The organism is Pseudoscardovia suis (assembly GCF_002797875.1).
Classification (GTDB): Bacteria; Actinomycetota; Actinomycetes; order Actinomycetales; family Bifidobacteriaceae; genus Pseudoscardovia; species Pseudoscardovia suis.
On record NZ_PGFC01000003.1, the window covers coordinates 230,685 to 288,355 of the forward strand.

Below are 57,671 nucleotides of genomic sequence, written 5' to 3' on the forward strand. Positions count from 1 at the left end.
CGCGTGGTTCAGCACGGACCTGGCAACGGTCTTCTCTGCCGGTGCATCCGCGACGTCGGACGATTCCCGCGCATCCCAAGGGGATGCCGAGCTGATCGCGGTGGACACATCCAACGGCAACACCGTGGGCTCACTTCGCGTGCAAGGCCTGTGCACACGCGTGAAACAATTCAGCCAAACCATGGTGTTGCAAGGTTTCGCAGCGAATCCTTCGTACCGTTGGCCGACGCCCACCAACTGACGCGCTGACCGGCTGGTGCGCACACCAGCCGACATACACCAGCCGACGCACCGACGCTCACACACCGATTCCGCCGGCGCGCAGGAAGTCTCTGGCATCCTGCGCGCCGGCGAAAACATGCGCCCGGATTCCCACAGCCCGTGCACCTGCCACGTTCACCGGCTTGTCATCGAAAAACGCCGTGGTGCCGACAGTCAATCCAAAACGCGCCACAGCGAGGCGATAAATCGCCTCATCGGGCTTCACCAGCTTCTCCCGCCCCGAAACAATCACACCGCGCAATGGCTCCATGCCTGGCAGACCAAGCGGAACGGCGACATCCTCGTCGGACCAGTTCGTAAGTCCCCACACGCCAATCCCCTGCTGCGCAAGGTCAGCGAGCAACGCCGCCATGCCTGGCATCATCGCCGGCACAGTGGCGGCGAATGCGTCGAGGTACCGCCGGTACATGCCACGCAACGGCAGGCTGCCATGCGCCACGGCAGTGCCCATCTGAGACACGTCGCTATGCGCCATGTCGTAGCGCACGCAGACCTCGGCATTGGGCATGCCTGCATCACGCAGATCGTCAAGCGCCCAGAAACCTTCGGGATCGCCCCGGTCGAAGAAGCGCTGCACCGCCGCGGCACCAGGCTTGCCTTCGTCCACAGCCTCGTCCAGCGCCTCCTGGCTGTCGTATCCGAATGCGAGCCATGGACGCCAGTCCACGAGCACACCAGCGAAATCAAACAGCACGTCCGTTATCGCCGCCGGGGAATCATTGCCAGACACGTGCTGCGCACGACCAGAATCCATGAGCACTCCTTGTCCTCCTTACGCGTTCTCCTTACGTGAAACCTGCCGCGTCCCCTGCACCACAAGGGATATTCTTGTGTCACTTTATCAATCCGCGGTAACCGAATGCCGCCATCGCCCCCTAGGAGATTTCCATGCATACCCTCGTGATCGCCGCGAACCCGGACCCGGATTCCCTCACTGTTGCCGTCGCCCAGGCATTCGCGAAAGGCGCGCATGACAACGGCAGCTCGACGCGCATCATCAACCTGGGGACCGACGGCTTCAATCCCGCATACACACTTGCCGATCGCGACCACTATTACAACGCCACGCCCATGCCGGCTGACGTCATTCCCTATCAGCAGGCCATGGAAGCGGCGGACACCATCGCGTTCGTCACCCCGATCTATTGGTACACGATGACGGCTTCAATGAAGGGCTTCTTCGACCGTGTGCTGTGCCGCGACTTCGTATATGACCGCTCGACCGGCAAACCGCTGGCATTGGCAGGCAAAACGGTGCGGTTCATCGCGCTCACTGGCGCAGGCGAGGACTGGTATCGCACCTCCGGCATCGGCGAAGCGTTGAAACGCCAGATCATCGACAATACGTTCGCCAAGTATTGCGGTGTGACGGATGCCACGATCGAATACGTGGACGGCACAGGCAGCGGGGATGCCAATCACATCGCGGACTGCCTGAAGCGAATGGAGACGCTCGGCGCGGAAGCGACGCGTGCGTGAAAGTAACGAGCCTGTGCTAAATTCATATCAGTATGAGAAAGGTGACGCGGCTTCCATGATGTGAGGCTCGCGCTTCCAGTCGGAAGTGCTGGTAATCTTGCAAAACCAATACGCCGAATAGCAAATAGCAACACTGTGAGGCGTAAACACCGAGAGGCGTAAACACTGTGAGGTCGTCCACCCACCGCGCACGGAAGTAAGGTGCAGATTTGATTTTCCCGATTCATTCGTCTGCCGCGAATGCTTCTCGGCATGCCCAGAAGCGGCACGCCGCGCCGCAGTCACAGTCACATCGTGCTGCTGCGGTCAAGATCACGAAAAGCGTTCCTGCCATCATCCTGGCGTTGCTTCTCGCAGGCAGCAGCACGGCGGTGGCATCGAACGGCGGTTCCTCGGTGCTGGGCGCCGGCGCATTGGGCCAGTCTTCTGCCGTGAGCCGTAGCGATTCACGTGACTCCCTGCTGCAGGAAGGCTCCCAGTTGTCGGTCGACGGCACATTCACCACAAGCGTGAATGAAGACAATGTGATCATCGAGGCGCCGCTGTCACAAAGCGTTCAGGATGCCCGCAAGACGCTGCAGGCCACCATCGACAGCGCGTCCTCCACGCTCTCTTCTTCCGAGGGCAAGGCGAGTGACTCGAGCCGCAGCACGCTGTCCGGTCTCATCGACCAAGCTAATTCCACCGTCACCGACGACAATGCAAGCACTGATAGCATCTACGCAGTCAACTCCAGCCTTGCGGAGGCAGCCAACAAGGTGACGAGCGAAGTCGCTTCCGCCAATGCCGCTGCAGCCGAGAGGGCAGCGACATCCAGCCGATCCGCTGCTGGTTCTTCCTCGGCCGGCACGTCAACCGGTACATCGACCGATACTTCCTCCTCGACCGTCACCGTGTCGGGTTCGGGCTCCGGTCAGGCTGTGGCAAATCTTGCGATTCAGTATCTCGGCAGGCCTTATGTAGCGGGCGGTAACACACCGAGCGGATGGGATTGCTCAGGCTACGTGCAGTGGCTGTATGCGCAGTTCGGCGTCACGCTTGCGCATTCCTCCGGCGCACAAGCCCAGGCCGGCACCTACATCGGCAACCAATCCGACCTGTACACGAAGGCACAGCCGGGCGACATCATCGCCAACAGCGGGCATGCCGCCATTTACGTTGGCAGCGGCAACTGCGCGCAAGCCCTCAATCCATCGCTGGGCACGCGCATCTATCCGTGCAATGTCGTGTCCACGTTCATGTCCGGATATTCCATCCGCCGCATCTTCAACTGACGGCGTGACGCTTCCCTACTTCCATAAAGGCTGGGGCGGATTCCTTGAATCGGGAATCCGCCCCAGCCTTTTGTCATGAAGCGCGCCTTGCCAGCCACGGCGCCTCACGCATCACCCCTGCGGCGTGTTGACGCGGTGTGCTACTTGGCTCCGTGATTGCATCACTTCGCGGTGTCCACAGCTTTGTCCGCAGCTTTGCGTGATGCCTCTGCGTCCTTCGCCAGCTGGCCGGCGAGTTCGTCAGCGCTGGCGAATTTCATCTGCGGACGCAGATAACCGCCGAATTCCACACGCACATCGTGGCCATACAGCTCCAGCCATTCCTGCGTGCACGCATAGGCCTCGACCACACGCTCATGCAACCCGGTTGCCTCGCTGAAGGTCTCCTTCGTGCCAATGGAAATTGCAGCAGGCCAGCGGTTGACGGGTGTGCGGGCGGTCACGGCATCCTCATGATGGTTGACGTGCGCATCAGCAGAAACGGCACCAGTGTTGCCAGCGTTGCTGCTCCCCTCCTGTGCCTCAGCTGTCGTGGCGCCTGCAGCTACCTTCGCATCAGCATCCGGCGCCATGCCGAAATCGACAAGCCAACCGGAATACACGCCGTCCACTGGCACATAGCCTTGCACAGGATCGCCAAGATTCGCCGTGGGGAATCCGATCGTATGCCCGCGCTGCTCGCCGCGCACCACCACGCCTTCCACGGCATGAGGGCGGCCGAGCGCTTCCCCGGCGTCATGCACCCTGCCGTTGCCCAGCAGGTAGCGGATGTTGCTGGAGCTCCACACGCGTGCCTCATGTGCATGATTGCGCTTGCTCCATGTGCGACGCTGGGATTTGTTCATGCCCTCCAGCGGATCGGCAGGTTCTCCCGGCTTCTGCGGCATCTGCGGCTTCCAGTCAAAAGGAATGCGCGTCATGCCAGGACCGGCATCATCCACCACGTCCAGCTCAAACACACCCGTGGCAAGCGACAGATTGCGAATCGCCTTGAGATCGCCCTCCTTGCCTGCACCCATGTGCGCGTCGGAACCAAGCACGAGCGTGCGCATGCCGACCTTGCCCACCATCTGCCCGAGGAATGACACATATGACACCGCTGCGAACGGCATCGTGTAATGCACCACGAACGTGCGGTCCACTCCCAGTGACTCGATGAGTTCAAGCCTGCGCTGCACGGGCATCAGGGCATCGGGGTCGTGAAAGCCCTCAGGCGCATCGGCACCATCATGCGCCGCGGCATAGGCATGCGCTGCGGCGGGACGCGGATCGAGCACCACCGCCACGGATATCGCCTTGAGTTCGTGCGCAAGCTCCACCGTACGCTTCAGCACCGCCTGATGGCCTTGATGCATGCCATCGAACGAACCGATGGTGAGCACGCCCTTCTTGCCATCAGGCAATGCAGGCCAGGCGACGGCACCACGTTCATCAGGAACCAGCCAATCGATTGTCATGTATCCTCCAAAGTCATCTCACTGCCGAAGCGGTGAAAGCCAACAAATGTCACAACCAGCAGTGTCAAACCAAGCAAGTCACCGTACCGCGGATTCGCCCGGATTGCCCAAAGCGCTAGAACACAACGCTTGGCTTGAGCAGTTTTTTCGTGCGTCGCTCCACGATTGCCACAAGCACGCCGTCCACGCCGCCCACGCAGTCCACGTTGCCCATGTCTCCCATGTCACCGCTGTCGCCCTGCTGTGCGGCGGCGGTATCATCGCTCTGCCGTGACAGGTCCGGGTGCATGATGGCGGCCGTGGGACCATGCACCACGCCTTCGATGAAACGTCCGTGTCGCAAATCATCCGCTTGCTGGGCACTGATGTCAATCGTCGGCATGGCTTGTGCAGCGCCTGCCGCGGGGCTGATCGCATGTGCGCGAATCCCCGCGGGATCGTCGAACACCGCCCACGGATGGGTGACCGTCTCGCCGTGGCGGTTGACGAAAGTGTGATCCTGCGCGTGGGCAGTGACCACGTCCGGATCGGTCACATCAAAACTTCCAACGCGGGTGCGGCGCAAACTCACCAGATGCGCGCCTGTCCCCAAGGCAGCACCCATGTCGCGGCCAAGGGAACGGATGTAAGTGCCGGCTGAGCACGTGACCCGTGCCGACACGTCGATGAATCCGTCATGCGAGGAATCGAGGCGACGTTCGATGCCGAGAATATCGAACGCGGAAACCGTCACCGGCACGGGTTCCAAGTGCACATCCTGCCCGTTGCGAGCAAGGTCGTAGGCTTTCTGACCGTGGATTTTCTTGGCCGAGTAGGCGCTCGGCACCTGCATGATGCTGCCGGTGAGCGCAGCCGCCGCCGCGATGATATCGGCATCCGAAAGCGCAGAAAGCCGTGCAAGAACCATGTGCTGCTCGTCATCGGATTGTTCGAGGAATTCGCCGTCAGCGTCGTCCGTCGTGGTGGACTGGCCGAGACGGATCACCGTCTCATAGGTTTTGTCGATTCCCACGATGTAGCTGAGCAGCCGAGTGGCGCTGCCAAACCCCACGATGAGCAATCCCGTCGCCATGGGGTCGAGGGTGCCCGCGTGGCCCACATGCTTGGTATGCAGGGCTGCCCTCGCGGCAGCCACGATGTCGTGGCTGGTTACTCCGCGAGGTTTATCCACTGCAAGAAGGCCCGAGGCGAGCATGGGTTCCGAATGTGCGACCTCAGTCATGCTTGTTCCGCAATCTCAGCCTTGCACCGCAGAATCATCGGATCCGGCAGCAGCGCCTGTGCCAGCGTCCATGTCGTCGTCGGCGTCATCATCCATGTCATCATCACCGTCGATGAACGCTTCGGTTTCGGCATCGTCATAATCGAAGCCGTCGCCTGTGTAATCGTCGGTGGAATCGGAGTCGATGTCATATTCGGCATCGGCCGCGTCGTCGGAATCACCATCTTCGTCATCATGGTCATGACGGTAGGGATCGGCGTCCCCGGCATATGACGCATGCTCGCGAAGCTTGGCAAGCTCCTGATCTCGGCGCAGAGCGATGGACAGAACGTCCTCGACCTCATGCGCCTCTTCAGGGACTTCATCATAAATGAACTCGAGCTGCGGGGTCAGACGCAGGCCTGCCTTGCGCCCCACCAAGGAACGCAAACGTCCGGCGGATTGTTTGAGAGCCTGCTTGGCGCGCTTGCGCTGGCCGAGCTCATGGCCTTCGCTGCCCAAGTACGTCCAGTAGATTCGGGCGATCTGCAGGTCGTTCGTCACGCGCACTTCCGTGATGGTGACGTGCGCAAGGCGCGGGTCGCGCAGCTCCCTTTGGAGGGCTGTCGCGACCACGCGCTGTATGAGACCTGCCACGCGCACTGCGCGAGGATTGGTTCCTGACATGTGTTACTTACGCTCGACTTCCCGCATCTCGAAGGTTTCGATGACGTCGCCCACCTGGATGTCGTTGAAGTCACCCAAGTTGATACCACACTCGTAGCCTTCCTCGACTTCGGTGACGTCGTCCTTGAAACGACGCAGCGACGAAATCTCCAAGTCGTTGATCGTGACGACGCCATCGCGCATGATGCGGCACTTCGTTCCGCGCTTGACGGTGCCGTCCTGCACCATGACGCCGGCGATGTTGCCGAACTTGGAGGAACGGAAGATTTCGCGAATCTCCGAGTGGGAGGTGACGACCTCTTCGAACTCCGGCTTGAGCATGCCCTTGAGGGCTGCCTCGATGTCCTCGATCGCCTTGTAGATGACCGAGTAGTACTTGATTTCGACGCCTTCGCGTTCTGCCAGATCCGCCACCTGACGGTTCGGGCGCACGTTGAAGCCGATGATGACGGCCTTGTCGACGCTCGCCAGGTTGACGTCGTTCTGGGTGATGGCGCCGACACCGCGATGGATGACCTGAATGCCAACCTCGTCGGAAACCTCGATCTTCATCAAGGAATCTTCCAACGCTTCCACGGAGCCGGAGGAATCGCCCTTGATGACGACATTGAGCATGTCGATCTCGGACTTGGCGAACTGCTCCTTGAACTCCTCGAGGGAGACGACCTTGCGGCGCTTCGCCAGCTGGGCGGCGCGTTCGGACGCTGCGCGCTTCTCGGCGATCTGGCGGGCTGCGCGATCATCGGGAGCGACGAGGAATAGGTCACCGGCGGTCGGCACGGAGGTCAGACCGAGCACGGAGACCGGGCGGGACGGCAATGCCGCGGTGAGCGAATTGCCGTTCTCGTCAAGCATGGCGCGCACACGGCCGTAGCTGGTGCCTGCCACGATGGCGTCGCCCACATGGAGCGTTCCCTGCTGCACGAGCACGGTCGCGACGGCGCCGCGGCCCTTGTCGAGCCTTGCTTCCACCGTTGCACCGCGGGCGGGCATGTTGGGGTTGGCGCGCAGATCGAGTGTGGCGTCTGCAGTGAGCAGCACAGCCTCGAGCAGCTTGTCGATGTTGATGTTCTTCTTGGCGGAGATATCGACGAACATCGTGTCGCCGCCGTACTCCTCGGGCACAAGCCCGAATTCGGTGAGCTGACCGCGCACCTTCTCAGGGTTGGCTCCCGGCACATCAATCTTGTTAACAGCCACGACGATCGGCACGTTGGCGGCCTGCGCGTGGTTGATTGCCTCGACGGTCTGGGGCATGACGCCATCATCCGCAGCGACCACGAGGATCGCGACATCCGTGAGCTCGGCGCCACGGGCACGCATTGCCGTGAAGGCTTCGTGACCCGGGGTATCGAGGAACGTGATCTTGCGCTCTTCGCCATTCAAATGCACGGACACCTGGTAAGCGCCGATGCGCTGCGTGATACCGCCAGCTTCCTTCAGCGACACGTTCGTCTTGCGGATTGTGTCAAGCAAGCGGGTCTTACCATGATCGACGTGGCCCATGACGGTCACGACCGGAGGACGAGGCACGAGATCTTCATCATCCATGTCCTGCTCGTCGTCAAGGTTGATGTCGAACTGCTGGAGCAGCTCCTTGTCTTCCTCTTCGGATGAAACGATCTTGATGTTCCAGCCGATTTCCTCGCCCAGAATCTGGAACGTGTCCTCGTTAAGGGACTGCGTTGCCGTCGCCATCTCACCCAAGTGGAACAGCACGGTGACCAGCGAAGCGGGGCTCACGTTGATCTTCTCAGCGAGGTCAGCAAGGCTGGCGCCCTGACGCAGGCGAATCGTCTGGCCATGGCCGGAAGGAATGCGCACGCCACCGATGACCGGTGCCTTCATCTCCTCGTATTCCTGCTGCTTAGCGCGGCGGGCATTCTTACGAGCCTTGGACGAACGACCGCCCTGATGGCCGAATGCACCTGCTGCACCGCCGCGACCGCGACCCGGACGTCCGCCCGGACCGCCGTGGCCGCCGTGCCCTGCAGGACCGTTATCGGTATGAGGCGCGCCGGCACCGAAATGGCGTGCGCCTGCTGCGCCAGCGCCCTGGCCTGCGCGGGAATGTCCCCAGCGTCCGCCGACACCCTGGCCCGGACGGCCATTGCGGGCTCCCGGACGGCCATTGCGGCCATGCGAGTTGTTGACCGTGGGGCGCGCCATCGGGTGAGGACGCGGAATGTCGTTCGGCGTGGGCACATGCATGCCTTGGTGGCTCGTGAACGGGTTGTTGCCCGGACGCGGTGCCTTTTCACTTGACGTATTGCGCGAGCGCGGCGTGGCACCCGGCTTCGGGGCATTGCGACGTTCCCCGCGTTCGCCACGAGGGCCGGGACGAGCACCGGACGGACGGCTGCCGCCTTCGCGACGGGATTCGCCGCGGGATTCCCCGCTTGTCTTCTTCTCTTCCAGCTCGCGCTGCGCACGACGCGCCGCTTCCTGGATACGCGGATCGGAGCTCTGCAGGCCCTGGCGAATCGCCTCTTCCTGCTTGCTCAAAGCGGAACTATGAGACCTGCCCTGCCCCTGATGACGGCCCTGCCCCGGCTTGGGACCGGGATGAGGCATGCCGGGCTTGGGTGCGTCGGCATGTGCAGACTCGTGCACAGGATTTGCCTGCTCGGCGGCATGGTGGTTCGCCCCCGGCTTGGGAGCGGAAGCCTTGGGATGCGGAGCATTGCCGGGCTTGGGGGAATGGGAATCTGCAGAATTGCTGTGGGACGCGCCCTGATGCTGAGAATGCTGGGCGCTCTTGGAAGTCTGGCTTGATGCCGAGGAATTGTCGGCTGCGAATGCCGACTTGAGTCTTCTCACCACGGGCGCTTCCACCGTGGACGACGAGGACTTGACGAATTCTCCCATGTCCTTGAGCTTCTCAAGGACGGTCTTGCTGTCCACGCCGAATTGCTTTGCCAACTCGTACACGCGTGCTTTAGGCACTAAATTTCTCCTATCTGTGCCGCGTGCCCGTGTGGCGCGCGACGCTATTTGATGAGGGCGACCATATCCTGTCTCATCGTGCGACCATGACTGTGTTACCTCGTCTGTGCTTGACGCCACGGAACGTATTCTTGTCTGCGCACCACGGCATTAACAGGATGAAACCATGTGATTTCACCCACACATCAGCTCACCACAATACATGATGGCGTGGATGAAATCATCGCACCGTGGTGGTATCGCCAAGCGCATAATTTCAGCGTTGAAGAGCCCCATCCCCGCCGATCCCGCACGACACCTGCCTGTGCATTCCCCACCGAATCGGAAGCGACACCCAACACCGCCAAAACGCCTCTCGAATCGCCTGAAGCGCAGGTGCCGACGTAGAAAGAAAAACCGAAGCACAACACAAAAGGAAGGCACCGTCGGATATTCCCGACGATGCCTTCCATGGATCACATCCAGACTCCGGTCGCTGCAGGCACCGTGCCTTCGAGCATGCGTATTCAACCAGCGTGCTGCCCGATCAGTGCCTTGCCCAATCAAGCCTTAGACAATCAGGCTTCTGTGGACGGTGCCTGCGGAGCATCAGGCGTCTTCTCAGCCTTGTTGTTCTCCTGGTCAGCCGTGTTCTCCTGATCATCCTTGGACACAGCGATGCCTGCGGTCTGCTTGTTGAGCTGCTCCATCGCGCGACGCTTCTCTTCGGATTCGATGCCGATCTTCCAGCCGGTGAGCTTGGCGGCCAAACGCGCGTTCTGACCTTCCTTGCCGATGGCGAGGCTGAGTTGATCGTCATGGATGAACGCGATGGCGGTCTGGTTCTTTTCGCTCACGACCTGCACGCTCACCGCATGGGCAGGCGACAGCGCGGCGGCAACGAACTTCGCGGGATCATCGGACCAATCGACGATATCGATCTTCTCTTTACCTAGGTTCTCCATGACAGCACGCACGCGGGAACCGCCGGGGCCAATGAGGGCACCCTTGGGGTTCACGCCAGGCGTGTTGGCACGCACAGCGATCTTCGTGCGGGCGCCAGCCTCACGGGCGATTGCCATGATCGACACGGCACCGGACACCAGCTCAGGCACCTCGCGCTCGAACAAACGACGCACGAGTTCCGGATGCGAACGCGAGACCACGATTTCCGGTCCACGCAGCCCGCGCGACACATTCACCACATACACGCGCAGACGCTGGCCATGACGGTAATGCTCGCCAGGCACCTGTTCGCGGCGCGGCAGCAGCGCCTCCACATCGCCGATGGCGACGTGCACGTTATTGGGATCCTTGGCATCCTGTTGGACGGTGCCGGTGATGAGCTTGCCTTTCTGACCGGCGAAAGCTCCAAAGACCTTGTTGTCGGCAGCCTGACGGAACAGCTGGGTGATGGTCTGACGCGCCGTTGCCGCAGCAAGACGACCGAAATCAGTCGGGGTGTCATCGTATTCAGGCCCCAGCTCAGGTTCCGGATATGGATTGTCCTCCGTGGGTTCCTGCGGGATTTCGTCACGCGCCCACACGGTGAATGTTCCAGCGCGGTCGTCAAGCTCCACGCGCGCATGTTTCGCAGCATGCGGCATCTTCAAATATGCGAGTCGGAAAGCCTCCGCAAGCGCATCATCCAAGGTTTGTGCATCAATGCCCTGTTCAGCTGCCAGCTTGTGCATTCCAGCCAAATCAAGTTCCATGCCGAGACCTCCGTATGAAATTATTCATGAAATTATTCAGGCAGGCATATTCCTGCCATGTGGCATACATCATAGTGAGATTTTGCAACGCCACGCAACCAGCCATCTGTGCGCGTGCTGCACCCCGGTCGTTTCCGCTTCCCCATCTGTCCGCCTTCCCCTGCACTGCCTGTCTGCGGTACCCCGGGCCTTACACTGGTGGCATGTTTTCTTCTCATCGGGCCGCGAAACAATCGGTTGGGGGCGCGGCACCCTTCGCCGTACGCTGCGCATCCCTGTGTGCTGCGCTGTGTCTGACGTCGCTGGGCACACTCGTGCCCGGAGATTGGGCAGCCTCATCTGCTGGGTCGCTGCCGACCGCGCAGGCAGCCACCGCACAGGCTGCATCCGATCGTTCCGACAGCTCAGCGGAAAACACCAGCTGTGCCTATAACCTCGCCCTTGCCAAATCCTGGTATGACGTCTCCAACTGGGCGCCTTCCCCCACGCAGCGTCTGCTCATGGCCATGGGGGCGCGCACAGCATGGAGCCGCACCGCAGCGCTGTGTCCAACCGCCATATTCCCTGAAGCAACGGTGAGGGCGGCCGTATCGCAATACCGCGCGAATCGACTCGCCGCCGCACAAGGCCGCCAGGCATGGCTGACTAACAGCGCTTTCTTCAATGATTCCAAAGCTGTGATGGATGCAGCACGTTCAGCGTGCGGCAAGGACTCTTCTGCACTCGACCTGACGCCTACCAGCAATGCATCCGGCACCGGCAATGATGCAGACAGCGACAGCACAAGCAGCAACGCGTCATGTGTCTCTCAATCAAGCGCACAGCCTTCCCAAGTGATCGGCGCCACAAACGATGAGCTCAACGCCATCTCCACCGCGTACGACCGTGCCGGTTTCATCATGACGTATCGCGACGCGCAGAATTCCAATGCAGCGGACCTGTCCTCCGCCTCAACGTACTTGCAAGGCGCGGCTAATTATGCGGCGATGGTGACGCTGGGCGGCGAGCATGCCACCCGCAACGGCGTGTATTTCACCAAGACAATCAGCGCCATGGCCGATTCCGTGACCGATCCTGCCACTGGTTACAAGATGCCTGTAGGCACAAGCGTGCAATTGGACATGGTGATCGAAGCATTGAGTGAAATCTCCTCGTCGGCCTCGCAGGATGCTTCATCCGACGAATCCAAAACTTCAGCTGATTCAGCTGCAAGTGCCACGAATACTACGAGCGCACAGGCGCAGAAGACGGAAGAATCGCAGAACAGTTCCGATTCCAGCGCACGCTCGGCAAACCAGCAGACGAATGCCTCCGGCAGTGTCAGCATCGGTCTTGACTACACCCGGCAGACAATCACCGTAAGCGGCACAGCCTACGAACCAGACAGCGACGGATCAACGGATCCGTCCAAGGGGTTGACATCACCTGCCGCTCGCCGCCGAGCAATCAGCGAGGAACTCAGCGCGCGGCTGCTCAGCTGTTTCAATGCAGGCGTCCCTGCCCGCGAAGACATCGTGCTGGGATAGCGAACGGGATTTCATGTTAATTTAGCTCGCAATATTCCCGCAATATTCCCGCAATATTAATTTAGCCCGCAGCCTTGCAGCTGCGGGCTAAATGTTAAGCCTTGCCAACCGGCTTGCGTGTGCTAAATCGCACGCGCAAGCCAGCGTTCAAGCCATCAAGCAACTAAAACTACTCGATGATCTTGGTGACACGGCCGGAGCCAACGGTGTGGCCGCCTTCGCGCACAGCGAAGGTCAGGCCCTGCTCCATAGCAACCGGCTGGATCAGCTCGACGGAGAACGTCGCGTGATCGCCAGGCTGAACCATCTCGACACCTTCCGGCAGGGTGATGACGCCGGTGACGTCGGTGGTGCGGAAGTAGAACTGCGGACGGTAGTTGGAGAAGAACGGCGAGTGACGGCCACCTTCGTCCTTGGTGAGGACGTAGACCTCAGCCTCGAACTTGTGGTGAGGAGTCACGGAGCCGGGCTTCGCGACGACCTGGCCACGCTCGACCTGGTCGCGGTTGATGCCGCGGAGCAGCAGACCGGTGTTGTCGCCAGCCTCGGCGGTGTCCATCGTCTTGTGGAAGGTCTCGATGGAGGTCACGGTGGTCTTCTGGGTCGGACGGAGGCCGACGATCTCGACTTCGCTGTTGACGGGCAGCTGGCCACGCTCAACACGGCCGGTCACAACGGTGCCACGGCCGGAGATGGTGAAGACGTCCTCGATAGGCATCAGGAACGGCTTGTCAAGGTCGTGGACCGGGGTCGGGATGTAGTCATCGACAGCGTCCATGAGCTGCTTGATGGTCTCAACCCAGTGCTCGTGATCCGGAGCGTCGTCGTGGAGAGCGCCGTAAGCGGAGGTGCGGATGACCGGGCAGTCGCGATCGAAGCCGTTCTCCTCGAGGAGGTCGCGAACTTCTTCTTCGACCAGCTCGATGAGCTCTTCATCTTCGACCATATCGCACTTGTTGAGGGCGACGAGGATCCTCGGCACGCCCACCTGACGAGCGAGCAGCACGTGCTCGCGGGTCTGAGCCATCGGGCCATCGGTGGCGGCGACAACGAGGATTGCGCCATCCATCTGAGCAGCGCCGGTGATCATGTTCTTCACGAAGTCGGCGTGGCCAGGGCAGTCCACGTGAGCGTAGTGACGCTTCGCGGTCTGGTACTCGATGTGAGCGATGTTGATGGTGATACCGCGGTCCTTCTCTTCAGGAGCGGAATCGATCTGATCGAAGTCGTACTCCGGGTTGAGGTCGGGGTACTCCTCATGCAGAACCTTGGAGATAGCGGCGGTCAGGGTCGTCTTGCCGTGATCGACGTGACCGATCGTACCGATGTTAACGTGCGGCTTGGTGCGCTCGTACTTGGCCTTTGCCATATTTATGTCCTCCTGGACGTGTAGTAGTTAGCCCCTGATTCCGAAGGAGTCTCCGAAAATGACAGGCACCCGCTACATATTACTTGTTTTTGGGGTTTTACGCCACTTCGTGTCATGCCCCAAACCTATCGAACGTTATCTTATAGGTCGTGCATGACAGCCGACGTGGCGAACGCTTCAAAGCAGTGCCCACGGCGGGGCGACGGACGCAATCATAGCAATCGCGCCGCCCCGCCATGCGGGCGACTACTCGCCGCGCTGGGACTTGATGATCTCGTCGGCGACGGCCTTCGGGACCTCGGCGTAGGAATCCATCTGCATGGTGAACATGGCGCGACCCTGGGTCTTGCCACGAAGATCACCGATGTAGCCGAACATCTCGGAAAGCGGCACCTTGGCGTCGATGACCTTGACACCGGTGGCGTCGGTCATGGACTGGATGGAGCCACGACGGGAGTTCAGATCGCCCATGACATCGCCCATGTACTCTTCCGGAGTACGAACCTCGACGGCCATGATCGGCTCGAGGATGACGGGCTTTGCCTTGACAGCGGCTTCCTTGAAGCACATGGAGCCAGCGATCTTGAAGGCCATTTCCGAAGAATCGACCGGGTGCATCTGGCCATCGATGAGCTCTGCCTTGACGCCGACCACGGGGAAGCCCGCGACCACGCCGGACTGCATGGCTTCCTGCACGCCAGCCTCGACGGACGGGATGAACTCCTGGGAGATGTGGCCGCCGGTGACCTTGTCTTCGAAGACGAAGTCCTTGCCAGCCTCTTCCTCGTTCGTCGGGTCGATCGGCATGAAGTTCATGAGGACCTTTGCGAACTGGCCGGAACCACCGGTCTGCTTCTTGTGGGTGTAGCCCTCGTTGAGCACAGGCTTGCGAATCGTCTCGCGGTACGCGACCTGCGGCTTGCCCACGTTGCACTCAACGTGGAACTCGCGGCGCATACGGTCGACGATGATGTCGAGCTGGAGCTCGCCCATGCCTGCGATCAGGGTCTGGCCGGACTCTTCGTCGGTCGTGACCTGGAACGTCGGATCCTCGTCGGAGAGGCGAGCAAGAGCGTTGCCCATCTTCTCCTGATCGTTCTTCGTCTTGGGCTCGACGGCGACCTGGATCACAGGATCCGGGAAGGTCAGGGACTCAAGAGCGATCGGAGCGTTCTCGTCGCACAGCGTGTCGCCGGTGGTGACGTTCTTCAGGCCGATGAACGCGTAGATGTTGCCGGCGAGAGCCTGCTCGACCGGAATCTCCTTATCGGCGTTCATCTCGAACAGCTTGCCGATGCGTTCCTTCTTGCCCTTGGTGGAGTCCAGCACGGTGTCGCCGGGCTTGCACTCGCCGGAGTAGACACGCACGTAGACGAGCTTGCCGTAGAACGGGTGAGCGGCAATCTTGAAGGCCAGTGCGGAGAAGTGCTCGTCCTCGCTGGGCTTGCGATCGATCTCGACGGATTCGTCGGACGGATCGTAGCCGACGATTGCCGGCACGTCCACGGGGGACGGCAGGTAGTCGACGACAGCGTCCAGCATCGGCTGCACGCCCTTGTCCTTGAATGCAGAGCCGCAGAACACCGGGTATGCCTCGGAGGCGATCGTCAGCTTGCGGACGGCCTTGCGGATCTCGTCCTCAGTGATCTCTTCGCCGGCGAAGTACTTCTCCATGAGGGCGTCGTCGGTCTCGGCGACGGTCTCGAGAAGCTCATCGCGGTACTTGTCCGCGGTCTCCTTGAGGTCCTCAGGGATGTCGGTCGTGTCGTAGTGAGCGCCCAGATCCTGGGTGTCGTGCCACACATAGGCAACCATGCGCACCAGGTCGACGACGCCGGTGAACTCGTTCTCAGCGCCGATCGGGATCTGCATGACGATCGGCTTAGCACCGAGCTTCTGCTTGATGGTGTCCACCGAGTAGAAGAAGTTGGCGCCGAGCTTATCCATCTTGTTGACGAAGCAGATACGCGGGACGTTGTACTTATCGGCCTGACGCCACACAGTCTCGGACTGGGGCTCCACGCCTTCCTTGGCATCGAACACGGTCACTGCACCATCGAGGACGCGCAGAGAGCGCTCCACCTCGGCCGTGAAGTCCACGTGGCCAGGGGTATCGATGATGTTGATCTTGAACTTGTCCTTGGTGTCGTGGGACTGACGGCTCCAGTAGCAGGTGGTCGCAGCAGACGTAATGGTGATGCCGCGTTCCTTCTCCTGTGCCATCCAATCCATCGTCGAAGCGCCATCGTGGGTCTCACCGATCTTGTAGTTCTTGCCGGTGTAGTACAGGATGCGCTCGGTGGTGGTGGTCTTGCCTGCATCGATATGCGCCATGATACCGATGTTGCGGATCTTGCTCAGATCTTCAGCCATTTATATTCCTTAGCTTTCGTAAGCGAATGTGGAACTACCAGCGGTAGTGAGCAAAGGCCTTGTTGGCCTCTGCCATCTTGTGGGTATCCTCGCGACGCTTCACGGAAGCACCCAAGCCGTTGGAGGCATCAAGGATCTCGTTGGCGAGGCGCTCAGCCATCGTCTTCTCACGACGAGCGCGGGAGAAGTCGGTGAGCCAACGCAGCGACAGGGTGTTGGCACGGTTGGGCTTGACTTCGACAGGCACCTGGTAGGTGGCGCCGCCGACGCGGCGGGAACGCACCTCGAGGGACGGACGAATGTTGTCAAGAGCGCGCTTGAGGACAGCGACCGGCTCCTGGTCGGTCTTCTCCTTCACGATATCAAGCGCGGAGTACACGATGGCCTCAGCCTTGGACTTCTTGCCATCGAGGAGAATCTTGTTGATGAGCTGTGCGACAACCGTCGAACCGTAGATCGGATCGGGCTGGAGCTCGTGCTTCTTTGCGGGTCCTTTACGTGACATTCTGGTTACTTCGCCTTCTTTGCGCCATACAGGGAACGACCCTGCTTACGGTCCTTAACGCCTTGGGTATCGAGAGCGCCACGCACGATGTGGTAACGCACACCCGGCAGATCCTTCACACGGCCGCCGCGCACCAGCACGATGGAGTGTTCCTGAAGGTTGTGGCCCTCGCCCGGGATGTAGGCGGTGACTTCCACGCCGGAGCTCAGGCGCACACGGGCAACCTTACGCAGTGCCGAATTCGGCTTCTTCGGGGTGGTGGTGTAAACACGGGTGCAGACGCCGCGGCGCAGCGGAGAACCCTTGAGAGCCAAAGTCTTGGACTTCTTCGACTTCGGCTTACGTCCCTTGCGGACGAGCTGTTCAATCGTAGGCAACTTGTTATCTCCGATTTATAATCGATGTTCTTCACGTGGGGGCCGCCACACTGCGGCTACCGCACGGTTGTTTAACACCCGAAATCGGATAGCCCTGGTCCACCGGCCCGATGGCCCGTCGCCCTGTCTGACGCATTGCTGCGCGGAGTCATAAGGCTCGGGGGTATCCCGCTCGGACGGCTTAACGCCGTCAACGGCACACACAAATAGAAAGTATACCGCCTGCATGGACCACGCCACGCCGAAGGCAATCGAAAACGTAACGCCATGGCGGCGCTACCGCGTCAGGTCCTCCGCATCGTCTGCATCATCCCCATCATCGACGTCATCATCCCAGTCGTCGTATTCGCCGGATTCCTCGTTTTTTTGGAACTGCTCGGCGTAGTCAACGGCAGTCTGCTCGTCGTCAGTGAGGCGACCCTCCTGGGAACGACGCGCCGCGACGGCGAGGAAGTCCTCGACGATGGTGTCAGCGTCGTCGAAGGCGAAAATCCCCGGCGTACCCGCATCATCCTGTTCGATGAGCACGGTGAGCATGCGGGCGATGTCGGCGAATTCTTCATCCGTCAAATCGCCGTCGGCAAGCAACTGCGCCGCGCCGCCTTTCTCAAAGCAGGGTATGACGGAATACACCGCGCCCGTGGTGTTGTGCCAGCCTTCGTGCAACAGCCACGCACGCTGCTCGTCCGTCTCGGGCTCCAAAGCATCTACGCAATGGATGCGACCCCACCCCTCCACATGCTTGGCAAGGTCAAAAATCTCATCATTGGCATCGGGAAAACCCTCCATGGCTGTCACCACGAATAGCGTGAATTCATCGCAACGACCCAGAATCCGCAGCATGTCCTTGACCGGATTGGGAAGGTCGAACTTCTCAATCATGATGAGACCGTATTTGACGGTGAAAGGATCCGCGCCACGCGCCACAAGGGTCACACCCACGCGCAGTAGATTGCTAAGGAACCGTTGGTCATCCGCCTCGTCGGAAATCGCTTGGATCATCGTCTCCTCCGCCTCAATGGCAGGCAGCGAATCCACCAAGTCATTGAGCAAATCGATGGCTGTGCCTTCGTCATTGTCTTTTATGGCGTGAATGAGACCATGAATGGCCACGACCTGTTCCGGGGTCGGGTCCTCCACGCCCGCACCGTAGAGCTCCATGCCATCGGCGAAACCATCGGCGTATTGCGATGAGGCGAGGTAAGCTCTGTCGCCCTCCCCCTCATCGTCTTCGTCATCGATGTATGCAGACTGGGACCGCGCAAGGTCGTTCAAACCGTCTGTGATGTCTTCATACCCTGGAGCGAACGAGATGAGGCTGAATCCACGCGGAAGCATGCCATCGTCACCGATATGGGAAGCGATGATGGACAGGATGGGTTCAGGGCCATCCTCGTCATCCTCGTCATCCTCGTCATCCTCGTCATCCCCATCGTCATCGAAATCATCGGCATCATCGTCGAAAGCATCGCCGCCGAAATCGTCACCATCGAAATCAGCACCACCGTAATCAACACCGTCAAAATCGTCATCAAAGCCATCGTCTTCAGCGTCATCGCTGTCGAATTCAATGTCATCATCGCCGACCAGCCGGTCGTCACCGTCATCAGCCAGAGGCTCCGCCACGTAATCATGGGCGGGAATGTCCTCGCCGCCCCCATCGTGGGCAGCGCGCTCCCCTGTTATCGCGAAGCCTTCAGGATCGTCATCCTCAGCAGAATGCGACATGACATTGCCCCCTTATCTCAGCGGTAATCTCGAAGGCAATTTTACGGCACAACGGCGGCGACATGAACGCGCGCCCACCTTGTTTATCGATTGTTTACTTTGGATTGATTTGTGGTCTGCGCAATTGTATCCGGGGTTTCGTCCGGCCGCAGCACGCCCACAAGCACACGGGCGTCGATGGTGATGCGGGATACCATGATTTTCTGCCGCTGCGCTTCGTCAAGGCGGAACGCCAGAGGCGTCATGCCGATGAGTGTGGGCACACGCTCCGGCGGCACGTCGAAGGTTCGCGTGGCGGGGATCACCGCCGTGGTGTCACAATTGCGCTGGAAGATGCGCACCACATCACCCTCGTCATGGTCACCGTCTCCCAAAACGCGCCGTAGCTGCTCGAGATGCTGCGGACCAGGCACCACTTTCACCAGCATCCCGCCGGGGCGCAACACGCGGCGGAATTCACGGTAATTGGCCGGCGTGAACACATTGAGGATGCAATCCATGGAAGCATCAGCGAGCGCCAGGTTCGCCACATCATCCACGATCCATAGGTTCGGGTCTCCTCCCCCGGCGGCGAGGCGCACGGCATCCTTGGAGATGTCAGCGCCGATCAGCAGGGTTTCGGTGGGCGCGATAGGTCCCGTGCCGCTTGTTGCCTGAGCGGCGTTGGCTTGCGCTTTATCGACTTTCGCGTCTGTTGATTGAATGGCTTGGCGGATTCCGCGCAGATAATATCCTTCCGCGCATCCGGCATCGAGCACGCGGAACCGGTCGTTGGCGCAGGCGTCGGCGGCCGCCTGAGACGCCACATTCGCCACAGCCTGCAGCACATGGTCGTAATAGCCCCATGAAAGGAATTCGCGCCGCGCTTCGAAAAACGCCTTCGAATAGCCTTTGAGGGGCTTTTGGGTGGGGACGAAATTCACGTATCCCTTGTGCGACACATCGAATGTATGACCTGCCTCGCACACGAGTGCCGATCCACGCGGATGCAAGTCCATGCGCTCGTTGGCTTCGGCGACGTCCCGGCTATCGCGGCTATCGCGACCGTCGCGGCTATTGTCTGCGGGTTCTTCGATTGCTTTGGCGGATGCGGCGGCGCATACCGGGCAACGGAACAGCGCTGCATTGTCTATGTATTTGCGCATGCGAAGCGGAACCTGTCGGGCAGAAAGGCATTCGGCCTGGGATGGATCCTCCGATGGCTTGACATGAGGGGATGCGTGGTTGCCGGACGCGGTGACACTGGATACGCGACCGCCGGACGCGTAGTTGCCGAATGTGGTGTTGCCCAATGCGTGACTCCTTACTTACACGACGCGCAGTATGCGACGCGGCTTCTCGGCGCCGTTCTCTGCCTACAGTTCTCTGTGCCGCCGTTCCTTGTATCGCTGTTCCCTGTGCCGCAGTTCCTTGTGCCGCACATGCCTGCAGCACAATTCCCCGCATCACAATTGATTACCTGTGCCACGATTCCCTGCCCAATCGTCCATCGTCACGAACGTGCATGTCATCATGCCGCGACTGCGGGAGCAGCCCACAGCAGCATCAACCCGCAGAATGCAAGAAAAACGAACGCAACGGACATCGCCTGCCCTGCCCCACGCACATAACGGGAATACCGGCAGCGCCAAGGCTCGTCGGGATCGACACACAGCCAGTAGAAACGCCCCTCGTGAAAGTCCGAGCTCAACGTCGAGGCAAACACAAGGTCTTGGGACGGCGTGCAGTAAATATCACCGTCATATTGGTATTGGAAAAAGGGAGCATGCAAGGGCTGCAACTGCCCCGCCTCGTCCCGCGCATTGAGACCTGCGCGGACATCCTCCCCCAAATACACGCCCGGCACCCGGACCGTGCACCCGCCCTGACGCCGCCGACACAGCAGGGCCACCAGCAGAAGCACAACGAATCCACTCACCGCCATCACCAGCATTGCAAGGCGCTGCGAACGAAACGCTACGATCGCGGACACCACCAGCGCCACGAGCGCAACGACACGCAGAGTCTTGCGGATCACACGGCTTTGCGCGGCGGATTCATCGTCACCCAATGTGAGCAGCGAAATGCCGTACATCACCAATGCGACGTACACAATCATGACAGCGACAAACACCTTCCCCACTCTACCCGTCCGTTTGCCTCGACAGAATAAGAGGGTATCGAATTTGCCTATAGCGAATCGGTGCGTCAGAAAACTCAGGCGAGTACCTTACAAAGAGCACAAGAAGGAGGATTGCCGATTGTTCGACTGGTCTTTCGTAACACGCTACGCGCCATTCTTCGTCAATGGCGCCCTCATCACCTTGTATATTTCGGTGCTGGGCATAGCGTTGTCAATCGGCGTGGGATTCGTATGCGCCCTCGCGGAAATCACGCGCATACCGGTGCTACGGCAGATTGTGAGATTCTACATTGAATTGAGCCGCAATACGCCGTTGCTGATTCAATTGTATTTTCTGTACTTCGGCTTCCCCAAGCTGGGCATCGTGTGGAGCTCGGAAACATGCGCCATCGTGGGATTGGGATTCCTCGGCGGCTCGTACATGAGCGAAGCGTTCCGCGGCGGGTTGCAAACGGTGCCCGCATCGCAATACGAAGCGGCTTACGTGCTGGGGTTGTCGAAATGGCAGACGCTGCGCCGCCTAGTGCTGCCGCAGGCGTTCGGCCTGTGCGTGCCGGCCCTTGTGGCGAACGTCATCTTCTTGATCAAGGAATCGTCCGTCGTCTCGGCGATTGCGCTGGCGGACGTCATGTATGTCACGCGTGATCTGATCGGTATGTATTACAGCACCTACGAATCGCTGTTCCTGCTCATCGTGACGTATCTGGTGATTCTGCTGCCCATTTCACTGTTCGGCCTGTGGCTGGAAAGGAGGTTCGACTATGAGCGGCGTTGAACTGTTGCTGCAGCCTTCCGTCCTGCCTCGACTTCTCTCCGGACTGTGGGTGACCGTGTGGATCGCCGTCGTATCGGTTGCCGGCAGCATCCCCGTGGGTCTTGTCACCGGGTGGCTCATGACGCGGCGCAATGCATTCGTGCGTTTCCTCATGCGCCTGTACTTGGATTTCATCCGCATCATGCCGCAGCTGGCGTTGCTGTTCATCGCGTTCTACGGCTTGGCGCGCTTGTGGAATTGGAACTTGGACGCCACTGGCGCCTGCGTGCTCGTGTTCATCCTGTGGGGTGGGGCGGAACTGGGCGATCTGGTGCGTGCCGCGCTGCAATCCATTCCCGCCTCCCAATACGATTCAGCATACGTGCTGGGGCTTTCGACATGGCAGACGTATACGCGCATCATCATTCCACTGGCGTTGCGCCGTATGCTTCCTGCATCGGTGAACCTCGCCACACGAATCGTCAAAACGACATCCCTTGCCGTATTGCTCGGCGTGGTCGAGGTCGTCAAGGTCGGACAGCAAATCATCGACGTCTACCGTTTCCGCTGCCCCGATGGCGCATTGTGGATTTACGGCGCGATATTCCTCATGTACTTCTTCATCTGCTGGCCGCTGTCGCTGCTGGCACGCCACCTCGAAAGGAAGTGGTCCCATGACTGAATTTGCACAGTCTGATTTGTCACAGTCTGATTTGTCACAGCGTGATTTGGCACAGTCTGATGTTGCACAACCTAGCCTTGCGCAGGCGAACCTTGCACGCGACACATCCACACGCGACGCATCCGCACAAGCCTCGCCGGCTGATGATTCAGACAAGCCCGCGCTTTCCGTTCGCCATCTGACAAAGACCTATGCCCACGCCACGAGCCCCGTGCTCAACGACGTGTCATTCGACGTGCCGAAGGGCAAAGTGTTCGTGGTACTCGGCCCTTCAGGTTCAGGAAAATCCACGCTGTTGCGCGCAATCGCCGGACTTGAGCCCATTCAGGGCGGCACAATCGCCTTGCACGGGGACGTGATCGACGAAGGCAAGCCGGGGCGACTCACCGGGCGCAGCAAACGCGCAAGCGCGCTTCGCACCCGCATCGGCATGGTGTTTCAAAGCTATGACCTGTTCCCCAACAAAACCGTGCTGGGCAACATCACCCTGGCTCCCACGCTCGTGCTCAAGCGCAAGTCCAGCGATGTACGGGACGAAGCGATGCAACTGCTCGAACGCGTGCATCTGGCCGACCGCGCCAACTCATGGCCTCATGAGCTTTCCGGCGGCCAAAGGCAGCGTGTCGCAATCTGCCGTGCGCTTATCGAACATCCCGAGGTGCTGCTGCTCGACGAAATCACGGCGGCGCTTGACCCCGAGATGGTGCGTGAAGTGCTCGACGTGGTGCTCGAGCTGGCCGACAACGGACAGACGATGGTGCTGGTCACGCATGAGATGCGCTTCGCCGAGGCGATCGCCGACCATGTGATTTTGCTGGAGGATGGCTCGATTGTCGATAGCACCGACGATCCCAAGGAATTCTTCACGCATCCGCAGTCCGAACGAGCCAAAAAATTCCTCGGGTCGTTCGAATACAAGCGACACGACAGTCAACCGGCATCCGATCGGAGCTGAAAACGACTCAGCAGGTGCCGGCTGGACCAGTCGGTTCGGATGGACTAACCGGAACGGTACCGATCGACGCCGCAGAGGCGCGTCGGACGATACCACGAAACCAAGTTTTACCAACAACAATTTCAGAGAACAAGGAACAGCAAGGAGGACACATGTCTCTCACACTCACCACTGTGCGCAAGGCAACCCGCACAATCGCCGCACTCGCCACCGCCGCCATCATGGCGTGCGGCCTTGCGGCATGCGGCCCCAAGGCGGCAGTTCCGTCGGATTCCTCAGCATCGGCATCAGGATCCGCCTCGTCCAACGCCCAAGCGCGTTCGCTGGATGAAATCAAGAGCTCCGGCGTGCTCAAGGTCGCTGTGTTTTCCGACAAGGCACCGTTCGGCTATGTGGATGACCAGGGCAATTACGCAGGCTATGACGTCGTGTTCGCCGAACGCCTCGCCAAGGACCTCGGCGTGAAGCCCGAATACACATCCGTGGATCCCGCCGCACGCGTGGACGTGCTTACCTCGAACAAGGTGGACGTGGTGCTCGCCAACTTCACCGTGACCGATGACCGCAAGGAAAAGGTGGATTTCGCCGACCCCTACATGAAGGTGTCTCTGGGCGTCGTCTCCCCCAATGGCGCGGAGATCACCGATGTGAGCCAACTTGACGGCAAGACGCTGATCGTTGCCAAGGGCACGACCGCCGAGACATACTTCGAGCAGAATTACCCGAACGTGACGCTGCAGAAGTACGACCAGTACGCCGATGCCTACAATGCATTGCTTGACGGCCGCGGTGACGCGTTCTCGACCGACAACACCGAGGTGCTCGCCTGGGCCAAGTCCAACTCGGGCTTCACCGTGGGCATCACGAAGCTCGGCGATGCGCAGACCATCGCACCTGCCGTGCAGAAGGGCAACACGGAGCTGCTTGACTTCATCAACTCCGAAATCAAGCAGCTGGGCACCGAGAACTTCTTCCACGACGACTACAAGCAGACGCTGGAGCCGGTGTACGGCGACGAAGTGAACCCCGATGACATCGTGGTAGAAGGCGGAGTCGTCGACTGACGCACATCGCGACACCACCTGCAAGTCGCATCGTGCACAACCTGCATAAGACGCGGGATCGTTGGAATTCCAATGGTCCCGCGTTTCATTTTGCTGTGAGTGTGCAGGCGGACGATTGAGATGGTGGAGCGGAGCAACCGGAGCAACCAGGGCGGTCGCAAACCCCTGCCAGGTTGCGACGACGTAGGCAGCCAAGATACCGATGGCGACTCCTGCTTGCCTACGTCCATGTCGTAGACACGTCGTCGGCACATCCGGGCACTCCGGCCTGCGCCGCAGCTTGCACAGCCTGTATGTTTTCCAGTAATTCGTCTGTCGGAATCATGCAGGCTGTTTCGCTCTGGCGAGGAACACGAATCGAATATTCCCGACGGCGGTGTCAGGTTCCGTCGCGTCATCCCCTCTCCTCTCAACAAATACCACCATTGAAATCAGGCATACGAGAACCAAGTTCGACACCACGACATGCCTACGGGCACAACGCCTGCGGGGAGAATAAGCACTAACTTTGGTTCCTATATGCCGGAAGTTACAGGAACCCCATGGAATCCCCAACCTCCCCATCGGCGACAGACCCAGGATTCGCCGAACACGGAGGATACATGCCCGGAAAACAGGACCCAAACCTCCACCATCGGCGACCCACCAACTACTCGCCGAAAACGGCAGTTAGACCACCCCCAAAACAGGTTCCCTAACCTCCGTCATCGGCGACCCATTCATAGGGCGCCGAAAACGGAAGTTACAGACCCCGAAAACAGGTCCCAAACCTCCACCATCGGCGAGCCCCGGAACCCTCGCCGAAAACGGAAGTCAGCAGGCCAACCAAACACCACCAAACCTCCACCATCGGCGACAAATCCAGGATTCGCCGAACACGGAAGTTACAGGCACGGAACAGTGCGAGAAATGAAAAAGGTCTTGGAACTTCAAGTTCCAAGACCTAGGAGGGTGGGCGACGCGGCTCGAACGCGCGACCTCCTGAACCACAATCAGGGGCTCTACCTACTGAGCTACGCCCACCATCGCTGCTGTTGCTGAATTCCACGACTGGAACTTCAGCAGGCAACAGACGAAACTATACACGAATATCGCCACCCGTGTTCCGCGTGTCGCGAATTTATTTGGAAGCGCTTGTTCTCAAGAACGCACCCGCCGCCGCGTTGCATTGATTCTGCGAATTCCACGAAACTGACACGCCGCCTCACGCCACGCACCTCACAACACGCCATCGAAGTCAGCGATCGCCTCGCGTTCCATCGCGACGAACTTGTGCACGCACGACTCAATCGAATACTCCTCATGCGTGTGCTCGGCATACACGGCACCCCAATGGCTCAATTCGTCAGGATGCTCGATCCACCAGTCGATGCGCTGGGCGAGCATGACCGGGTCCCGAGCATCGAACAATGAGCGGTCGGTGAGGGCGAACTGCCCCGCCGCGCTCTGCGCGGATTTCGCAATCACCGGAACCAAACCGGATGCCATGCCCTCGAGCACGCTCAACGATTCAATATCCACGATCGAAGGATGCACCAACAAATCACATGAACGCAGCAACGCCGGCATCTGCGCATTGTCATGGAAGCCAATCGACCAGCGGCCCGGTAGCAGCTCCGCCGCCATATGTCTCAGTTCCCGCTGCAACGGACCGGTACCGCAAATCAGCAATTCGATGTCCTTGGCGTGACGGCTCAATGCAACCGCCCGAATCAACGTCGCATGATCCTTCTCGCTCGCAAGTCGCCCCGAGGCGACGATCCTGAACGGCCGAGGAGAGGGCGAACCAGGCTCGCGCTGCTGCTTGGGTGTGAACCGTGGCGCATATCCGTTGGAAATCACATGCAACCGCTGCCGGTAGCCGTGAGCCCGCAGCTGTGCCGCGATCATATGCGACGGCGTGTGGATATGCCGGATATGTCGGTACAACATCCGGTCGAACAACCAGTACAGAAAGGCCGACGCGCCGGGAACATAGCGCAATGGGCCAGCAGAATACAGGACGTTCTCCGGCTGCAGATGGAATCCGGCTGTCGCAGGAATTCCCATTTCATGCGCGGTGCGCACAGCCGCACGGCCATATTTGAATGGAAGATACACATGCACGACGTCCGCACCCTGGAATGCTTTGCGAAACATCTCGGCATCCGGCTGGGCAAATTGCATCTGCTGTTTTGCGGCAACCCAGGAAACCAGCGGAATATGCCGCTGCGCGACCGGATACTCCGGCGAGCCAATGCCGACCAGTCGAACGACATGGCCTTGTCGACGCAATTCACGGGCATACTGTAATGCGGAGTTCGATGTGCCGTTGCCTTCGTTGCCCGCGGTATCGACCACCAACGCAATGGTCAAAGGGGAATCCGACGCAGCCTGTGCAGACTGTGCAACCTGCCGGTCAACCGCTTTCGCGCCTTTCACGCCTGTTGTATGCTCTGCTTTTCCCATCTCACCCTCCTACTGTCCATCTCATCCTCCTGTTGCCTCTCCTGTTATTCTGTTTATTCTGTTTGTTGCCCGGTCAGCGCACGGCTGCCCCGCACACAAACACCAGCTCTGCGCATGCGCAGTTCCCATAGGAAGGCGTCAAGCAACACCATCGTTGCACTCACGCCTCAACTGTAACATCACACGCACTTCTGTAATGCCCCGCGCGCTCCTGCAGCATCCCGCGCGCTTGTATTACGTTAAGTCCCATGCGCTCCTTCACCGTCGGGCGGCAATGACACAATGAGACGCATGAGCAACGAATCAGGGACCGCATCCACCGAAGCATCCGAAACATCCACCGAAGCATCCACAGCATCCGCAACCGCCGCCCCCGCAGCCGCGTCCGCACCGCAGCAGACCGCCGTCGACTACACGCTCGGCACGCCACTGGGCAAGCACCCCACGAAGGTGCTGTTGCTGGGCTCGGGCGAGCTCGGCAAAGAAATCAGCATTGAGTTGATGCGCTTGGGCGCCCACGTGTGCGCCGCCGATGCTTATGAGGGCGCACCCGCCATGCAGGTCGCGCACGAATACCGCGTGTTCGACATGACCGACCCGGCGAAACTCGATGAAGCGATCGCAGATGTGCAACCCGACATCATCATCCCGGAGGTCGAGGCCATCGCCACGCAGGAATTGGAGAAAGCCGCGAACCGTGGGGTTCAGGTCGTGCCCAGTTGCCAGGTTGCCGCAATCTGCATGAACCGTGAGAGCCTGCGCGTGCTCGCCCATGAGACGCTCGGCCTGCCCACGACGCCGTATCGTTTCGCCGACAGCCTCGACGAGCTCAAAGCCGGCGCTGAGCAGGTCGGATATCCGTGCGTGGTCAAGCCCATCATGAGCTCTTCTGGCCACGGCCAGTCCGTCGTGCGCACGCCGGATGCTATCGAAGCCGCGTGGCATGAAGCCCAGGTGGGACGCCGCGCCGCCGCAGGGCACACCGACCAAGTGTCGCGCGTGATCGTGGAAGCTCTTGCGCCGCTCGACTACGAACTCACCGTGATCACCGTCAGCTCCAGCGATGGCATCGTGACATGCCAGCCGGTGGGGCACGTGCAGGTGGACGGCGATTATCGCGAATCCTGGCAGCCGGCGCGCGTGCCTTCCGACGTGCTCGAGAAAGCTCAGCACATCGCACGCACGATGGTGGGTGGCTTGGCGGATATCGCCCACAAGCATGGCGAAAAGGGCTGGGGCGTGTTTGGCGTGGAGATCTTCGTGCTCACGGATGGCCGCGTGCTGTTCAACGAAGTCTCTCCCCGACCGCATGACACTGGCATGGTCACGATGATTTCGCAGCGTCTCAGCGAATTCGCCCTGCATGCACGCGCCGTGCTTGGCGTGCCGGTCAGCGACAGCGAAGTGGAGCTGCTGCGTACCTCCGGCGTGTGCGCAAGCCGCGCGATCGTCGTCGAAGGCAAGGGGCAGGTGGAATTCTCCAATCTGCCGCAGGCACTGGCAATCCCCCAGACCGACGTGCGCATCTTCGGCAAGCCTGGCGTCAACGGCGGCCATCGCCGCATGGGCGTCGTGCTAGCTGCCGGCGCGGATGAAACCGACGCACGCAACCTGACGCGCCAAGTGCTCGACACGCTGCACATCACTGTGGACTGAACGGCGCTCAGAACCCTGGGGGCACCCTGCTTAACACTCCACCGACCCCATGGTTTTTGCCACCCGTTCACGGGTCAACATCAACCTAACCGTAAACCGCCTGCATGTCATGCCGGTCGCAGCGCTTCCCCGCTGTGCCTACCGCGTGGCATGTAGGCGGTTATTGGTACTGTGAAAGGGTTCGAGGAACTCCTGCTCCTTTGCATTCACAACTTTCATCGCATACGAAAGGCAATGATGGAGAAACTGGGCAAGCTCTACGAGGGCAAGGCTAAGAAGCTGTACGCAACCAACGATCCCGACGTTCTGTGGGTCGAATACATGAACCAGGCCACCGCCGGCAACGGCGCGAAGAAGGCGCAGATCCAAGGCAAGGGCGAGCTGAACAACCGCATCACCACCCTGATTTTCAAGCTGCTTGCGAAGCGCGGCATCCCCAGCCACTTCATCAAGCAGATTTCTGACAACGAGCAGCTCGTGCGCAAGATGACGATGTTCCCGCTGGAAATCATCATGCGCAACGTCGCCGCCGGCTCCTTCTCCAAGCGCTACGGCGTGAAGGAAGGTTCGGCCCTCAAGCAGCCGATCCTCGAGTTCTGCTACAAGAGCGACGAACTGGGCGATCCGTTCATCAACGATGATGACCTGCTGGCGCTGGGTCTGGCGACCCGCGAACAGCTGGAGGTCATCTCCGCCAAGACGCGCGAAATCAACCGCGCCCTCATCGACATCTTCAAGTCCATCGACGTGAACCTCATCGATTTCAAGATCGAGATGGGCGTGACCTCCGACGGCACGATCCTTCTGGCGGACGAAATCACGCCCGACACCTGCCGTCTGTGGAACGCCACCGCCGATGGCTCCATCGAGCACCTCGACAAGGATCTGTTCCGCCGCGATCTGGGCAACATCATCCCGGCTTACGAAGATATCTGCAGCCGCCTCGAGGACCTCGCCAAGTCCAAGGGCATCGCCTGATTCCAGGATTCGCTGGATTCAATCGCCGCGTTCACTCTCATGAATCGCACATGATTATCGGCGCAGGCAGGCTTGCGACGGATGCATCAATGGGATGCCCGCGCACGCCGGCCCGCGCCGATTTTCTATCTGCTTCCATGTGGCGGATTCCTCGAGTGGGAAACATCCGTGTGAACGACCGATGTACCAGTCAACAGGCAATACCCCGCACGCAACAGATGCAACAGCAAAACAGTCGCAATAACCAAACAGTCGCAATAGTCAAATAGTCACAGAAAGGACACCTCCGTGGTTTTTCGCATCTATGTGGAAAAGAAGCACGGCTTCGATGTCAAGGCTCAGCAGCTCACCAATGAACTGCGCACGATCCTGGGCATCGACGGCTTGCAGAATCTGCGGATGATTAACCGTTACGATGTGGAAGGAATCACGGAGGACCTGTTCCATTCGTGCGTCCCCACCGTGTTCAGCGAACCGCAGACCGATGATGCCTCCGAATCGATGCCCGCCGTGGGCAAGGATGACGTGGTGTTCGCCACCGAATTCCTGCCCGGCCAGTTCGACCAGCGTGCCGACTCCGCCAGCGAATGCATCCAGCTCATCAGCCAAGGCGATCGCCCTGCCGTGCGTTCCGCCATCGTGTATGTGCTCACCGGAAACCTGAGCGACGCGGACGTCGCCGCCATCAAGAAGTACGTCATCAACCCGGTGGAGGCACGCGAGGCGAGCCTTGAACCCCGCACGACGCTTCGCGTGGCAGTGCCCAAGCCGCAGCCGGTCGAAGTCATCGACGGTTTCCGCGACTACACGGACGACCAGCTGCAGGAGTTCATCGACGACCGTGGCCTGGCGATGGATCTGGCAGATGCACAGTTCTGCCGCCAGTATTTCGCCAATGAAGAGCACCGCGACCCCACGATTACCGAAATCAAGGTCATCGACACGTATTGGTCGGACCACTGCCGCCACACGACGTTCGGCACGCGTTTCACCGATGTGACAATCGATGACGCCGTGGTGAAGAAGGCGTTCGACAAATACCTGCAGATCCGCCATGAGCTCGGCCGCGACAGCAAGCCGGTGTGCCTCATGGACATTGGCACGATCGGCGCCAAGTACCTCAAGGCCAAGGGCATTTTGAAGAACCTTGACGAATCCAAGGAAATCAACGCCTGCACCGTCAAGGTGAAGGTGGATGTGGATGGCGAACAGCAGGATTGGCTGTTCCTGTTCAAGAACGAAACGCACAACCACCCCACCGAGATCGAGCCCTTCGGTGGTGCCGCAACCTGCATCGGCGGCTGCATCCGCGACCCGCTGTCGGGACGCAGCTACGTGTACCAGGCCATGCGCGTGACCGGCGCTGCAGACCCTCGCACGCCTATCTCGCAGACGCTGGAGGGCAAGCTGCCCCAGCGCCAGATCGTGACGAAGGCAGCCGCAGGCTACAGCTCCTATGGCAACCAGATTGGCTTGGCGACCGGCCAGGTCAACGAAATCTACCATCCCGGCTATGTTGCCAAGCGCATGGAGGTGGGCGCCGTCGTGGGCGCCACGCCGGCCAACCATGTGCGCCGCGAAGAACCGCAGCCCGGCGACGTGATCATCCTGCTGGGTGGTCGCACCGGTCGCGACGGCATCGGCGGTGCCACGGGCGCCTCCAAGTCGCACAACGTCGAATCCTTGGAGAAGGACGGCGCTGAAGTGCAGAAAGGCAATGCGCCCGTCGAACGCAAGCTGCAGCGCCTGTTCCGCCGCGGCGATGCGACGCGCCTTATCAAGCGCTGCAATGATTTCGGCGCCGGCGGCGTGTCCGTGGCTGTCGGAGAGCTTGCGGACGGCTTGTATGTGGACCTCAACAAGGTGCCGAAGAAGTACGAAGGCCTTGACGGCACGGAGCTGGCGATCTCGGAATCGCAGGAACGCATGGCTGTCGCTGTTGCAGCCGATGACGTGGAGGAGTTCCTCGGCTATGCCCGCGAGGAGAACCTCGAGGCGACTCCGATTGCGAAGGTGACCGAGGAGAAGCGCGTGCGCATGGTGTGGGACGGCGACGCGATCGTCGACCTGTCCCGCGCGTTCCTCGCATCGAACGGCGCACCCAAGCACCAGGACATCCACGTGGAAGCGGCACTGCCGTATGCCACGCCATGGCAGTCGGGCAGCCTCGCCGATCGCATGCACACCCTTGTCACTGATCTCAATGTGTGCTCGAACAAGGGACTTTCCGAACGCTTCGATTCCACGATTGGCGCGTCGACGGTGCTCATGCCCTTCGGCGGCCGCCGTCAGCTGACGCCGACGATGGCCATGGTCGCCAAGTTCCCTGTGGACGGCGAGACGACCACCGCTTCCGCGATGGCATGGGGCTTCAACCCCTACATCATGGAGAAGAACCAGTACACGGGCGCATACCTGTCCGTCGTCGAAGCCGTGAGCAAGCTCGTTGCCGCCGGCTTCCGCCGCGAGGATGCATACCTGTCGCTGCAGGAATACTTCGAGAAGCTGCGCGAAGAGCCGGAACGCTGGGGCAAGCCCACTGCAGCCGTGCTCGGCGCCCTCATGGCGCAACTCGATCTTGAGGTTGGCGCCATCGGTGGCAAGGATTCGATGTCCGGCTCGTTCGAAAACCTCGACGTGCCGCCGTCCCTCATCGCCTTCGCTGTGGCGGTTGGCCCCGCCGCACGCGCGGTTTCGCCGGAATTCAAGGGTGCCGGCCATCGCATTGCCTGCATCACCCCGATGTATGGCGATGACAAGCTCACGCCGACCGCCGAAGGCATGAAGCAGGCCATGGCTGCTGTCGAAGCCTTGGTGGCGGATGGCAAGGCGCTGGCAATCTCCACGCCTGGCTACGGCTGCGCCGCAGAAGCATTGTTCAAGATGACCTTGGGCAATCGCATCGGTCTCACACTGGAGCCCGAAGTGACGGCGGATGCGCTGTTCGCCCCGCTGTACGGCACGTTCTTCGTGGAACTCGCCGATGACGCGCAGCTGCCCAAGCCCACCACCGACATGTTCTGCTCCGTTATCGGCGCGACGACCGACAACTATGCATTCGCGGCAGCCGGCGAGACGCTTGACCTTAACGCGCTGCAGGACGCGTGGGAAGGCGGCATCGAATCCGTGTTCCCGTACCGTGGCGCAGGCAAGGCGGTGGAGACCGTCACGTCCGACGCGACGACGACGCGCCGCACCGCTCCCGCCTTGGCACAGGGGGCGAAGCCTCACGTGGTGATTCCGGTGTTCCCGGGAAACAACTGCGAATACGACTCGGCACGCGCCTTCCGTCGCGCAGGTGCTGACGTGACGACGCTCATCATCAACAACCTCACGCCGCAGGCTGTCGCCGACTCCACGGCACAGCTTGTGGACGAGATCCGCAAGAGCCAGATCGTCATGATCCCCGGTGGCTTCTCCGGCGGCGACGAACCGGATGGTTCCGCGAAGTTCATCACCGCGTTCTTCCGCTCCCCCGCCGTCACCGACGCGGTGCGCGACCTGCTCAAGAACCGCGATGGACTGATGCTCGGCATCTGCAATGGCTTCCAGGCGCTCATCAAGCTGGGCCTCGTGCCATTCGGCGACATTGTGCCGATGACTGACGCATGCCCCACCCTGACGTTCAACACCCTCGGCCGCCACCAGAGCCGTCTCGTGCGCACGCGCGTGAGCAGCGTAAAGTCCCCGTGGCTTGCCAAGACGAGCGTGGGTGACGTGCACACGATCGCCATCTCGCACGGCGAAGGCCGCTTCGTGGCATCCGATGATGTACTTGATTCCCTCAAGCGCAATGGTCAGATTGCCACGCAGTATGTTGACGAGAATGGCGTGCCAAGCATGGACCTCAGCGTGAATCCGAACGGTTCGCTGCTCGCCATCGAAGGCATCACGAGCCCGGACGGCCGCGTGCTGGGCAAGATGGGCCATTCGGAGCGCACGGGTGAGAACGTGTACCGCAATGTGCCCGGCGACAAGTTCCAGCCGTTGTTTGAAGGCGGCGTGGAGTACTTCACCGCGTAAGGCGCATTGCGCCTCGTAGGCGCTTGCCTCGCTCGTATGCAGAACGCAAATCGGCCCGTCGGTTATCCCGGCGGGCCGATTTGCATATGCGCATACAGGGGAACATACAGGGAAACGCGCCGGGGAACCGCATCGAGCACCGGCTGCCCGGCGCTGTGTGCTGTGGCTGCGTATCTGAAGCTGCATGAGCTTTTGATTCAGCGCATGGGGCAGCGCTTTTGTTATTCAGCGCTATGGGACTGCTATGGGGCGCTGCTTGGAACTGCTGAACCTCTATTGGGCGCTGCTGGAAGATGCGGAATCGCCTGCGCCGGATTCAGTGTCAGACGCAGCATCAGAGTCTGAGCTGGAATCAGTACTGGAGCTGGCGTCGGCGGATTGCGCAGTATCGGAAAGCAACAGCACATCGACGCTGCTGGCCCCGGAATTACTGGCGACGGTAAGCGTATAGCCATCCTTGGAGGCAAAGGATGTGGAACCGTCAGACGAGCTTTCCACAACCCACCCCATGTCTGTGCATTGCGAAACGTAGGAATCGTACACGGTGCTTGTGCCGGTCTCGAGGATGGAGAACGACATGCCTTCGTCGGTTTCGCGCACATCGTAATACACCTGCCCCGTAGGTTCGGGGATGCGCGCGGACATGGTGTCGCCTGGCCAGCCGCCGATCGTGCTGTCTGTGGTCACGGTGGCGGAGTTCGATGTGAACGAATACGCGTAATCATCGATGCTGCCGGCGGTCGCATCCACTGCAACCAGGCTCAATGACACCGGGCGGAACGCCGAAAGCTGACTGGCGTCGGTCAATTGATAACCGCCCAGTACACATGCCGAAGTCTCGCCGTTTGCCCCTGATAGGGAGTAGCTGCTCCCCGAGCAGCCGATTTTCCAGGTGGAGAGCTCGGAATCGTCGATGTCGCCGGTGAAACCACCCGTGATGGAATCCAATACCGCTTTCACGTCACTGGAGGAACCGGAGCTTTTCAGCGTGTATGTGACGGAGAAGCTTTTGATGGGCACGCCCATGGAATTCGTATATTGAAGGACCGTCTTGCCACCGTTCGACGCAACCGACCATGAGATGGTCTGGTCAGAGCCAAAATCAGCTGTGCCGTTCGAGCCGTCGAGTTGATACGTGGCGCCCAGACGTTCCAATGCGGCACTCGACCCATCAGAAGGCGCGTCTGAGGGAGTGGACCAATCCGAGGAATAGCCCGTCTGCGCTTCACTTCCCGAGGACCGCGATGCGAGGAACACCAGCACGGCGACGATGGCTGCGACAATCAGGATTCCCAAGGCAACGCCGACCGCTTCAGCGACCTTCACATTACGAGATGCTGTTGAAGCGGCACTGGCAGCGGTGTTGCTCGCCTTTGACTGCCTCGACGGCTTCGCCTTATCGGAGCCAGTGCCGCCGGAAACGGCAGGATCTGCGTCAGAGACATTCTTGCTATCGTGATGAGACAGCGCCATTGTGTTCCTCCCTTGGTTTCCCGTTCGTGTCATCAGCGCGCGGACGTGCACCTCGTCGTACGTTCCAACGCAAGCACATCCACCTTAATGCAAGCCGAAAACCTCGTGCCGCCTTGCCTGCCACGGACTTCACCATCTGCGCCGCTCCGTTTGCCACCGACGTGCCGTCAGCATAATGGCTGGCACCGGCATCCTGTGCCACTGATGCCATGTCAGCGACTGTCACGTCAGCGCGCGCGGATTTACCTAGCTGCGTTGGCGGCGGTGGCACTGGCATGAGTGAGCCTTGGGGCATGATCGCTGTGCTTCCTGTGGTGACGGGAAGATACGACTGGTCTGCCGACTGTTCGATGTCCGCCATGGCTGTGATCGGATGCGACCCAATGCGACGGCCTCTCACACCGGAGCCACCTTCCTGCATTGGCCGAGTGACCGCTTGGCTCCCGGGATGCCGTCCGGATATCACTACTCTGCCCGAGTTCCCCTGCTCCGCATCGATTCGTGCAGGTCTCGCTTCCGCCTGTACAATCCGTGCAGGATTAATATGCATAGGCTCGGCACGGGTGGTCTCGACTCCCGCCGACTCCATCCTTGTCGTTTCGGCAGGCGCCGCTTGAGCTCGGACAGATGTGGATGTGGCCGGATATGGCTCGCCGTGGTCGGATTCCACCCCTGGAGGGTTAATCCCTGCTGATTCCATTTTTGCCGCCTGGGTTGGACGCGACCCTTCAATGACATCTCCTGCACGAAGCACGGCAAGAAAGCCCGCGAACAATGCCTCCACATCGGAATGCACGTCCACACCGGAACGCGCTCCCCTTTCAGGATGCACACTGACAGCGTCATACACAGTCCCATCCGCTGCCTTGGCATCGCTGGACACATCGGCATCGCTGGAAGCGTTGGCATCACCAAAGACTCTGTCACCACTGGAGGCACCGATATCGCCTAAGGAATCATCCGCAAGCGGCACTGTGCCATCAGATGCCGCAGCAGGAAGGACAGTCACTGCAGAACCCTTGAGGCCCCGGTCGAAGACCGACACATCGTAAAGGATGCCGCTCGCATGTGCCCGGCAGCGAACAGTCATTCGTCCTATATCAAAGGATTCCACTGAAAAATACCTGTTGTTGCCCAGCACCGCCATGATCGTGGAATACACCGCATATGGACGCGCACGGTAGACACGAGTATGCGAAAACTCATCGTCGGCTTTGGTCTCGGCTTCGGCTTCGGTCTGAGTCTCACTGTCGGCCGGTTGGATTCCCGCGGAGGTGCCGCCTACCACATTGCTGCGATCGGCAGCACCAGTGTTCCCGTGCGCCCAAGCAACCGGCATAATCCCTCCCCCTGCATCATGGTGATATGGTGCGTCATGTTGATATGAACATAACGGTACTCCATCATGCATGCGCATGGCTCGTGGCCTCATGCTGGCGTTTGTGTGATCGACGGTGCATGATTCGATTCACCAAGACAGTGCACATAGGAACACCAATCGCCACTCCCAGAGATGCAAGAAGCGTTTCCGTTCCTGTCGTCTGGTTTCCAGGCATCGAGACCAAGGGCTGATTCGGTGCAGCGGACACGCTCCACCCCCGTCGCGCCAATTGCACGCGAGTACCTTCTTCAGCTGTGTTGCCTGCTTTGTCAACTGCCACAACACTCACATCATGCTCATTGCCATCAGCCGGCACATCCGCCACCGTGCCGTCTCCAGCATCTCCCTCCCAATATCGCACCGCGGTGCCGTCCACGAACAGTTGTGCATGATCAATCATCATGGCATCATGCATATGCACGGAACCAGAAGCGCCCACATGCACTTGCGGCGGCGTGGAGTCCACAGCGAATGACAACTCAGCACTGGATTGCGCCGCGCCTCCCTCTTTCACACCCAATCTGGCGTTATCTGAATGATTCCCGGCTGCATCGGTCGATGAGACAAGCACCCGATACCAGCCGTCCTCGCTGAATACCTCGCCAGGAATCACATACCGTGTCATGCCCCATCCATTGGAATCCCCCTGTAGTCTGCGGTACTCGCCTTCCGCGAGCGAGCGCACTGAATCACCCCTCACCACTCGGATCTGCACGGACTCCGGTGCAATCCCGGACACGTTGATCTCGTCAATCTCCATGTCCGTCGCTTCCCGCAAGTACGCGCCATGCGCTCGCTCGGTGGATTCGGAAAACGCGTATGTGGAGCCGAAACGGTTAATCGAAAACCTCATATGCCGTTCTGCGACATTGCCAGCCTTATCGTGGGCGGACACCCGAAGGTCATAGACATCATCGAAGTCCCGCTCAGTCGAGAAATCCTCCAAGGCAAGCGTCATGCCAGTTCTATCCGCCTGTGCATCGACGGCCGGCTGCATCGCTCCCCTTCGCACTCCGGACAGGCTCCAGTCAACGCCTCCGTCGAGCATTGGCTCGTCCACCCGAATGGAAATAGCTGCACTTCCCGAATATGCGTGCGAGTCTTCGACACCATCAATGTGGATGCTGGGTTGAGTGGAATCAAGCACGAAGTTCGGAATCATCACTGTGTGAGCCTGGTTTCCTGCTTTGTCCATGGCATCAAGCCGCACAGCGAAGCTGCCTTCCTGATGCCATGAGTACGATGCACGCCACCGCGAATCCCCCACGTAATCCCATGTCAGTTCAGGAATCACGCTCACAGGATTCCCCGAAGCATCCTGGCCTTCAACGACCAAACGGGCGACCCCATCCTGCACGTTGCGTTCCACACACTCTAGTGACATATGCACAGCGTTCTTGAAATATTGCCCGTTCCCTTGAGTCGTCAATTCCACGTCCAGCCGAGGCTGGGTCATGTCCACGATGAAGCTCACATGGCTAGTGCTTGTTGCTTCGTCCGCCCCATTCGCCAAGGATGCCGCCCATACGTTGACCTCCCATACCCCATCGCTATCCGCAATGAAGGAGTACGTTCCTACACTGGATGCCAGCGTCGCTGCAGGAAATTCCGTGACAGGCGCATGAAGCGGACGGGACAATTGCAATTCACGTGCGAAAATGCTGCGCACCACTCGTCCGTCAACGGATGCCACGCCGATCACGCGACCGGGATCAGACCATTGAATCGCCTCCAACGCCACATCATCAATGCGCACCATGATCGATGTGGGATGAGAGCAAAATGCGATGGCTTCACGCGTCGTCGACTGATTCATGTCGCGTCCACACTCCTCGTGGACTATGCCGGCTGAAGGAGCGTCCGGCTCCATCACGATGACCGCGGCGCCCACCGACGACTGGCCTGCGGCATTCGCCAACGCGTCAGACAGGCGCATGACCGTGCTGTTGCCCGCATGGTCGCGCACAGCCACACCGAGACGCGATGAGTCCCACTTGTATGCGTCACAGGGGAATTCCACGAATGCCGCATCGCCCTCCATGCCCACTGTCAGTGGTGTTGCCGGGCACGATTGCGCATCAGCGTATTCCCGCTGCGCGCCCATGCATTCCAGCTGTGCATCAGCCAATCCGGCCCCTTCATCCGCAAGGTCATCGGCGATAATGCGAAATCCTGGATGCACGCGCATCCATCCGCCCACGAGCTCATAAGTGCCGTCTACTCGCATGCTGCCAATCGTGGGCGGGGTCATGTCTACGACGAATTCACACGAAGGCATGCCGGCGTCCGCATCATGGCATGCTCGTATCGCCTCTTGGCTGCCAAGCAGACCCTGATACGAGGCCGTGTAACGATATGTTCCCTCCCGCAACGCCGACATGCCTTCGGTCCGGATTCCACCCACTGCACACCGTATCCGCCACTGATTGGCGCGGTCGATATTATCGCCGTTCATCATCTCGGCATCGCCCTGCTGTGTGGAATCCGCGTCGGTGTGGTCATCCATGCCGCCGATGCACTCAGCGTCCCAGCCGGTCACCACAGAAGGGTCGGAACCATCCGGCACACTTGCAATGATTTCTGCGAGCGCCCCGGTCTGCGCGTCTGCCTGTGTGGCCGCCTCGTCGTCCGTTTCTCGAGCTGCACCCTCCGTGCTTCGAGCTCTTCCAGCAGCCTGATAGAACGCAAACCACCGGTCGGTCACGGTCAGCGCAAATTCGACTGGAGAAGAGAAGTAATAGCGCGATCCCACCGTGGCATGGGCTGCGGATGATGCTTGTGCTGCCGGCTTATCAGAAGGCGCATTTGTGACGGGAACCACATCCACTTCCAACCCTCTTCCCGGGGTTTCGCCTTGGTCGATGATCACCGCATCATAGTCCGGCGCGTCATCAGAATCGGCCAATACACGGGAGATGGCATAGGCCGTCCGCTGTTGCGTGGATTCGACATCCACCGTAAAGCCCGAGAGAGAGTACATGCCTTCTGCGGTCACCGAGAAGGAGACCGTGCCCCGCGCACCGTGTGGTTTGCTGGCACCATCCGTAGCATCATCCGCATTGGACGCACCGGAATCATTCCGTACGTCTGGTGCATCTGGAACATCTGCGGCATCGTCCACGGCGTCATCCTTGGTATTGGCGTCATCCTTGATATCATCCGCAACGGATACCCATTCCACCTGTTTCTCCATCGTCACGTCTAGACCCAGCGCATTCCCCGAGGCATCCGCGGGTGCCGGAGCATGCAGGCGTATCACGACCGGTGCATCACGATCGGGGTCCGTGGAATCAGGACGGGACACAGGACCCGAAGCGTCAGTGGACTGGCCGGCATCTGCTGACGTGTTGAATCCTTCTGGACCCTCACAGGAGGCGCAGGATACTGATACTGTGATTCGCAGTTCGGCCGGTAAACCGTCCTTGCCCAATGACATCGTTCTGTTCCCGTTGAAAGCCACAGGCCCTGTCTTCCGTCCAATGCCATCCACATGAGCCCGCACAGCGTACCCCGCAAAGGATGATTCTGGACTAACCCCAGTCGTGGGCACAGTGCCGGACGTGTTGTGCCCACCAGAGGAGGCCTGAGAATCAGCAGATGCATCAGCCTGTGCTTTCCCACCAGCCTGCGTTGTTCCGACAGCCCCTGTTGCCCCATCAGACGGCCCGGCGGTCACAGGCGGCTGGTGGCTCGCTGAAGAGCGTCCCTCCCGCGATAACGTGGAATCGGAAACGTCATATGCATGGGACCGCGGTGATGACAAGCCCACTGCCAGCCACGCGCAGCCAAAGACCAGAATCGTCAGCAGCGTTGCACCGATGATGCGCGCAGTGCGCAGCGACAGTGCCCGCCACGATTGCCGGCGGGCGGCGATCTGCGCATCCGCCCTGCCTCGACGCTTCACTCGGCTGGATTCCATGCAGCCTCGCTTCTGCCGATCATGCATTCCCTGATTCCCTCCCACGCGGTTTCGACCCGTGTGACTCCTTTTCACGCAATTGCGCTCCGTTTGATTGCCTTTCATGCATCCTCCTTTTGTACTGTTGCTCTGTTGCTTTGCGTTGTTGCTCTGCTGCTTCGTTTCGTCGCTCTGCTGCGTTGTTGCTTTGTTTTGAAAATCACTGTTCTGAAGTTCACTGCCTAGAAGCTCAATCGCGCGGTCGCTGCGCAATATGGCATGGTCGCTGCGTAATGTGGCACGACAGCCCTGCGATGCCTCGTGACTCATCACCACATGACTCATCACCGTTGCATCCGATTCCTCACATGACAGCACCGTTGCATCATCCACCGCCGGTTTTCTTTCAGCTTGCGAATGCCGATGAGACGCAACATTGTGCTGGACAGCTGCATCCCCGACTGTCACCGTCATGCACCCCTTGTTTGCTGTATTTTTATTGTTTTCTGCATTCTCCCCATCGCCTGCATTCTCCCCGTCGCCTGCATTCTCCCTATGCCTGCGACGGTATTCCTGTATCTCCCGGCGGCGCTGCCTACCATTGAGCATGGCACGGATTGCATGCACATCCCAAGCCACATACATCGCAGCGGCACACAGACTGATCACGAGACCTGTGGCGAGGGCAATGTTCGACATCGTCGCCCACGTCTGTGCGGGCACACCATGCCATGCCAACTCTGCCAACTGCACCGACGCAGCCGGATTCATCCATGGTTCCACAATCACTGTGACCGCCTCCTCACTGTTGTCATCTCAGTGCTGTTGCCATCTCAGCACTGGGCTCTGTGACACTTTCCTCACCGTGCCTGTCTCTTCCTTGCTCACTCTTCGCGTCCATGCCAGCCCCATCCATGCCAGCCCCATCCATGCCAGCCCCAGGATCTGAAAACGCCTGCTCCATGGCTGCCCGTAAATCATCCGCGGCATGCAGTATGCGTGCCTTCATATCCGCCTGTTTGCGCCCAATGGCCTCCGTGCGCAACGCCAGCTGCATAGCTTGTGATTCGAGTGCACGCATCCGCTCAAGCGTGATGGCGTCATAACGGAAATGACGCGGATACACTTGCAACGCCACGACAATCTGCCAAGCCGCTGAGAGCGAGACCACGGGATTGGCGTCATCGGCGGCCGTGCGCACCATCCGTTCAAGATTGCTGAAATACGCGGCATAGAGCCCTTTGTCAGTTCCCTCATTGGCCCGTTGCACAATCTGCACGGAGAAATCCGCCATATCGGCATACACCTGCGCGGAATCCAATTCTTCGAAACCACCAGCGTCCACCGCCTGCCGCATCCACGACGATGCACTTGCCATCGCATGATTGCGTGGCTTGGCCCAACAGCTGTCAGTGGTTTCATCCGTGCCGCACGCGTCATCCGCATCCGCGTAATACCAATACAAAACTCCCATGCCATAGCACAATCGGCCCCATCCGTCCGCCTGGGATTCGAGTTCAGCGGCATGCGCCGTCAGTTCATCGCACAACTCCGATTCCTCACGGGAGTCAAACACGCCATCTGCCTTCGCTAGGCGAATCATCTCTTCGTAAGGCTCCGTATGCGTTGGCGAGGCATGTATCGCATATCGGTACGCCTGCCATGACTCGTGTGCATCAGCGGAAAGCCCGGCTACCGTCATCCAATGCGAATAATCGTTGTTACGAACATGCCAAGCGGCAGCAGCAAAACAAGGACTTGCCCCCAATACCACGGCAGCTGCGAGCACTGTCGCCACGAAACCACGCCACCGCCTGCGCACACTTGCTTGGAAAGCCCCGTCGTCGCAATGCTTCAAGGCGTATGCCACATGTGCGCAGGACGCGAACCGTTTCGCCGGATCGTCTTCCATGCATCGCTCCACCACCTGTCTGAGCGCTCTGTCACACGCCACGCCGTACCAATCCACGCCCCGGCGAGGATGCCGAGCCGTCAATGCGGCGTACATGGTCGCTCCCAGCGCATAGACATCCACTCGTGGATCAGCGGAACAACACGATCGGGCACTTCCGCGATTGCATTCGGCGGCAGCGCCATCCACTGTGCCATCTGCGATGCCATCCGCGATGCCATCCGCAACATCGTTCGCAGCGAACTGCTCCGGCGCGCTGAAGCCTGGCGTGCCTCTCCCCCGTTCAGGGGACCCAGAGCGTTCATGGGCGATTCCGAAATCTATGAGACGCACCTTGCCTTCCGGCGTGATCATGATGTTGCCGGGTTTGATGTCCCGATGCACCACTGGCGTCTTCCTGCCATGCAGGTATTCGAGCACATCGCATAGCTGCAACGCCCACTCCACGACTGTGCTGGCAGGTTGGCGCCCTGAATCGATGATGATGGTGCGCAGGGTCACGCCCTCCACATAATCCATGACGACGAACAAGCCCAAAGAGTTCTCTACGAAGTCCACGATCCTCGGGATGCACGGATGGTCGAAGCGTTTGATGAACGCTGCCTCCGCCCGGAACGCAGCCAACGTCGACGGCTCATCATCCCGAGGACGGCAGTGTTTCACCGCCCACAGTTTGTTGAGCGTCATATCCCGCGCCGCGTACACCACGGACACCCCTCCACGGCCGACCACGAAGAGAAGCAGATACCGCCCGCCGATGAGGCTTCCCACGGCATCCCCGGCAACAGACGGCTTGCCGGGCTGCGTCTTGAAGCGCGACATTCCAGCACCCGACGCATGTGCATCCCCTGATGCACACGCGTCCCCTGCTGCACCTGTCAACGAACCTGCTGATGCACCTGTGTTTGTTACAACTGACGCACCTGTGTTTTTTACAGCTGACGCACCCATGACAGTCCTCTCGTTTGTGCCACTTCCGCGTGGTACACGGGGCTGCCGCGTCGCGTCTGAACCTTTCGCAGCGGCTACCGCGAAAGGCAATCCAATTCATATGTGTTCCGAGACTACCCCATGTCAGAGCCTCACAGGGGCGAATGTGGAAAACTTTCGCCTTCTTTTTCGACACGCGCGCATTTGCAACCTTCCCGTGGCGTGTTGTGCGAAATTAGTTATCCACAGCCCCGTCCCACCAGCACGCGCATCCCTACTTTTCGCGCCAAGCATGACGCGTGTTTTATGTAGCCGCCGATTGGTAATGTATCAACGTAACGTCTGGGCAGGTCCCGTTCCCCGTCAACGCTTCACATGCTGGGTTTCGATACCTGCCAGGAATCATCCACAACCCACGAATACATCTGGAAGAACAGCAACAAGCTAAGGAGTGCGCATGTCTGCTGAGCTCGAAGGTCTGCATGAGGAGTGCGGCATTTTTGGCGTCTGGGGTCATCCCGATGCCGCAAAACTCACGTATTTCGGATTGCACGCGCTTCAACACCGCGGCCAGGAAGGTGCAGGCATCGTCTCCAGCGGCAACGGCCATCTCACCGGTTACCGTGGATTGGGATTGCTCAGCCAGGTGTTCGAAGACGAACGCTCGCTCGAACGCCTCACCGGTGACAAAGCCATCGGCCATGTGCGCTATGCCACCAGCGGATCGGGCGCGCTGAGCAACATTCAGCCGTTCATCTTCCGCTTCCATGACGGCGACGTGGCGCTGTGCCACAACGGCAACCTGACGAACTGCCCCACACTGCGCCGCCAGCTTGAAGACGAAGGCGCCATCTTCCACTCCAATTCCGACACCGAAGTGCTCATGCACCTCATCCGCCGCTCCAAGCAGCCGAACTTCATTGAAAAGCTCAAGGAATCCCTCAACATCGTGCATGGCGGCTTCGCCTACCTGCTCATGACCGAGGACGCGATGATCGGCGCGCTCGACCCCAATGGCTTCCGCCCGCTGTCCATCGGCCAGCTGCAAAACGGCGCTTACGTGCTCGCTTCCGAGACCTGCGCGCTCGATACCGTGGGCGCTGAATTCATCCGTGACATCGAGCCTGGTGAAATCGTCATCGTCGACGATTCCGGCTATCGCATCGAAAAATACACCGAGCACACGCAGAAGGCCATCTGCTCGATGGAATTCATCTACTTCGCCCGCCCCGATTCCAACATCGACGGCGTCAACGTGCATTCGGCACGCAAGCGCGCCGGTGCACGCCTCGCCAAGGAGGCCCCGGTGGACGCCGACATGGTGGTAGCCGTGCCCAATTCCTCGCTGTCGGCCGCCTCGGGATATTCCGAAGCCAGCGGAATCCCCAACGAAATGGGCTTGGTCAAAAATCAGTACGTCGCCCGCACCTTCATCCAGCCGACGCAGGAATTGCGTGAACAGGGCGTGCGCATGAAGCTTTCCGCTGTGCGTGGCGTCGTCAAAGGCAAGAGGGTCATCGTCATCGATGATTCCATTGTGCGCGGCACCACCTCGCGGCGAATCGTGCAGCTGCTGCGTGAAGCCGGCGCCTCCGAAGTGCACATGCGCATCGCCTCCCCGCCGCTGCGCTACCCCTGCTACTACGGCATCGACATTTCCCGCACGTCCGAGCTCATCGCCGCACACAAATCCGTGGAGGAGATCCGCGAATACATCGGCGCCGATTCCCTGGCGTTCCTCTCCATCGACGGCTTGGTCGAGACGATTGGCCTCAACGCCGACGCCCCTTACGGCGGGCTGTGCGTCGCCTACTTCAACGGCGACTATCCGACGAGCCTGGACGATTACGAGCAGGAATTCCTGGCAAGCATCTCGCCCGAGGACCGTGCGCGCCTCACCCGCTTCGCCCGCGAAGACAGCAACTACGTGGGCAACGAGTTCAGCTCCGCCGCCGCATTCTCCGCAAAAAACGCAGGCCGGCAGCAGGACGACACCGAGACGAACTCGAGGATCTCCGTCGCCGAGTAGCCTCGCCCACCGCTTGCGCACAAGCGAAGCCGTGCATGCCGACCAGACAGCCTGCGCTGCGACCGACCACACGGCTTCGCCCACGCGGCAAACACATAGCATCAAACAGCAAACGCCATCCCACGCCGCGCGCGAATTGCGGATAGACTACCAAGTGGAAGCGATGCCACTCACAGCGCGCGTCATGGCACCAGTAGTCATGGCACCAGTCAATCGCGCACCCGTGCACCACAGAAAACACAACAGGAGTATCAATGCCCACAGCATATGAAAACGCTGGAGTCAGCGTCGAAGCCGGCTACGAAGTCGTCAAGCGCATCAAGTCCCATGTGGCGCGCACCAACCGCCCCGGAGTCATGGGCGGCATCGGTGGATTCGGCGGCCTATTCGACTTCGCATCCTTGGGCTACAAGGAGCCTGTGCTCATCTCCGGCACGGACGGCGTGGGCACGAAGCTCATGATCGCCAAGATGGTCGGCAAGCATGACACGATCGGCGTTGACTGCGTCGCCATGTGCGTCAACGACATCGCCGCCTGCGGTGCCCAGCCGCTGTTCTTCCTTGACTACATCGCCTGCGGCAAGAACGACCCGGCCCTTCTCGAAAAGGTCGTCTCCGGCGTTGCCGATGGCTGCGTCCAGTCCGATGCCGCATTGGTCGGCGGTGAAACGGCCGAGATGCCCGGCATGTATGACCCGGATGAATATGATCTCGCGGGCTTCGCCGTGGGCGCTGTCGAAAAGAGCAAGATCGTTGACGGTTCCGGCATTGCCGAGGGCGACGCTCTCATCGGCCTGCCGTCCACCGGCGTGCATTCCAATGGTTTCTCGCTCGTGCGCAAGGCGCTGTTCGAGCAGGCTGGTTACACGGTCGACACGAAGCTTGACGAACTGGATGGCAAGAGCTTGGGCGAGGTCCTGCTCGAGCCGACGAAGATTTACGTCAAGACGCTTCGCCCGCTGTTTGAAGCTGGCGTCGTCAAGGGTGTCGCGCACATCACGGGCGGCGGCTTCATCGAAAACATCCCGCGCATGATCCCGCAAGGCCTGGCAGCCCACATCAATCTGGGCACGTGGCCGGTGCTCCCCATTTTCAACGTCATCGAGAAGGCAGGCGCCATCGACCACATGGAGATGTACAACATCTTCAACATGGGTCTGGGCATGGTGCTCGCCGTTGACTCAGCCCGCGCTGACGAGACGCTGCAAATCCTGCACGAGCATGGCGAGGCCGGCTACAAGGTCGGTTCGATTGAACGACAGAATGGCGACGATCGGGTCACGTTCTCCGCACAGCAATAATCCGTCACAGCAATCGATGCCGTGGCGGTCCTCAACAAACCGATCCCGGCATCACACAAGATGTCGGGATTTTCCATATCCCGAAGAAAGGCATACCACACCATGGGTCTCAAGGTTCTGGTCATCGGGTCCGGTGCACGCGAACACGCCATCGCCCACACGCTTCTCAAAGGTTCCAGCGTCGAGCAGGTGTTCGTCGCCCCCGGCAACCCTGGCATGGCGCAGGATGGAATCACCATCGTGCAGCTGGCACAGCACAATCAGGCCGCACTCATTGACTTCGCCAAGGAAAACGCCATCGATTTCGTGTTCGTCGGCCCGGAAGCACCGCTGATCGATGGCATTGTCGACACTTTCGAAGCCGCAGGAATCAAGGCTTTCGGCCCCAACAAGGTTGCGGCGCAGATCGAGGGCTCCAAGACGTTCGCCAAGGAACTCATGGCACGTCACAACATTCCCACGGCGCAGTACCGTTCGTTCTCCTCGCTGGAGGAATCCAAGGCATATGTCGCTGAGCATGGCGCTCCGATCGTCATCAAGGCCGACGGCCTGGCTGCCGGCAAGGGCGTCACCGTCGCCATGGATGAGGACACCGCCTACAAGGCCTTGGAAGAGATCTTCGTGGATCACCGTTTCGGTGCCGCTGGCTCGTCCGTGGTGATCGAGGATTACCTCGAGGGTCAGGAATTTTCGCTAATGAGCTTCGTGCGCGGCAAGGAATTCTGGCCGATGCCGATTTCTCAGGACCACAAGCGTGCGCATGATGGCGACAAGGGACCCAACACCGGCGGCATGGGCGCCTACTCCCCCGTTCCTCAGATTCCCCAGTCCGTCATCACCGAGGCAATCGACACAATCGTGCGTCCGGTGACCGCGGCGATGGTGGATGAGGGAACGCCTTTCAATGGCATCCTGTATGCGGGGCTCATCGCCACGAAGGAAGGCCCGAAGGTCATCGAGTTCAATGCCCGCTTCGGCGATCCTGAGACGGAAGTCGTGCTGCCCAAGCTCACCAGCGACCTGGGCGAGGCGCTCAAGACGATCCTCGACGGCGGCACTCCGACATTCACGTGGGACGAACACCGCACGACGCTTGGCGTGGTGCTGGCGTCGAACGGCTACCCGATCAAGCCGCAGACCGGCTTCGCGGTGCCGAGGTTCGACCTGTCCGGCGATCCGGATGCGCATGTGTATTACGCAGGCGTGAAGAACACAGAGGACGGCTTGGTCTCCGACGGCGGCCGCGTGCTTCTCGTCGAGACGACCGGCAATGACATTGCCGATGCACAGCGCAAGGTGTATTCCATCGTGGACGCAGCCCAGACCACCGGCTACTTTTATCGTCATGACATCGGCGCGAAAGGCCTTCCCGGATATCAGGCCGATTGATCAGCCGACCAGCTGATTGCAGGATGCTGCATCGGCTTGTCTGTGTATGGCGGAGCTCAGGGGCTCCGCCATTTTCATACCCATGACACGCACCGATACCCACGACACGCTACGTCAGATGGCATTGCACGACTTGTCATGGGTCCATGTATGATATACATTGTTATTGAGAACGTTTATCAATTAAGGAGACAGGATGGTTCACAGCCACAACTTCCTCAAAGCAGTCGGCGCAGTGGCGGCACTCGCGCTCACCGTCACACCGCTTGCCGCGTGCGGCGGCTCCTCGTCGGCGGGAGAAAGCTCTTCGTCGCAGGATTCCTCGAAGATCTCCGTCGTCGCCAGCATCAGCCAGTGGGGTTCGTTTGCCGAAAAAATCGGCGGCGACGATGTGAACGTGACCAACATCGTCTCTAGCACCTCCAGCACGGATTCCCACGAATACGAACCCACCGCCACGGATGTGTCCGCCCTGACGGACGCCCAAGTCGCCATCGTCAACGGCGCAGGCTACGACACCTGGGCCACGGATGCACTGGAGAACGACTCCGACACCACGGTCATCAATGTCGCCACCATCACCAACACCAGCGACGGCGCCAACCCCCATCTGTGGTTCTCAAAGGATGCTCGCGACAAGACCGCCCAGGCCGTGCATGACGCCTTGGTGAAAGCCGACCCTGCGCACCAGAGCGATTACGACAAGAACCTCACGACATGGCAATCCGCCGAAACCAAGCTTGACTCCGGCATGAGCGAAATCAAGGAACAGGTCAGCGGCGACACCTACGTCGCCACCGAGAGCGTGGCGCAATACCTGCTCGACGACCTGGGAATGGTCGACAAGACACCCGCCGGTTACAAGAACGCCATGGCCAACGAAAGCGAACCCTCCGCGCAGGACGTGGATGAGATCACCAAGCTCATCACCAGCAAGTCGGTCGACGCCCTGGTGGTCAACGACCAAGAGAGCAACACGACCACCGAAAACCTCGTGACCGCTGCGAACAATGCCAAGATCGCAGTGTTCCACGTCACCGAATCAATGCCGGCGGAAACGACGAACGTGCTCGATTGGATGAACTACCTCGCCAATTCGCTGATGCTCATCGTGCCGACGAGCGGTTCGGCAAGCGCCTCTGCCTCGGCATCTGCCTCTGCTTCCGATTCCAGCTCGGCTTCCTCCAGCAACTGAACCGCGCACAGCGTGCGAGCGACCGCTGCGAGAAGCCCCGTCGCCATCAGGCCCCTGCACCATTCCACGTGGTGCAGGGGCCTGATTCGTTGCTTCTGCCAGCCTTACTCGCCCTGCTGGGCTTGTTGGGCTTGCTCACCCTGCTTGCTTTGCTTGCCCGCCTTCTTTTTCTTCTGGCAATCGCTGCACAGTCCGAAGACCTCAAGCACATGGCGGGAGATAGTGAACCCGTTCTCGGCAGCGATGGCACGCATCCAATCACCGTCCGGCGGTTCGATCTCCACGGTCTTGCCGCAGCCTTCGCACACGAGATGATGATGATGCTTGGGAGTTTCCACGCACAGGCGATACAGCTGCCGGCCGCCCATCGAAATCGTGTCTGCCGAGCCGGATTCCGCCAAGGAATTGAGCTGACGGTATACGGTCGCCAGACCCACCGTGCGATGCTGTGCACGCAACTGCGCATACAGGTCGGAGGCAGAGATGAAATCATCCGCCTCGCGCAACGCCTCGGTTATGGCGTCCTTCTGCTCCGTATGCCGGCTTTTGCCCGTTGCCATTGTCCTCCTCACCATTCAAGGTTTGCGATTGGTGTGCGATTGCCGAATGCGACGGTCGCCGCGCACAACAACAATTGTCGAACGCTACGACCGCCAGACGCCCCCACGAATCGTCGGCTGCTGGCAGACGGAACCGTGGATGATGCCTGTTGCAGGCGCCTACGCCAAATCCGCCCAGCAACCCGTCGCTTCCAGCTCCTGCGCGGTGCGCGCCGTGTCATCCGTGAGCACCGTGATGTGTCCCATCTTGCGATCGTGCTTGACCTGTGCCTTGCCATAGTCATGCGTGAACCATTCGGGATGCTGCCCGATGAGCGCACGGGTGGGGGCGACATGCTGGCCGAGCACATTGACCATGACCGCAGGGCTCAGAAGCCGGGGCTCGGGAAGCGGCCAGCCGGCGATGCCGCGCACATGCGCCTCGAACTGATCGATGGAGCATGCCTCGATGGTGTAGTGGCCAGAGTTGTGCGGACGCGGCGCCAGCTCGTTGACAAGCACGCCGCCGTCCTTGAGCACGAACAGCTCGATGCCCAGGGTGCCGGCAAGCTTGAAGCCCGCCGCCAGACGCAACGCAAGGTCACGCGCCGCGGTGGCGAGCGGGGAGTTCGGGTCCGCCGCATGCTCAGCCGGGGCAATCGTCATGTGCAGGATGTTGTTGCGATGCACGTTGCGCACCACAGGGAAAGTGACATACTGCTCGCCATTGCCACTCACAAGGACGGATGCCTCATAAGCGAAGTCCACGAAGCCCTCGAGGATGGACGGCGCAAAACCGCCGTGAGCGTCTTCCCCGTCGACGCCGTCGCCAGCCTCAAGCCCATGCCCAGTGCCGTCCCACGGTGTTGTATGCGCGACTTCTTCCACATCGGCCTGGGTGCGCAGCACGAACTGGCCGTGACCGTCATACCCTCCGCGCGTCGTCTTGAGCACCGCGGGCAGACCGATCTGCTCCACCGCGGCACGCAGGTCGTCCATGCTGTTGACGGCACGCCACGGAGCGGTGCCGATGCCATGCTTGTTGATGAAGGTCTTCTCGTTGATGCGGTCCTGTGTGACGCGCAGCAAGTCAGTTCCTTGCGGAATCTGCGTCACATCACGCACGGAATCAAGCGCATCGGCGTCCACGTTCTCAAACTCATACGTGAGCACGTCACTGCGCTCGGCGAGCTGACGGATGGCGGCCTTGTCGTCATATTCCGCCACGATCTGCCAGTCCCCCACCTGGGCTGCCGGGCAATCCGGCGTGGGATCGAGCACTCCGACACGGAATCCCATGTATTTGGCGGAAAGCGCCATCATCTGACCAAGCTGACCGCCTCCCACGATTCCAATCGTCGAACCCGGCTGCAGCAACTTCGTTTCGCTCATGACGCTTCCTTCATGGAACTTGATTTCGTGAATCATTCTTCGTGGATCATTCATAGATTAGACCGTCCGGCCCACAGGTCGAAGGCATATGGCCACAGGCCTGGCTGCGGACGGCTGCACCGCGGTTACATACTACAGTTGCCCGTCCACGACAGCGCCCGGCATACCACGTGATTTTTCTCACGGATCGTTGCAGATCACGCTGATTCACGTGCATGGTATACCGGGCCCTGTTTCAGTCTGTTGTTAGTTCAACCGTCTTGTCAGGTCAGCCGCATTGTCGTTCCAACGCACCGCCCTAGTGTCACTGCAGACTTGCGTTGCCGTTCCTGCCTTGATAGAGCATGGTTGCAACGTCGCGATGGCGTTCACACCAATTCGGCGTTGGACTGGGCAACCTTCTCCTTGAGTTCATTGCGGTAATCGGCAAGGGCCGTGACAAGGCGCTCGTCCGTGGTCGAAAGAATCTGCACAGCCAGCAAACCGGCATTCGTCGCGCCGGAATTGCCCACAGCGGTCGTCGCCACAGGAATGCCGCCGGGCATCTGCACGATCGACAGCAGCGAATCCCAGCCGGAAAGCGCGTGGGACCGCACCGGTACGCCGATGACGGGAAGCGTGGTCTGCGCCGCGATCATGCCCGGCAGGTGGGCCGCACCGCCGGCACCGGCGATGATGACGTGAAGACCGTTGCCGCGCGCATCATGAGCGAACTGCGCCATGAGCTCCGGCGTGCGATGCGCTGAAATGACCTGCTTCATGTAAGGCACTTCAAAACGATCGAGGATGTCGCATGCATGCTTCATCGTTTCCCAATCGCTCGACGAACCCATCACGACGGCGACAATCGGCTTGCTATCTGTCATGTTTCCTCCAACGCCACGGCCCACAGCCTTTGCAGGCAACTACGCCATCAGTCTACGCGATGGGGCGGAATGCCCGGCAAGGCATGTTGGGGACGCACGCTGCGCATCGCGGAAGCGCCAGCAGCCGCGAAACCCTTGGCGACGCGCCACTGATGCAATCTGCATACCGCCCGCGCCACGCAACGGCGCTGATGTTGCTACAATGCTTCGTGGACGTGCGTGATGTGACGCACGACTGTCGCCCCAGTAGCTCAGTTGGATAGAGCAACGTCCTTCTAAGTCGGAGGTCGCCGGTTCGAATCCGGCCTGGGGCACTTTGTTTTGCGAAGGGCACTTTGTGAATCGGCGACCGCGTTAGCGCACGTTGGAGTTATAGACGTAATCCTGAATCTGCTTGCGCTGCTGCTCGATGGCGGAGACCTCGCCCAGCAGACGGAATTTCGCCTCCCCCTCGGGCATGCCCTTCATGCGAGCGCGAATCTGCCCTATGCGGCGCACGCAATCGGCGTCAAGCAGTTTCACCAGCAGCTGCAGCGCATAGTTGGCCTCCCGGGAACTGGCGGCACGCAAAGGCGCGGAAGCCCCAGCCTGACGTTGCTGCTCTACAATCTGCGGGTCGGCAATGACCGGCAGCGGCATCGCAGCCAGCTGCTGCACGACGGGGGCGAGCATGGGACCGGCCATCTGCACAAGCGTCTCCACCCATGCGGATGCGTTCAAGCCGCTGTCCGCCGCGGGCAGCCCGCCTACAGCCTGGACCACATCGAACAGACTTTGGAACGTGGGGATGCGGAAGCAGTTTTCCGTGAGATTGGCAAACTGCGTGGGATCGAACGCCCGCGGCAATTGCACCACCATTCCCATGAACTGCTGCTCGGTGCTGAACACCGCGTCATCGACGGAATAATAATTCTGGTTCGCCGCATCGAAACGCGCCACCGCCTGCGGCGACACCATCTCCTGCTGCCCCGCGCCTGCCGGTCCGCGCATCGATCTGCGCGCGAACCCATGCGTCTCAGGGACTGGGGCATAGATGTCTTCGGAACGCACGTGCTGACGTTTGCGCTCCTCGGACACCGCCTGCCGGAGCATTGCCACGTCCATGCCTATGCGCCCTGCCGCCTTGCGCGTGTAGGCGTCGACAAGGGAACGGTCACGAATCTGCGCCAGAATGGGCGCCACCGCGCGCGCCGCGCCGACGCTCCCGGGAGTGATCTGGGTGTCGAATCTGTCGATGATCGAATCGATCACGAAATCGTACAGCGGTTTCGCATCCTTGATGAGGTTGCGCACAGCGGCATCACCGTCTTTGATGCGCAGATCGCACGGATCGAGACCGTCGTGCGCCACCGCCACAAAAGTCTGTGTGAGGAACTGGCCGTCGAATTGAAACGCACGCAGTGCAGCCTTCTGCCCGGCGGAATCACCATCAAAGGTGAACACCACACGCGATCCGTCGACCGGCCCCACCAATTGGATGGATCCCAGTTTCTCGTCAGCGATGAGCCTGCGCACGATTTTCGCGTGCTCTTCGCCGAACGCGGTGCCGCATGTAGCAACCGCATTGCGCACCCCCGCTAAATGGCATGCCATCACATCGGTGTAGCCTTCCACAATCACGATTTGATGGGTTTTGCGCACGGTTTCCTTCGCCATGTCAATGCCATACAACACTTTGTTTTTGTGGTAGAGCTCCGTGTCCGGCGTGTTGATGTATTTGGCTTCGATGCGGTCGTCGTCAAACAGCTTGCGGGCGCCGAAGCCCAGCGTGCGACCGGTGGTGTCGCAGATCGGCCACGTGACCCTGCCTTGGAAGTAGTCATAGGCACCATGACTGCCCTGTCGAGCGAGACCGGCCCCCACCATTTCTTCAATGGTGAATCCCTTCGACGACAGGTGGCGCACCAGTTCGTTGCCGCCGCGCGGCGCATAACCGCAGCCGAAGCGCTTGCACGCCTCTTGCGGGAAGGACCTGCCGGCAAGCAGCTGCCGCGCCTTGAGAGCCTCGGGAGAAAACAGCTGTGCGCTGAAGAAGTTCTGTGCTTCGGAGCAAGCTTCCAACAAGCGTGCGCGCGATACGCCGCGGTGCCGCGAACCGCGATCCTGCGTTCCTTGCTGATAGTGCAGCTCGTAATGGTAACGGTCCGCCAGCAATTCCAGCGCCTCGCGAAAGTCGATGCCGTCGCGTTCCTCCACGTAGTTGAACACATCGCCGCTTTTGCCGCATCCGAAGCAATGCCAGTAACCGTTGGATGGATTGACGGAGAAACTCGGTGTCTTCTCGTCATGGAACGGGCACAGCCCCATGTATTGGGAGCCGCTCTGCTTGAGCATCACATCATCCGACACGATGTCATACAGGTTCGCCATCGAGCGAATCTTCTCAATGTCTTCCGGCACGACGAAGCCAGCCATCAGCATCCTCCCTGTCCATCGGCAATCACGAGCGGCAATCACTAGCGTTTGCCAGCAGATTCCAAAGTCTGCGCGCCATCTCCGCAACAAGACCCCGGCGGGCAGACCAAGCACCCAAAAGTCTACCGCAGCACGACCAGCGTCGCCGCTGCATCCCTGCGCAACCTCCACGCCGAGCGGACCAATGCTGGCGGCGGAATAACATGTGCCGCCGCGTCTCACCACCGCGACGGCACATTCACAACGCTTCACGCCGCCAGCCCCACCCGGCGACGTGCAAGCACCGTCACAACAATGCGTTGGGATCGAGCAACGCGCGGTCCGCCTCGGGCAGCACGTCGGCATTGAGATAGAGACGCGGGATGCGATTGCGCAGGCAGGTGAAGATCTCATAGCTGATCGTATCGGCTGCGCGCGCCCAGTCGTCGGCGGTCGGCTCCACGAAACCATCACCGCGGCCAGGTCCGAACAGCACCACGGTGTCGCCTTCCTGCACGCCCAGATCAGCGGCGCGACCCTTGAGGTCGATGATGAACTGATCCATGCACACGCGGCCGCTCACGCGATACAGGCGCGGACCATCGTTCGTCATCACGCGCACGGGACCGCCGAGCTTGAGCTCATGCTTGGCGCCCTGCGGGTCGAAGCCAGAGGCGGAGCGATGGATGCCGTCGGCGTAACCCAGCGGCACGATGGCGGTGCTGGTGTCCTGCGGAGTGAGGTACGTGCGGCCGTATGAAATGCCGTGGCCTGCCTCCACGTCCTTGACCGTGCCCAGCTGAGCCTGCAGCGTCATCGCCGGCGTGAGGCCCCAATCGCGCGGCGTGCCCATCTCAGAATCAGGCTCATAGCCATACAGGCCGACGCCGGGGCGCGTGAGCTCGAAGTGAATCTCCGGGCGATTGAGCGTGGCGGCGGTGTTGGCCAAGTGACGGATGCGCGGCGCAATGCCAGCGGCTTCCATGCGACGGGTGAAATCATTAAAATTGCGCACCTGCTGGTCGGTCGCCGCCACGAAATCAGGCGTGGACGGGGCGTCCGCCACCGCCAGGTGACTCCACTGCCCCACGATGTCAAGCACGCCTTCCTCGGCGAGTGGCACGAGCTTGGCGAGCGCGGCGTCGAATCCTTGCGGCGTGAAACCATTGCGACCGAAACCGGAATCCACCTTCACATGCACGCGAGCGGTCTTGCCCAGACGGCGCGCCGCGGCAGCAACACCATCGATGCCAGGCAGGGAGCCGACAGAGATGTCAATGTCGTTGTCGATCAATTCGTCGAACGGCACTTCCGCGCCGGAATACACCCACGTGAGGATGTGCGCGCGGTCTGGGCCGATGCCAGCCTTGCGCAGCAGCAGGGCCTCATGGGATTGCGCAGTGCCCAGCCACGTGGCGCCACCTGCGAGCGCCGCAAGCGCCGCGGGGATCAAGCCATGGCCGTAGGCGTCCGCCTTGACGACGCCCATGACCGCGGTGCCCGAATGTGCACCGCCGCATACTTCGACCAAGTGCGCCATGTTGTCGCGCAAGGTTTTGAGGTCAACGATCGCCTGCGCGGGATACTGCCTGCGTGCGCGATCATAGTTTGCTTTGCCGGTTTCACTGGAGAAGGCCCATTCGGGGGCTGCACTCAAAGTCATGTCTCTATTGTGCCGCGACCATGGGTCAAGCGTGAACGCGTTGCGCATGTCTATCGGGCATGCGGTCGGCAAGGCACGCGTTCGATCAGGTGTGCATATCGGTAGGGCGCGCATGTCGGTCGAGAACCGCAGCAATCAATTGGACGCCGCAAATGAAAAAGCCGGTGGGATTCCCACCGGCTGCACCCCGCAGGAAGTGCCCCTGTGGAAGTGTTTCAATCACACGTTTTAATCAGACGATCTTGCTGCGGTCCCAGGCGTCGGAGCTGATGCCTTCGTCCAAGATTTTCTTCGCCCACTCCTTGGCGGTGAACAGCGAATGGTCGCGATAGTTGCCGCAGCTGGTGATGTCGTGCGCCGGCACGTCATCCCACGTGGCCTTGTAGGCGATGAATTCAAGGGATTCCTTCAACGCCACCGCCACGTCATGCGTGCTGTGGCGGCCCCACGCGAGCAGGTGGAAGCCGGTGCGGCACCCGAACGGCGAGCAATCGATGTAGCCGGGGATGCGTTCGCGCAGTGTCACGGCGATCGTATGCTCGATCGTGTGCAGGCCGCCGGTGGGGATGGCATTCTCGTTGGGCTGCACGAGGCGCAGGTCGAAGTTCGAAATCTCATCGCCCTTGGGCCCCTGTTCCACGTCAATCAGACGCACGTACGGCGCCTTGACCTTCGTATGGTCGAGCGTGAAGCTTTCGACGACCGGCTTGGATTCCTGGGATGCGCTTTCGTGAGCGGTATTGTCTGCCATGTTTCTCCTCCTTGTATGTCGTGTGCTTGTATGTCGTGTGCGACTTGCATCGCATGCAAGTGAACCGCGCCAATGGATGTGCTCCATTATCGCGCGACAACCCGCCCACACGCCGTCCGGGCTATCGCTTGCGTTTATGGCAAGCTACCGCGCCCGCCACAAACCCCATGCCCGTCGCTTCTTGGAATCGATACGAAAGCCCGCCGCACACTGGTCAATGACACGCCATAGCGCGCCTCAATCACGGTCAGCAAAAGAAGCAATCGCTTGCATGAAGCGCTCGCCATAGGCTTCCAGCTTGCGCTCGCCCACACCGCTGATCGCAAGGAACGCATGGGGCGTGGTCGGCTTGTCGCGCACCATCTGACGCAGCGTGCGGTCGTTGAACACCATGTAGGGCGGGTGCCCTTCCTCGCGGGCGATCTGAGTGCGTACACGGCGCAGTTCCTCGAACAGCTCGGCGTCATCCGTCGAGTCGAATGTGGGCTTTGCCGTCGCATCGCCGCGGGAACCCGCACCATAATCCGCGACCTTGCCAGCGCCGGCGCCCAAGTTGCGAGACGCCTCCCGCTTGACCAGATAGCGGAACTCGCGATGCGTCGTCTCTTCCATGCGCGGGCCGAACAGTACCACGGGGAAGCGCCCTTCCGCAATGACGAGGAATCCTTCCGACGCCATTTGCGTGATGAGGTCCTTGATGCCAGCCAGTGGCATGGACGAGAGCGAACCGTACATCTTGTTGGCGGACAGGCCACTGGATGCCATCGCCGCGGATTTGGATCCGTGGAGCATGTCGGCAAGCTTGCTTTTGCCCACGCCATGGCCGCCATTGCGCGTTGTGTAGAACACGCCGCGCATCACGCAGATTGCAGCCTGTGTCATGTCGATTGTCTCGAACGTGCCCTCGCAGTTAAGGCAATTGCCGCAATGCTCCGAGTCTGGCGTTTCGCCAAAATAGCGCAGAATCACCGCGCGCAG

General features: G+C 60.3%; 41 protein-coding genes and 2 tRNA genes (2 of these 43 cut by a window edge). 17 read left to right on the top strand and 26 right to left on the bottom strand.

Annotated elements, in window-relative coordinates; genetic code table 11:
• Positions 1 to 241: the final stretch of a hypothetical protein gene (locus CLV65_RS05200; protein WP_094690880.1), read on the top strand. Its footprint begins 1,217 nt before the window's first position; 241 of the gene's 1,458 nt are visible here — the last part of the coding sequence; its start codon lies beyond the left edge, outside the window; the stop codon is at positions 239 to 241.
• Between the two features lie 57 nt (positions 242 to 298).
• Here the strand turns inward: CLV65_RS05200 and CLV65_RS05205 are convergent, their stop codons facing one another.
• The gene (locus tag CLV65_RS05205; protein WP_094690881.1) at positions 299 to 1,036 is read right to left on the bottom strand and encodes an HAD-IA family hydrolase; all 738 of its coding nucleotides are present in this window, start codon (positions 1,034 to 1,036) and stop codon (positions 299 to 301) included.
• Positions 1,037 to 1,170: 134 nt separating this feature from the next.
• Here CLV65_RS05205 and CLV65_RS05210 point away from each other — a divergent pair, with 134 nt between their 5' ends.
• Positions 1,171 to 1,761: an NAD(P)H-dependent oxidoreductase gene (locus CLV65_RS05210; RefSeq protein WP_094690882.1), complete on the top strand. Its 591-nt coding sequence runs from the start codon at positions 1,171 to 1,173 to the stop codon at positions 1,759 to 1,761.
• Between the two features lie 209 nt (positions 1,762 to 1,970).
• Positions 1,971 to 3,035, top strand: coding sequence for a C40 family peptidase (locus CLV65_RS05215; protein ID WP_094690883.1), 1,065 nt, complete (start codon positions 1,971 to 1,973; stop codon positions 3,033 to 3,035).
• A gap of 161 nt (positions 3,036 to 3,196) precedes the next feature.
• Here the strand turns inward: CLV65_RS05215 and CLV65_RS05220 are convergent, their stop codons facing one another.
• The 4 genes from CLV65_RS05220 to infB form a co-directional block, all read right to left on the bottom strand.
• Positions 3,197 to 4,492: a riboflavin kinase gene (locus tag CLV65_RS05220; RefSeq protein WP_094690884.1), complete on the bottom strand. Its 1,296-nt coding sequence runs from the start codon at positions 4,490 to 4,492 to the stop codon at positions 3,197 to 3,199.
• 115 nt (positions 4,493 to 4,607) lie between these two features.
• Entirely contained in the window at positions 4,608 to 5,714 is a 1,107-nt protein-coding gene (truB, locus tag CLV65_RS05225; RefSeq protein ID WP_094690885.1) for a tRNA pseudouridine(55) synthase TruB, read from the bottom strand.
• Between the two features lie 15 nt (positions 5,715 to 5,729).
• Positions 5,730 to 6,380: a 30S ribosome-binding factor RbfA gene (rbfA, locus tag CLV65_RS05230; protein ID WP_094690886.1), complete on the bottom strand. Its 651-nt coding sequence runs from the start codon at positions 6,378 to 6,380 to the stop codon at positions 5,730 to 5,732.
• Positions 6,381 to 6,383: 3 nt separating this feature from the next.
• Positions 6,384 to 9,326, bottom strand: coding sequence for a translation initiation factor IF-2 (gene infB, locus CLV65_RS05235; RefSeq protein ID WP_094690887.1), 2,943 nt, complete (start codon positions 9,324 to 9,326; stop codon positions 6,384 to 6,386).
• A gap of 168 nt (positions 9,327 to 9,494) precedes the next feature.
• Here infB and CLV65_RS05240 point away from each other — a divergent pair, with 168 nt between their 5' ends.
• Positions 9,495 to 9,713, top strand: coding sequence for a hypothetical protein (locus CLV65_RS05240; protein WP_094690888.1), 219 nt, complete (start codon positions 9,495 to 9,497; stop codon positions 9,711 to 9,713).
• 170 nt (positions 9,714 to 9,883) lie between these two features.
• On the opposite strand, the gene nusA is transcribed toward CLV65_RS05240, so the two are convergent.
• Complete coding sequence (gene nusA, locus CLV65_RS05245; protein ID WP_094690889.1) at positions 9,884 to 11,020, bottom strand: transcription termination factor NusA; 1,137 nt, start codon at positions 11,018 to 11,020, stop codon at positions 9,884 to 9,886.
• Positions 11,021 to 11,334: 314 nt separating this feature from the next.
• Between nusA and CLV65_RS05250 the strand changes: the two genes are divergently transcribed.
• Positions 11,335 to 12,546 carry a hypothetical protein gene (locus CLV65_RS05250; RefSeq protein ID WP_094690890.1) on the top strand — a complete coding sequence of 404 codons (1,212 nt, stop codon included), beginning with the start codon at positions 11,335 to 11,337 and terminating at the stop codon, positions 12,544 to 12,546.
• Between the two features lie 169 nt (positions 12,547 to 12,715).
• Here CLV65_RS05250 and tuf read toward each other — a convergent pair whose 3' ends face one another.
• The 7 genes from tuf to CLV65_RS05290 all read right to left on the bottom strand — a co-directional run bounded on the left by tuf (position 12,716) and on the right by CLV65_RS05290 (position 20,996).
• Positions 12,716 to 13,915, bottom strand: a complete 1,200-nt coding sequence (gene tuf, locus CLV65_RS05255; protein WP_094690891.1) for an elongation factor Tu — start codon at positions 13,913 to 13,915, stop codon at positions 12,716 to 12,718.
• A 246-nt stretch (positions 13,916 to 14,161) separates the two neighbouring features.
• Positions 14,162 to 16,288 carry an elongation factor G gene (fusA, locus tag CLV65_RS05260; protein ID WP_094690892.1) on the bottom strand — a complete coding sequence of 709 codons (2,127 nt, stop codon included), beginning with the start codon at positions 16,286 to 16,288 and terminating at the stop codon, positions 14,162 to 14,164.
• A gap of 34 nt (positions 16,289 to 16,322) precedes the next feature.
• Positions 16,323 to 16,793, bottom strand: coding sequence for a 30S ribosomal protein S7 (gene rpsG / locus CLV65_RS05265; RefSeq protein ID WP_094661390.1), 471 nt, complete (start codon positions 16,791 to 16,793; stop codon positions 16,323 to 16,325).
• Between the two features lie 5 nt (positions 16,794 to 16,798).
• Positions 16,799 to 17,170, bottom strand: coding sequence for a 30S ribosomal protein S12 (gene rpsL / locus CLV65_RS05270; RefSeq protein WP_094690893.1), 372 nt, complete (start codon positions 17,168 to 17,170; stop codon positions 16,799 to 16,801).
• A 276-nt stretch (positions 17,171 to 17,446) separates the two neighbouring features.
• Positions 17,447 to 18,898 (bottom strand): hypothetical protein, encoded by a 1,452-nt coding sequence (locus tag CLV65_RS05275; protein WP_157847227.1) that lies wholly within the window; start codon positions 18,896 to 18,898, stop codon positions 17,447 to 17,449.
• Positions 18,899 to 18,981: 83 nt separating this feature from the next.
• Positions 18,982 to 20,190 carry a putative RNA methyltransferase gene (locus CLV65_RS05285; RefSeq protein WP_094690895.1) on the bottom strand — a complete coding sequence of 403 codons (1,209 nt, stop codon included), beginning with the start codon at positions 20,188 to 20,190 and terminating at the stop codon, positions 18,982 to 18,984.
• A gap of 218 nt (positions 20,191 to 20,408) precedes the next feature.
• Positions 20,409 to 20,996, bottom strand: coding sequence for a hypothetical protein (locus tag CLV65_RS05290; protein ID WP_094690896.1), 588 nt, complete (start codon positions 20,994 to 20,996; stop codon positions 20,409 to 20,411).
• Positions 20,997 to 21,138: 142 nt separating this feature from the next.
• Here CLV65_RS05290 and CLV65_RS05295 point away from each other — a divergent pair, with 142 nt between their 5' ends.
• The 4 genes from CLV65_RS05295 to CLV65_RS05310 all read left to right on the top strand — a co-directional run bounded on the left by CLV65_RS05295 (position 21,139) and on the right by CLV65_RS05310 (position 24,475).
• Positions 21,139 to 21,795, top strand: coding sequence for an amino acid ABC transporter permease (locus tag CLV65_RS05295; protein WP_169713371.1), 657 nt, complete (start codon positions 21,139 to 21,141; stop codon positions 21,793 to 21,795).
• Positions 21,782 to 22,456, top strand: coding sequence for an amino acid ABC transporter permease (locus tag CLV65_RS05300; RefSeq protein ID WP_094690898.1), 675 nt, complete (start codon positions 21,782 to 21,784; stop codon positions 22,454 to 22,456). The genes CLV65_RS05295 and CLV65_RS05300 overlap by 14 nt, the downstream gene beginning before the upstream one ends.
• Complete coding sequence (locus CLV65_RS05305) at positions 22,449 to 23,411, top strand: amino acid ABC transporter ATP-binding protein (protein WP_094690899.1); 963 nt, start codon at positions 22,449 to 22,451, stop codon at positions 23,409 to 23,411. Before CLV65_RS05300 ends, CLV65_RS05305 begins: the two co-directional genes overlap by 8 nt.
• A gap of 221 nt (positions 23,412 to 23,632) precedes the next feature.
• Positions 23,633 to 24,475, top strand: coding sequence for a cysteine ABC transporter substrate-binding protein (locus CLV65_RS05310; RefSeq protein ID WP_406606552.1), 843 nt, complete (start codon positions 23,633 to 23,635; stop codon positions 24,473 to 24,475).
• A gap of 950 nt (positions 24,476 to 25,425) precedes the next feature.
• Here CLV65_RS05310 and CLV65_RS05315 read toward each other — a convergent pair.
• Together CLV65_RS05315 and CLV65_RS05320 are read right to left on the bottom strand one after the other, a co-directional pair.
• Positions 25,426 to 25,498 (bottom strand) — tRNA-His (locus CLV65_RS05315).
• A gap of 195 nt (positions 25,499 to 25,693) precedes the next feature.
• A complete protein-coding gene (locus CLV65_RS05320) occupies positions 25,694 to 26,818 on the bottom strand; it encodes a glycosyltransferase (RefSeq protein ID WP_420848382.1) in 1,125 nt (374 codons plus the stop codon).
• Positions 26,819 to 27,214: 396 nt separating this feature from the next.
• Between CLV65_RS05320 and purT the strand changes: the two genes are divergently transcribed.
• From purT to CLV65_RS05335, 3 genes are all read left to right on the top strand, one after another.
• Positions 27,215 to 28,579 (top strand): formate-dependent phosphoribosylglycinamide formyltransferase, encoded by a 1,365-nt coding sequence (gene purT, locus CLV65_RS05325; RefSeq protein WP_094690901.1) that lies wholly within the window; start codon positions 27,215 to 27,217, stop codon positions 28,577 to 28,579.
• A 237-nt stretch (positions 28,580 to 28,816) separates the two neighbouring features.
• Positions 28,817 to 29,557: a phosphoribosylaminoimidazolesuccinocarboxamide synthase gene (purC, locus tag CLV65_RS05330; protein ID WP_094690902.1), complete on the top strand. Its 741-nt coding sequence runs from the start codon at positions 28,817 to 28,819 to the stop codon at positions 29,555 to 29,557.
• A 288-nt stretch (positions 29,558 to 29,845) separates the two neighbouring features.
• Positions 29,846 to 33,580 carry a phosphoribosylformylglycinamidine synthase gene (locus CLV65_RS05335; protein ID WP_094690903.1) on the top strand — a complete coding sequence of 1,245 codons (3,735 nt, stop codon included), beginning with the start codon at positions 29,846 to 29,848 and terminating at the stop codon, positions 33,578 to 33,580.
• 273 nt (positions 33,581 to 33,853) lie between these two features.
• Here CLV65_RS05335 and CLV65_RS05340 read toward each other — a convergent pair whose 3' ends face one another.
• From CLV65_RS05340 to CLV65_RS05355, 4 genes are all read right to left on the bottom strand, one after another.
• Positions 33,854 to 35,053 (bottom strand): DUF6591 domain-containing protein, encoded by a 1,200-nt coding sequence (locus tag CLV65_RS05340; protein WP_094690904.1) that lies wholly within the window; start codon positions 35,051 to 35,053, stop codon positions 33,854 to 33,856.
• Positions 35,031 to 36,392: a YML083C domain-containing protein gene (locus CLV65_RS05345; RefSeq protein ID WP_094690905.1), complete on the bottom strand. Its 1,362-nt coding sequence runs from the start codon at positions 36,390 to 36,392 to the stop codon at positions 35,031 to 35,033. The genes CLV65_RS05340 and CLV65_RS05345 overlap by 23 nt, the downstream gene beginning before the upstream one ends.
• A gap of 64 nt (positions 36,393 to 36,456) precedes the next feature.
• A complete protein-coding gene (locus CLV65_RS05350) occupies positions 36,457 to 39,615 on the bottom strand; it encodes a hypothetical protein (protein WP_158216092.1) in 3,159 nt (1,052 codons plus the stop codon).
• Between the two features lie 1,528 nt (positions 39,616 to 41,143).
• Positions 41,144 to 43,066, bottom strand: a complete 1,923-nt coding sequence (locus tag CLV65_RS05355; protein WP_157847228.1) for a serine/threonine-protein kinase — start codon at positions 43,064 to 43,066, stop codon at positions 41,144 to 41,146.
• 565 nt (positions 43,067 to 43,631) lie between these two features.
• Between CLV65_RS05355 and purF the strand changes: the two genes are divergently transcribed.
• The 4 genes from purF (at position 43,632) to CLV65_RS05375 (ending at position 49,088) form a co-directional block, all read left to right on the top strand.
• On the top strand, positions 43,632 to 45,203 hold the full coding sequence (gene purF / locus CLV65_RS05360) for an amidophosphoribosyltransferase (protein ID WP_094690908.1): 1,572 nt from the start codon (positions 43,632 to 43,634) through the stop codon (positions 45,201 to 45,203).
• A gap of 254 nt (positions 45,204 to 45,457) precedes the next feature.
• Complete coding sequence (gene purM / locus CLV65_RS05365; protein WP_094690909.1) at positions 45,458 to 46,504, top strand: phosphoribosylformylglycinamidine cyclo-ligase; 1,047 nt, start codon at positions 45,458 to 45,460, stop codon at positions 46,502 to 46,504.
• Between the two features lie 102 nt (positions 46,505 to 46,606).
• Positions 46,607 to 47,893, top strand: a complete 1,287-nt coding sequence (gene purD / locus CLV65_RS05370) for a phosphoribosylamine--glycine ligase (RefSeq protein WP_094690910.1) — start codon at positions 46,607 to 46,609, stop codon at positions 47,891 to 47,893.
• Positions 47,894 to 48,089: 196 nt separating this feature from the next.
• Positions 48,090 to 49,088 (top strand): metal ABC transporter solute-binding protein, Zn/Mn family, encoded by a 999-nt coding sequence (locus tag CLV65_RS05375; RefSeq protein ID WP_094690911.1) that lies wholly within the window; start codon positions 48,090 to 48,092, stop codon positions 49,086 to 49,088.
• A gap of 104 nt (positions 49,089 to 49,192) precedes the next feature.
• Here CLV65_RS05375 and CLV65_RS05380 read toward each other — a convergent pair whose 3' ends face one another.
• From CLV65_RS05380 to purE, 3 genes are all read right to left on the bottom strand, one after another.
• A complete protein-coding gene (locus CLV65_RS05380) occupies positions 49,193 to 49,648 on the bottom strand; it encodes a Fur family transcriptional regulator (RefSeq protein ID WP_094690912.1) in 456 nt (151 codons plus the stop codon).
• 159 nt (positions 49,649 to 49,807) lie between these two features.
• Positions 49,808 to 51,073, bottom strand: a complete 1,266-nt coding sequence (gene purK, locus CLV65_RS05385) for a 5-(carboxyamino)imidazole ribonucleotide synthase (RefSeq protein ID WP_420848384.1) — start codon at positions 51,071 to 51,073, stop codon at positions 49,808 to 49,810.
• 314 nt (positions 51,074 to 51,387) lie between these two features.
• Positions 51,388 to 51,885 (bottom strand): 5-(carboxyamino)imidazole ribonucleotide mutase, encoded by a 498-nt coding sequence (purE, locus tag CLV65_RS05390; protein WP_094690913.1) that lies wholly within the window; start codon positions 51,883 to 51,885, stop codon positions 51,388 to 51,390.
• A gap of 240 nt (positions 51,886 to 52,125) precedes the next feature.
• Between purE and CLV65_RS05395 the strand changes: the two genes are divergently transcribed.
• Positions 52,126 to 52,199 (top strand) — tRNA-Arg (locus tag CLV65_RS05395).
• 40 nt (positions 52,200 to 52,239) lie between these two features.
• Here CLV65_RS05395 and dnaG read toward each other — a convergent pair.
• The 4 genes from dnaG to CLV65_RS05415 form a co-directional block, all read right to left on the bottom strand.
• Entirely contained in the window at positions 52,240 to 54,300 is a 2,061-nt protein-coding gene (gene dnaG / locus CLV65_RS05400) for a DNA primase (RefSeq protein ID WP_094690914.1), read from the bottom strand.
• A gap of 286 nt (positions 54,301 to 54,586) precedes the next feature.
• A complete protein-coding gene (alr, locus tag CLV65_RS05405) occupies positions 54,587 to 55,942 on the bottom strand; it encodes an alanine racemase (protein WP_094690915.1) in 1,356 nt (451 codons plus the stop codon).
• Between the two features lie 232 nt (positions 55,943 to 56,174).
• Positions 56,175 to 56,693: an S-ribosylhomocysteine lyase gene (locus tag CLV65_RS05410; protein WP_094690916.1), complete on the bottom strand. Its 519-nt coding sequence runs from the start codon at positions 56,691 to 56,693 to the stop codon at positions 56,175 to 56,177.
• A gap of 237 nt (positions 56,694 to 56,930) precedes the next feature.
• On the bottom strand, positions 56,931 to 57,671 hold the 3' portion of the coding sequence (locus CLV65_RS05415; RefSeq protein WP_094690917.1) for a RecQ family ATP-dependent DNA helicase. It continues 1,299 nt past the right edge of the window; the window shows 741 of its 2,040 coding nt (coding positions 1,300-2,040); its start codon lies beyond the right edge, outside the window — the gene reads right to left on this strand; its stop codon occupies positions 56,931 to 56,933.

Coding starts and splice junctions, on each gene's coding strand:
- purT (WP_094690901.1), top strand. CDS start 27,215: ATGAGCAACGAATCAGGGACCGCATCCACCGAAGCATCCGAAACATCC.
- rpsG (WP_094661390.1), bottom strand. CDS start 16,793: ATGTCACGTAAAGGACCCGCAAAGAAGCACGAGCTCCAGCCCGATCCG.
- CLV65_RS05340 (WP_094690904.1), bottom strand. CDS start 35,053: ATGGCGCTGTCTCATCACGATAGCAAGAATGTCTCTGACGCAGATCCT.
- purC (WP_094690902.1), top strand. CDS start 28,817: ATGGAGAAACTGGGCAAGCTCTACGAGGGCAAGGCTAAGAAGCTGTAC.
- purF (WP_094690908.1), top strand. CDS start 43,632: ATGTCTGCTGAGCTCGAAGGTCTGCATGAGGAGTGCGGCATTTTTGGC.
- purD (WP_094690910.1), top strand. CDS start 46,607: ATGGGTCTCAAGGTTCTGGTCATCGGGTCCGGTGCACGCGAACACGCC.
- CLV65_RS05290 (WP_094690896.1), bottom strand. CDS start 20,996: ATGATTGTGTACGTCGCATTGGTGATGTACGGCATTTCGCTGCTCACA.
- alr (WP_094690915.1), bottom strand. CDS start 55,942: ATGACTTTGAGTGCAGCCCCCGAATGGGCCTTCTCCAGTGAAACCGGC.
- CLV65_RS05355 (WP_157847228.1), bottom strand. CDS start 43,066: ATGTCGCGCTTCAAGACGCAGCCCGGCAAGCCGTCTGTTGCCGGGGAT.
- nusA (WP_094690889.1), bottom strand. CDS start 11,020: ATGGAACTTGATTTGGCTGGAATGCACAAGCTGGCAGCTGAACAGGGC.
- CLV65_RS05300 (WP_094690898.1), top strand. CDS start 21,782: ATGAGCGGCGTTGAACTGTTGCTGCAGCCTTCCGTCCTGCCTCGACTT.
- CLV65_RS05410 (WP_094690916.1), bottom strand. CDS start 56,693: ATGGCAGACAATACCGCTCACGAAAGCGCATCCCAGGAATCCAAGCCG.
- CLV65_RS05345 (WP_094690905.1), bottom strand. CDS start 36,392: ATGCCGGTTGCTTGGGCGCACGGGAACACTGGTGCTGCCGATCGCAGC.
- dnaG (WP_094690914.1), bottom strand. CDS start 54,300: ATGGCTGGCTTCGTCGTGCCGGAAGACATTGAGAAGATTCGCTCGATG.
- CLV65_RS05305 (WP_094690899.1), top strand. CDS start 22,449: ATGACTGAATTTGCACAGTCTGATTTGTCACAGTCTGATTTGTCACAG.
- CLV65_RS05375 (WP_094690911.1), top strand. CDS start 48,090: ATGGTTCACAGCCACAACTTCCTCAAAGCAGTCGGCGCAGTGGCGGCA.
- fusA (WP_094690892.1), bottom strand. CDS start 16,288: ATGGCTGAAGATCTGAGCAAGATCCGCAACATCGGTATCATGGCGCAT.
- truB (WP_094690885.1), bottom strand. CDS start 5,714: ATGACTGAGGTCGCACATTCGGAACCCATGCTCGCCTCGGGCCTTCTT.
- CLV65_RS05220 (WP_094690884.1), bottom strand. CDS start 4,492: ATGACAATCGATTGGCTGGTTCCTGATGAACGTGGTGCCGTCGCCTGG.
- CLV65_RS05205 (WP_094690881.1), bottom strand. CDS start 1,036: ATGGATTCTGGTCGTGCGCAGCACGTGTCTGGCAATGATTCCCCGGCG.
- purM (WP_094690909.1), top strand. CDS start 45,458: ATGCCCACAGCATATGAAAACGCTGGAGTCAGCGTCGAAGCCGGCTAC.
- tuf (WP_094690891.1), bottom strand. CDS start 13,915: ATGGCAAAGGCCAAGTACGAGCGCACCAAGCCGCACGTTAACATCGGT.
- CLV65_RS05210 (WP_094690882.1), top strand. CDS start 1,171: ATGCATACCCTCGTGATCGCCGCGAACCCGGACCCGGATTCCCTCACT.
- purK (WP_420848384.1), bottom strand. CDS start 51,073: ATGAATGATCCACGAAGAATGATTCACGAAATCAAGTTCCATGAAGGA.
- rbfA (WP_094690886.1), bottom strand. CDS start 6,380: ATGTCAGGAACCAATCCTCGCGCAGTGCGCGTGGCAGGTCTCATACAG.
- purE (WP_094690913.1), bottom strand. CDS start 51,885: ATGACAGATAGCAAGCCGATTGTCGCCGTCGTGATGGGTTCGTCGAGC.
- CLV65_RS05310 (WP_406606552.1), top strand. CDS start 23,633: ATGGCGTGCGGCCTTGCGGCATGCGGCCCCAAGGCGGCAGTTCCGTCG.
- CLV65_RS05275 (WP_157847227.1), bottom strand. CDS start 18,898: ATGTCGCATTCTGCTGAGGATGACGATCCTGAAGGCTTCGCGATAACA.
- CLV65_RS05380 (WP_094690912.1), bottom strand. CDS start 49,648: ATGGCAACGGGCAAAAGCCGGCATACGGAGCAGAAGGACGCCATAACC.